A 52,555-nucleotide genomic window follows, 5' to 3' on the forward strand; every position below is an offset into this window, starting at 1 on the left:
TCAAAGACGTACTCGTGCCATTAAACGTCTAGAAGTTGTTGAATCTTTCCGTAACTCAGGCAACTCACCTGAATGGATGATTCTAGATGTACTACCTGTTATTCCACCAGAGCTTCGTCCAATGGTGCAATTAGATGGTGGTCGTTTCGCGACTTCAGATTTAAACGATTTATACCGTCGTGTAATTAATCGTAATAACCGTTTAAAACGTTTATTAGACTTAGGTGCTCCAAGCATCATCGTACAAAATGAAAAACGTATGTTACAAGAAGCTGTTGACGCATTAATCGATAATGGTCGTCGCGGACGTCCTGTAACTGGTCCTGGTAACCGCCCGTTAAAATCACTTTCACATATGTTGAAAGGTAAACAAGGTCGTTTCCGTCAAAATCTACTTGGTAAACGTGTTGACTATTCTGGTCGTTCCGTTATCGTAGTAGGTCCAAACTTAAAAATGTACCAATGTGGTTTACCAAAAGAAATGGCTATCGAATTATTCAAGCCATTCGTTATGAAAGAATTGGTAGAGCGCGGCCTTGCTCATAACATTAAATCTGCTAAACGTAAAATTGAACGTTTAAATAACGACGTATGGGACGTTTTAGAAGATGTTATCCGTGAGCATCCAGTATTACTAAACCGTGCACCAACGCTTCACCGTCTTGGTATTCAAGCATTTGAACCAACACTAGTTGAGGGTCGTGCTATTCGTCTTCACCCATTAGTATGTACAGCCTACAACGCTGACTTCGATGGTGACCAAATGGCGGTTCACGTACCATTATCAGCAGAAGCTCAAGCTGAAGCTCGACTTTTAATGCTTGCTGCACAAAACATTCTGAATCCAAAAGACGGTAAACCTGTTGTAACACCTTCTCAAGATATGGTATTAGGAAACTACTACTTAACACTTGAACGTGAAGGCGCACGCGGTGAAGGTACTGTTTTCTATGGTCCAAATGAAGTTTTAATTGCATATGATACTGGACATGTACACTTGCATACACGTATCGCGATTAAAGCAAGCTCATTAAATAATCCAACATTCACTGAAGAACAAAATAATATGTTCTTATTAACAACTGTTGGTAAAGTAATCTTTAATGAAATCTTGCCAAAATCATTCCCTTATATTAATGAGCCAACTGATTTCAACTTAGAGCAAGTAACACCAGAAAAATACTTCGCTAAATTAACAATTGATGAAGAAACGCTTAAAGAGCTTGAATCAGATAGTGCTTATAATAACTTAGATGAAAAAGGGAAAATTGATGCACAACGTACAGCTGTATTGCGTAAATACTTTGCATCAGTACCAGTTGTAAATCCATTCCGTAAGAAATTCTTAGGAAATATCATTGCTGAAGTATTTAAACGTTTCCACATTACTGAAACATCTAAAATGCTTGACCGTATGAAAAACCTAGGTTTCAAATATTCAACACGTGCAGGTATTACTGTAGGTGTATCTGATATCGTGGTATTACCTGATAAAGGTGAAATTTTAGCAGAAGCTCAAGAGAAAGTAGATAAAGTTCAAGCGCAATTCCGTCGTGGTTTCATTACTGAGGATGAGCGTTATGATCGTGTAATCTCAAGCTGGAGTGCTGCAAAAGATGAAATTCAAGCGAAACTGATGAAGTCACTTGAGAAAACAAACCCAATTTTCATGATGTCTGATTCAGGTGCCCGTGGTAACGCATCTAACTTTACTCAGTTAGCTGGTATGCGTGGTCTGATGGCCAACCCGGCTGGTCGTATTATCGAACTTCCAATCAAATCTTCCTTCCGTGAAGGTTTAACAGTATTAGAGTACTTCATCTCGACACACGGTGCTCGTAAAGGTCTTGCCGATACAGCCCTAAAAACTGCCGATTCAGGTTACTTAACGCGTCGTCTTGTTGACGTTGCGCAAGATGTTATCGTCCGTGAAGATGACTGTGGTACTGACCGTGGCTTAACGATCGGTGCATTAATGGAAGGCACTGAATTAATCGAGGCTCTAGATGAACGTATTGTTGGTCGTCATACGAAGAAAACAATCTTCCACCCTGAAACTGGTGAAGTTATTCTTGCAAAAGACGGTTTAATCGATCAAGATATCGCTCGTGCAATTATCGATGCTGGTATTGAAGAAGTGACAATCCGTTCAGCATTTACATGTAATACAAAACACGGCGTTTGTAAAAAATGTTACGGCATGAACTTGGCGACAGGTGAGAAGGTTGAAGTTGGGGAAGCAGTTGGTATTATTGCTGCTCAATCAATCGGTGAACCAGGTACACAGTTAACAATGCGTACATTCCATACAGGTGGGGTTGCCGGAGATGATATTACACAAGGTCTTCCACGTATCCAAGAGATCTTTGAAGCACGTAATCCAAAAGGTCAATCTGTTATTTCAGAAATCGCTGGTACGGTTTCAGATATCACAGAAATTCGTGAAGGCTTAAAAGAAATTACAATTCAAGGTGACGTAGAAACTCGTAAGTATCAAGCACCTTATAACGCACGTTTGAAAGTTATCGAAGGTGATAATGTAGAACGTGGTCAAGTTTTAACAGAAGGTTCTATCGATCCAAAACAATTGCTAAAAGTCAAAGACGTTTCAACTGTTCAAGAATATTTATTAAAAGAAGTTCAAAAAGTATACCGTATGCAAGGGGTAGAAATTGGGGATAAACATATCGAGGTAATGGTTCGCCAAATGCTTCGTAAAGTTCGTGTAATTGAAGCTGGAGATACAGAATTACTGCCTGGCTCATTACTAGATATCCACCAATTCACAGAGGCAAACGTAGATGCTGTTATGAATGGCAAAAACCCTGCAACTTGTCGACCTGTTATCCTTGGTATTACAAAAGCTTCTCTTGAAACAGAATCATTCTTATCTGCAGCATCGTTCCAAGAAACAACACGTGTGTTAACAGATGCAGCAATTAAGGGTAAACGTGACGAGCTTCTTGGATTAAAAGAAAACGTAATTATTGGTAAACTTGTTCCTGCAGGTACTGGTATGCAACGTTATCGTCAAATCCGCATCGAAAAAGATGAGCTTGACACAGAAGTCGTTTCTGCTGAATAAACATTAAAATTAGGCCGAAGAGATGCATATTTTCATCATCTCTTCGGACTTTTTCAAGATATTAGTTGACAGTGTAAATGAGTAATGATAATATATTGAAGGTTGATAGTTAACTGTCTGTACTTCGGAGGATATGCAAATGTCTTATGATAAAGTAAGGGCTAGTCAAACAATCATAGGTACAAAGCAAGCAGTAAAAGCAATGCGAGCTGGTTCAGTGAAAGAACTTTTTGTGGCACTTGATGCAGACAATTGGGTAACCGATTCGGCCATATCTTTCGCGAGAGAAATCGGTATACCAGTTATTCTTGTCGAGTCCAAAAAGGAACTGGGCAAAGCCTGTGGAATCCATGTTGGAGCTGCGGTAGTTGCGATTACTGTAGAGTAGTTTTTGTGTAAAATGCACAAAGACTTTGTTTTTACCCAAAAAATGAACCACCTGGATGTGTGGTATTAAAAAAGAAGGAATGAAGGGAGGAAAAATCGATGCCTACAATTAACCAATTGGTACGTAAGCCTCGTAAATCTAAAATCACGAAATCAAATTCACCAGCGTTAAACAAAGGATATAACTCATTTAAAAAATCTTTAACTGATGTTAAATCTCCACAAAAACGTGGTGTTTGTACTCGTGTAGGTACAATGACGCCTAAAAAACCAAACTCAGCGTTACGTAAATACGCTCGTGTACGTTTAACTAACCAAATCGAGGTTACAGCGTACATTCCTGGTGAAGGCCACAACTTACAAGAGCACAGTGTTGTTCTTATCCGTGGCGGTCGTGTAAAAGACTTACCGGGTGTTCGTTACCATATCGTTCGTGGTGCTCTTGATACTGCTGGTGTAAACGGTCGTATGCAATCACGTTCTTTATACGGTACAAAACGCCCTAAAGAAAAAAAATAATTTAAATCCTACAATATATTTACTCAATGAAAGGAGGAAAACACATGCCTCGTAAAGGTCCTGTTTCCAAACGTGACGTGTTACCAGATCCAATTTATAATTCAAAACTAGTAACTCGTTTAATCAATAAAATGATGATTGATGGTAAAAGAGGTACTTCTCAGAAGATTTTATACGGTGCGTTCGAACTAGTTAAAGAACGTTCTGGTCAAGATCCAATCGAAGTATTCGAAGCTGCTCTAAATAACGTAATGCCAGTTCTTGAAGTACGTGCTCGCCGTGTTGGTGGTTCTAACTACCAAGTACCAGTTGAAGTACGCCCAGAACGTCGTACAACTTTAGGTCTTCGTTACCTAGTTAACTATTCTCGTCTTCGTGGTGAAAAAACTATGGAAGAGCGTTTAGCTAACGAAATCCTTGATGCTTCTAACAACACTGGTGCATCAGTTAAGAAACGTGAAGATATGCACAAAATGGCAGAAGCGAACAAAGCATTCGCTCACTACCGTTGGTAATCTAAACATAGCATAAGCCCAATATGGAAGGAGAAATACCTAATGAAACGCGAATTCTCACTAGAGAATACTCGTAATATTGGGATCATGGCTCACATTGATGCTGGTAAAACAACAACAACTGAGCGTATCCTTTATTACACAGGTAAGATTCACAAAATCGGTGAAACTCATGAAGGCGCTTCTCAAATGGACTGGATGGAGCAAGAGCAAGAACGTGGTATCACAATCACTTCTGCTGCGACAACAGCTCAATGGAAAGGCAACCGCGTAAACATCATCGATACTCCTGGACACGTAGACTTCACTGTAGAAGTAGAACGTTCTTTACGTGTACTTGACGGCGCAGTAACTGTACTTGATGCTCAATCTGGTGTTGAACCTCAAACAGAAACTGTATGGCGTCAAGCTACAACTTACGGTGTACCACGTATCGTATTCATTAACAAAATGGATAAAATGGGTGCAGATTTCCTATATTCTGTAGGTACTTTACACGAGCGTTTACAAGCAAATGCTCATCCAATCCAATTACCAATTGGTGCGGAAGATGAGTTCAAAGCTATTATTGACCTAGTTGAAATGGATGTAACTTACTACGATAACGAAGAAGGTACAGCATTACGTGAAGGTCAACCAATTCCTGAAGAATTCCAAGCGCAAGCTGAAGAATACCGTGAGAAGTTAATCGAAGCAATCGCTGAAGTTAACGAAGAAATCATGGAAAAATACTTTGCTGGTGAAGAAATTACAAAAGAAGAGCTTAAAGCGGCTATCCGTAAAGCGACAATCGCTGTAGAATTCTACCCAGTAATCTGCGGTACAGCATTCAAACACAAAGGTGTTCGTAAAATGCTTGACGCGGTTATCGACTACTTACCATCTCCAGTTGATGTACCTGCTATTAAAGGCACAACTCCAGATGGTGAAGAAACTGAACGTCCATCATCAGACGATGCGCCATTCTCAGCTTTAGCATTTAAAGTTATGACTGACCCATTCGTAGGTAAATTAACGTTCTTCCGTGTGTACTCTGGTGTTCTTGAATCAGGTTCATACGTACAAAACTCTTCAAAAGGTAAACGTGAGCGCGTAGGTCGTATCCTACAAATGCACGCAAACAGCCGTGAAGAGATTTCAAAAGTATTTGCTGGTGATATCGCAGCTGCTGTAGGTCTTAAAGATACAACAACTGGTGACACTCTTTGTGAAGAGAAAAACCTTGTTATCCTTGAGTCTATGGAGTTCCCAGAACCAGTTATCTCTCTTTCTGTAGAACCAAAATCAAAAGCTGACCAAGATAAAATGGGTCAAGCTTTACAAAAACTACAAGAAGAAGATCCAACATTCCGTGCACATACAGACCAAGAAACTGGTCAAACAATTATCTCAGGTATGGGTGAGCTTCACCTTGATATCTTAGTTGATCGTATGCGCCGTGAATTTAAAGTAGAAGCTAACGTAGGTGCTCCAATGGTATCTTACCGTGAAACATTCCGTGGCTCTGCTCAAGTTCAAGGTAAATTCACTCGTCAATCTGGTGGTCGTGGTCAATACGGTGACGTATGGATCGAGTTCTCTCCAAATGAAGAGGGTAAAGGCTTTGAATTCGAAAATGCTATCGTTGGTGGTGTAGTACCACGTGAATATATTCCGGCTGTAGAAGCAGGTCTTCGTGACTCGCTTGACCGCGGTGTAATCGCTGGTTACCCATTAATCGACATCAAAGCGAAATTATTCGATGGTTCATACCATGATGTTGACTCAAACGAAATGGCATTTAAAATCGCTGCATCTATGGCACTTAAAGCTGCTGCATCAAAATGTAGTCCAGTTCTTTTAGAGCCTATGATGAAAGTTGAAGTTGTAATCCCTGAAGAATATCTTGGTGATATCATGGGTAACATCACTTCTCGCCGTGGTCGCGTAGAAGGTATGGAAGCTCGCGGTAACGCTCAAGTTGTTCGTGCGATGGTTCCACTTTCAGAAATGTTTGGATATGCAACAACTTTACGTTCTGCAACGCAAGGTCGTGGTGTATTCTCAATGGTATTCGATCATTATGAAGAAGTACCAAAATCAATCTCTGAAGATATCATCAAAAAAAATAAAGGTGAATAATTGAAATTTCATCTTGCATAAAGTATAACTAATTTGTAAGCTATGATTGCAGGATAGGGGATGGGCCCGTTCTCTATCAGCATTCATTCTATAAATTTTAAATCTAAAACATACAATTTTGAGGAGGCAATCTCTAATGGCTAAAGAAAAATTTGACCGTTCTAAAACGCATGCTAACATTGGTACAATCGGACACGTTGACCATGGTAAAACTACTTTAACTGCTGCAATCGCTACAGTTCTTTCTAAAAAAATGGGTGGTACAGCTAAATCTTACGCTGATATCGATAACGCTCCAGAAGAAAAAGAACGTGGTATCACAATCAATACTTCTCACGTAGAATACGAAACAGAAACTCGTCACTATGCACACGTTGACTGCCCAGGACACGCTGACTATGTTAAAAACATGATCACTGGTGCTGCTCAAATGGACGGCGGTATCTTAGTAGTATCTGCTGCTGACGGCCCAATGCCACAAACTCGTGAGCACATCCTTTTATCACGTCAAGTAGGTGTTCCTTACTTAGTAGTATTCATGAACAAATGTGATATGGTTGACGACGAAGAATTATTAGAATTAGTAGAAATGGAAATCCGTGATCTACTATCTGAATATGACTTCCCAGGTGACGATATTCCTGTAATTAAAGGTTCTGCTCTTAAAGCTCTTGAAGGTGAACCAGAATGGGAAGAAAAAATCGTTGAATTAATGGACGCTGTAGATTCTTACATCCCAACTCCAGAACGTCAAACTGACAAACCATTCATGATGCCAGTAGAGGACGTATTCTCTATTACTGGTCGTGGTACAGTTGCAACTGGCCGTGTTGAACGTGGTCAAGTTAAAGTTGGTGACGTAGTTGAAATCATCGGTATCGCTGAAGAAGCTAAATCTACTACTGTAACTGGTGTAGAAATGTTCCGTAAATTATTAGACTATGCTGAAGCTGGTGACAACATCGGTGCTTTACTACGTGGTGTTGCTCGTGAAGAAATCCAACGTGGTCAAGTATTAGCTAAACCAGGTTCAATTACTCCACACACTAACTTCAAAGCTGAAGTTTACGTTTTATCAAAAGAAGAGGGTGGCCGTCATACTCCATTCTTCTCTAACTACCGTCCTCAGTTCTACTTCCGTACAACTGACGTAACAGGTATCTGTAACTTACCAGAAGGCGTTGAAATGGTAATGCCTGGTGATAACATCGAAATGACAGTTGAACTTATCGCTCCAATCGCTCTTGAAGAAGGTACTAAATTCTCTATCCGCGAGGGTGGCCGTACTGTAGGCGCTGGCGTAGTTGCTTCTATCCAAAAATAATTTTAACTTTCGTTAATTTTAAACCAATCTGTAGGGACGCCTACAGGTTGGTTTTTTGTGTTAAAATAAAGAAAAATTAGAGTTTTAATTAGTGTATGTGTACATAACAGTAAGCATGTCATCTAGGGTAAATAATTAAAGGGAAAGGGGAATTGACTATGGACATGAAAATTTTGCTGATTGAAGATGATCCTTCTATTTTTAGTATGATTCAAGAACGTTTTGAACAGTGGTCATTACACGTTATTGGACCTAAAAATTTTCAAAAGGTGATGGATGACTTTATAGAGGAGAAGCCACATCTCGTGTTAATTGATATTCAATTGCCTGCCTATGACGGCTTTCATTGGTGTCGTGAAATTCGTCATTTATCCAAAGTGCCAATCCTATTTCTTTCTTCCCGAGATCACCCGATGGATATGGTAATGGCTATGCAAATGGGAGCAGATGATTTTATTCAAAAGCCTTTTCATATGGAAGTTTTACTCGCAAAAGCACAGGCTATTTTACGTAGAACCTATGATTACGTTGAAGAGAAAATGAATGTTACACGTTTTAACGATGCCATCATTGATTATGCAAGAAGTGAAATTATGTATAATGGTGCCATTGCTTCCTTAACAAAAAATGAACTTTTCATTTTAAGAATATTAGTGGAACAGGCTAATCAAATAGTTTCAAGAGATGAGTTAATGAGAAAACTATGGGATGACGAACGTTTTGTAAACGATAATACTTTGTCGGTCAATGTTAATCGGTTACGTACAAAGCTAGAGGATATTGGTTTACATGAAGTAATACTGACAAAAAAGGGACTTGGTTATATGGCAGTAAGCTGAGGGACGTGAGGGAAGTTGTTATTATTATTTATTAGAGAACGCTTTGCTTGGATAGTTTTTTTTATTTTTACTTTGATAATACTAAATGTACTATTCTCTCTTGACGTTGGTTTAAATGGAGTGTCTATTTGGTATGTGAATATTAGTTTGCTTATTAGTTTTATACTCTTTTTGGGGTATCGCTATGTCATCGAAGTTGGGAAATTAAAAGATTTCCTGGGAAATATGGATAGCTATCTTGATGATGCACATAGAAATAGTTTAGCTTTATCTCCTTTTCAAGAAGTATACTTTCGAAAAATGGAAGATATCCTTTTTGAAAAGAATATGGAGTTAAATCTAGCCAAAGTGCAGCTACAGGAATATTCAGATGAGCTATTAGCTTGGGTTCATGAAGTAAAAGCTCCTTTAACTGCTATTAATTTAATGTTTGAACATATTGAGGATTTACAGCTACGTCGAAAATTAGAGAATGAATGGCTAAGACTGCATCTTTTGGTTGATCAACAACTGCATCAAACAAGATTATCTTCTATTGAAAAGGATAATTATTTAAATGAGATTGAACTAAAGCCCATTGTTTATAAAGAAATCAGAGCTATGCAAGCCTGGTGTCTTGAGAAAGGCATTGGCTTTGAAATTGCTGAACTTACTGAGACAGTTTTGACAGATGGCAAGTGGCTAGCATTTATTATTCGACAAATTCTTTCGAATGCCATCAAGTATAGCCCAGCGAATTCTGAGATAACAATCTTTGCAGAACATGATTCTACAGGTGCTACATTACTACATATTAAAGATATAGGTAGGGGTATACCTTTAGAGGATTTACCTAGGATTTTTCAAAAATCTTATACAGGAACAGCGGGAAGGGAATCCTCTCAGTCTACAGGTATGGGTCTTTATTTAGCATCTAATGTAGCCCATAAAATTGGTATTCGTATTAATGTTCAATCTAAAGTTGGTGAAGGCTCACTATTTACACTACGTTTCCCCTTACAAAATGAATATGCGAAACTAAAAGGTAGATGACGAAAATGTCACCTACCTTTTTATATTGTCATGTAAAACGCACGAATGATTAGGTTTGTCAGGGTACACTTGGACTATAGAAAGGGGCGTTATGAAGTGACAGTTCTAATCGGTCGTAAAATAAAGAAAGTGTATGGAAAAAAATCAACAGCTCAAGAAGTATTAAAGGGTATTGATTTAGAAGTGAATAAAGGTGAATTTGTAGGTATTATGGGACCTTCTGGCTCTGGTAAAACAACGCTTTTAAATGTCTTATGCTCAATTGACTTTGCGACGGAAGGTGTTATTGAGATAAACGGTCATAGTTTACGTGGTATGAAAGAAAAGGCTTTAGCAAACTTCCGACGAGAGCAGCTGGGATTTATATTTCAAGACTATAATTTATTAGATACCTTGACAGTAAAAGAAAATATTCTTCTACCATTAGCCATCAGTAAGTTACCAAAAGCCGTTGCAGAAAGTCGAGTGAAGGAACTCACTTCTTTGCTGGGAATCACAGAAATTTTAAATAAATACCCCAACGAAATATCGGGTGGACAAAAACAGCGTACCTCTGCTGCACGCGCACTTATTACCAATCCGTCATTGGTATTTGCAGACGAGCCCACTGGTGCATTAGATTCTAAATCTGCCACAGCCTTGCTTCAAAATCTACAAAATATTAATGAGACAAAAGAAGCGACAATCATGATGGTTACACACGACGCAGTAGCTGCAAGCTTCTGTACACGTGTGTTATTTCTAAAGGATGGCCTTATCTATAGTGAGCTTTATAAGGGCGATAAAACAAGGCAGGCCTTTTTCCAAGAAATCATGCATACACAAAGTGTGCTAGGCGGTGATGGGTATGAGTCTTAGTAAGCTAGTACTTCGAAGTATGAAGAAAAATATGAGACACTACTATTTATATTTTTTTGCACTTATTTTTAGTGTTACATTGTATTTTTCTTTTGTCACCTTGCAAAATAATACGGAAGTGTGGGCTGCTGTTCAAATGAGTGGAACGGCTGCGGCAGGATTTAAGGCAGCAACTTATATTCTATATTTTATCGTTTTGTTTTTCGTTTTATATGCAAACCATTTATTTATGAAGCGTCGTAGTAAGGAAATAGGCTTGTATCAACTGATTGGCATGACTAAGGGTCTAATCGTGCGTTTATTAGCGATTGAAAACATCCTCTTATTCGTTGGAGCCGTTATTATAGGTATGTTGGCAGGCTTCTTTAGCTCTCGTGTGTTTGCAATGATTTTGCTTCGTGTGCTTGAAAAAGAAGCTCTCGTAACCATGACTTTTAGTACACAAGCTTTACAGCAGTCGATGATTGTATTTACCATCTTATTGATCATTGTTCTTATACAGATGGCCTGGATGATTCATCATGTTTCATTGTTATCATTATTTAGTGCAGCAAAACAAGCAGATGAGCGCGTAAGACGTTTTAGTGCGTTGCAGATGGTTATTGGCTTTTTGGGTCTTATACTGATTGTATATGGCTACTATGCATCAACAAAGCTGTTCGATATTGAATCTGCAGGTAATTTATTTATTAATATGATCATTATTTTAGCTACTACAATTGGTGGAACATTCCTTGTTTTCCGTTTCTCTGTAGCATTTATTATGAATACGATTCGCCTAAAGAAAAAAGGGCATTTATCCATAAAGGATGTATTGGCATTAACACCCATAATGCATCGCATGAAGAGCAATGCAAAGTCATTAACGCTAATCACCGTGTTAACAGGCGTTTCTCTAGGCGTGACGACGCTTTCCTATATTGCCTATTACTCTTCAGCAGCATCTGCATATAGCCAAGTACCAGGTGATTTCATATTGCTTGAAGAGCAAGGGAAAGCCTTCTTAGAGAAGTTAGAGGAAAATAACATTGCTTATGATAAAATTGACTACCGTTTGCAGGGGGTAACCGCTGCTGTAGGTCAGCTGATGTCTAAAAAACAGCAGGATAACCCTTTATATACGATGGAAGGTACAATTTATACCATTCCGCTTTCAGATTATCAACAGAGTGTTCCAGAAGCCAAGCTATCTGGGAACGAGGTTATCTTAACAAACTATGGTGGTTATATGGCTGAGATGTTCCCGTTAGAGAAAGATCATGATTTAGTAGTATCTGCAGGAAAACTGGAAGAAACTTTTCATGTCGTTGATGTTCACGATAAAAGTGTGATAAGTGGTATTGTAACGGCTGGGGGTGGTGGACCTGTCTTTGTGGTGACAGATGATATGTTTAAAAGTTTAACTACACAGGCAGCTCTTTATCCTTGGCATCATCAAACAACAATTACTTTAAAGTCGAACGAAGATATCGCGACAGCAGAAAAATTATATATTCAATCAAATGCAGGCATTATTACGGCTGTTGATGATAAAGGGAAGACAAAGCAATATACACAATCATCCTATAAAGGCAAACGTAAAGACAATATTGAATCATTAGGTCTGACAATATTTACAACAGCATTTTTAGGTTTAGCATTCTTAATGACAACAGGTAGTATTCTATACTTTAAACAAATGTCTGAGGCAGAGGAAGAACGTGATTCCTATACAATCCTACGAAAGATTGGCTTTGCTGAAAAAGATATCATGAAGGGTATTTATATGAAACAGGCCTTTAATTTCGGTGTTCCATTAGTTATTGGGTTATTGCATAGCTACTTTGCTGTTAAGTCAGGGTGGTTTTTATTCGGAACAGAGTTAACAGCTCCCTTGTGGATTGCAATGTGCTGTTATATAGCCTTATATACGGTTTTTGCCATTCTATCGGTAGGCTATTATAAAAAGGTTGTACGTCAGTCGTTGTAATATTAAATAAGAAGAAACTCGGAAACAGTGTGGTGTTTATCATTACACTGTTTTTAGTGCTGAAATATAGAAATTACAAAAACCCTTGACTTTCAATTATCAGAATAATAAAGTTTAACATGTTAGTAATTTAGTGTATGAAAGTAGAGTGTAACAATGAATGCAGTAATTGCGGCTGTTGCCGTTATGTTAATATTAAGCTTGCTTCGCATCAATGTCGTTCTCTCGTTAGTTCTAGGAGCATTTGTAGGTGGTCTAACTAGTGGGATGGGCATCGAGTCAACAGTCCGATCATTTACGGAAGGATTAGGAGCAGGAGCAACCATTGCATTAAGTTATGGCTTACTTGGTGGTTTTGCAATCGCCATTGCCAAGACAGGAATACCCGAATTAATGATAGCTGGGATGTTAAAAATATTAAAGGGTAAAAGTAATAGAAAAGGTCTTATCAAGGTATTAATTTTCTTCCTTATCTTTGTGATGTCAATTTTATCTCAAAATGTCATTCCTATTCATATTGCCTTCATTCCATTATTAATTCCTCCTATTTTAAAGATTTTAAATATGCTAGAAGTCGACCGACGTATAATTGCAACGTTGATTGCAGTAGGCTTAATTGGAACTTATAGTTTTGTACCTGCTGGTTTTGGAGCAATCTTTCAAGATATTGTTGCTACACAAGTGTCAGAGGCAGGAATGGCTGTATCTTCACGTGATGTCTCTGCAGCAATGGGGATACCCGTATTAGGAATGCTAATTGGATTGGTAATCGCCTTTGTTGTATACCGCAAGCCAAGGCATTATAAGCATAGTGAAGTGGAGACTGAATCTTTAAATGTAAACGTCAGCAAGTTTATTATGTTTTCTACAGCGCTGGCATTAGTGATAGCACTATGCGCTCAAGTGTTAACAGATTCAATGATTGTAGGCTCGTTTGCAGGTATTATGATTATGTATTTTACAGGTGCCCTTAAATGGAAAGAAGCCGATGATATTCTTTCTGAAGGAATGAAGATGATGGCCTTTATTGGTTTTGTTATGATTGCGGCAAATGGTTTTGCGGCGGTAATCAATGCAACAGGTGATGTGGACAGCTTAATTGCAAATTCACTCACCGTATTAGAAGGAAATAGAAGTCTTGCTGTTTTCATCATGTTAGTCATAGGATTAGTTGTGACGTTGGGAATTGGCTCATCCTTCGCAACGGTGCCAATTATTGCTACACTCTTTGTTCCGCTTGCACAAGGCTTAGATATGAGTCCATTAGCGATACTTTGTTTAGTTGGTACAGCTGGCGCTTTAGGAGATGCAGGTTCTCCAGCATCTGATTCTACATTAGGGCCAACTGCTGGCCTAAATGTAGACGGTCAGCATCATCATATTTGGGATACCTGTGTTCCGACATTTATTTTCATTAACATACCACTAATCCTATTTGGTTGGATTGCCTGTGTGTTCTTTCTATAACAAGAAAGTAGTTTCTATATAAAATAGAAACTACTTTTCATTTTAGAGTTATTTGAAATGTGCGAAAATGTTGATATGACAACCTTAAGTGTTGCAATATGAATAGAAATTTTATATACTAATAAACGGCTTAATAAAGCGTAGAAATAGTAGTACTAAGAATATCTGCAACATTTAAAAGAATTTAGCGAAAAGACTTGCTTATTCTTTTTTTATTGTATATAATTTTGAATGTTGGTCTTTGACTGCGATGAAGCGAGAGGTTGCCGACACACCCGGCCGCTTTGCCATGGCGGTGTGTGGGAAAATTTTCGTGGAGAATGTCTAGAAAATAGGCGAGAAGGAGGGAAAATAATGGCAAAACAAAAGATTCGTATTCGTTTAAAAGCGTATGATCACCGTATTTTAGATCAATCTGCTGAGAAAATTGTGGAAACTGCAAAACGTTCAGGTGCAAGTGTATCAGGTCCGATTCCACTTCCAACTGAGAAGTCTGTGTACACAATTCTTCGTGCGGTTCACAAGTACAAAGATTCTCGTGAACAATTCGAAATGCGTACGCATAAACGTCTGATCGATATCGTTAACCCAACACCACAAACTGTTGATGCGTTAATGAAACTTGATTTACCATCTGGCGTTGATATCGAAATCAAACTTTAATGGTAAAAACAATATAACTTTTAAAACTTACAGGAGGTGTGACAAATGGCTAAAGGAATCTTAGGTAGAAAAATTGGTATGACACAAGTTTTCGCTGAAAACGGCGATTTAATCCCGGTAACAGTTATCGAAGCTACTCCAAACGTAGTTCTTCAAAAGAAAACTGTTGAAACAGACGGCTACGAAGCAATTCAAGTTGGTTTCGAAGACAAGCGCGTTAAGCTTTCTAACAAACCAGAACAAGGTCACGTAGCAAAAGCGAACACTGCTCCTAAGCGCTTCATTCGTGAATTCCGCAACGTGAACGTGGAAGAATACGAAGTTGGTCAAGAAGTCAAAGTAGAAATTTTCGCAGAAGGCGATGTAATCGATGTAACAGGAGTTACTAAAGGTAAAGGTTTCCAAGGTGTTATCAAACGCCACGGACAATCTCGTGGTCCTATGGCCCACGGTTCTCGTTACCACCGTCGTCCTGGTTCAATGGGTCCAGTTGCTCCGAACCGCGTATTTAAACAAAAGAAATTACCTGGTCAAATGGGTGGCAATGTAGTTACAATCCAAAACTTAGAAATCGTGAAAGTTGATACAGATCGTAACTTACTACTTGTTAAAGGTAATGTTCCTGGTTCTAAAAAAGCTCTAGTTACAGTAAAAACTGCAATTAAAGCTAAGTAATCACTTAAGGAAAGGAGGAAACAGGAATGACAAAAGTATCTGTACTTAGTCAAACAGGTGCTTCAGTTGGTGAAATCGAATTAAACGATGCGATCTTCGGAATCGAGCCAAATGAAGCAGTATTATTCGACGCAGTAGTTGCTCAACGTGCTTCTCTTCGTCAAGGTAATCACAAGGTTAAAAACCGTTCTGAGGTTGCTGGTGGTGGTCGTAAACCATGGCGTCAAAAAGGAACTGGTCGTGCTCGTCAAGGTTCTATCCGTTCTCCACAATGGCGCGGCGGTGGTATCGTATTCGGTCCTACTCCACGTAGCTATTCTTATAAATTACCTAAAAAAGTTCGTCGTTTAGCTCTTAAATCTGCTTTATCAGCTAAAGTAGTAGAACAAAACTTCTTAGTTCTTGATGCTCTAACTCTAGCAGCACCAAAAACAAAAGAATTCACAAAAATCCTTAAAGATCTTTCTTTAGAGAAAAAATCTTTATTCGTAACTGCTGACCTAGATGAAAACGTAGCATTATCTGCTCGTAACATCCCAGGTGTAACAGTTTTAACTGCAAACGGAATCAACGTTCTTGATCTATTAGGTCATGATAAAGTTGTATTCACTAAGTCTGCAGTAGAAAAAGTTGAGGAGGTGCTTGGATAATGGAAGCACGTGATATTTTAAAACGTCCGGTCATTACTGAGCGTTCTTCAGAACTTATGGCAGAGAAAAAGTATACTTTCGAAGTAGACACTCGCGCTAACAAAACTCAAGTAAAAGACGCTGTAGAAGAAATCTTTGGCGTAAAAGTTGAGAAAGTAAACGTTCTTAACTACAAAGGTAAATTCAAACGCGTAGGCCGTTACGGTGGTTACACTAACAAACGTCGTAAAGCGATCGTTAAATTAACTGCTGATAGCAAAGAAATTGAATTATTCGAAATGTAATCCTAACGGATTTATGATTTGAACACTCAAGAAGGAGGGAAAACACAATGGCGATTAAAAAGTATAAACCTACCTCTAATGGTCGTCGTAACATGACGTCATTAGACTTTGCGGAAATTACAACAAACAAGCCTGAGAAATCATTGCTTGAACCAACTAAACGCAAAGCTGGTCGTAACAACCAAGGTAAAATCACTGTTCGTCATCATGGTGGTGGTCATAAGAAGCAATACCGTGTTATCGATTTCAAACGTGTTAAAGATGGCATTCCGGCAAAAGTTGCTACTATTGAATATGATCCAAACCGTTCTGCGAATATCGCATTAATCAACTACGCTGATGGAGCAAAAGCTTACATCTTAGCACCAAAAGGTCTAGAGGTTGGTCAAACAATCGTTTCTGGTCCAGATGCTGATATTAAAGTAGGTAACACATTACCATTAGCAAACATTCCAATGGGTACTACAATCCATAACATCGAGTTAAAACCTGGTAAGGGCGGACAATTAGTACGTTCAGCTGGTACTTCTGCGCAAGTACTTGGTCGTGAAGATAAGTACGTTATCGTTCGTTTACAATCTGGTGAAGTACGTTTAGTTTTAGCTACTTGCCGCGCTACAATCGGTCAAGTTGGTAACGAACAACACGAACTTGTACACATCGGTAAAGCAGGTCGTAGCCGTTGGTTAGGTAAACGCCCAGAAGTTCGTGGTTCTGTAATGAACCCTAACGATCACCCACACGGTGGTGGTGAAGGACGTTCTCCAATCGGACGTAAATCACCAATGACTCCTTGGGGTAAACCAGCACTTGGTTACAAAACTCGCAAGAAGAAAAACAAATCGGATAAATTTATCATCCGTAGTCGTAAAAAATAAAGTGGTTAAACTACGGTTCTATGTGAGAGCCGTGGTGGAATCACGGAGGGAGGTTCCTACATGGGTCGCAGCTTGAAAAAAGGACCTTTTGTCGATGACCACTTAATGAAAAAAGTGGAAGCGCAAGAGGCTTCTGAGAAAAAACAAGTTATCAAAACTTGGTCACGCCGTTCTACAATCTTCCCGAACTTCATCGGTTTAACGATTGCTGTATATGATGGACGTAAACATGTTCCTGTATACGTAACAGAAGATATGGTAGGCCATAAACTTGGTGAGTTCGCACCGACACGTACTTATAAAGGTCACGGTGCAGACGACAAGAAAACAAGACGCTAATTTTGAGAGGAGGTAAATCCTAATGACACAAGCTAAAGCTATCGCTCGTACAGTACGCATTGCTCCTCGCAAAGTACGTCTAGTTGTAGACTTAATCCGAGGTAAGCAAGTTGGTGAAGCAGTTGCAATTTTACGTCATACTCCAAAAGCGGCGTCTCCAGTCGTTGAGAAAGTATTAAAATCTGCAGTTGCTAACGCTGAGCACAACTACGATCTTGACATCAACTCTTTAGTAGTTTCTGAAGTATTCGTTGACGAAGGTCCAACTTTAAAACGTTTCCGTCCACGTGCACAAGGACGTGCAAGCGCAATTAACAAACGCACAAGCCACATTACTCTAGTGGTATCTGAGAAGAAGGAGGGTTAATCCGTGGGTCAAAAAGTACATCCAATAGGACTACGCGTTGGTATTATTCGTGACTGGGAGTCAAAATGGTACGCTGAAAAAGACTATGCAACTCTACTTCACGAAGACATCAAAGTGCGTAAATATATTGAAACGGCTCTTAAAGACGCTTCAGTTTCTAAAGTAGAAATCGAACGTGCTGCAAACCGTGTAAACATTACAATTCACACTGCGAAACCAGGTATGGTAATCGGTAAAGGTGGTACTGAAGTTGAAAACCTTCGTAAATACCTTAGCGATTTAACTGGTAAACGTGTACACATCAACATCATCGAAATCAAACGTGCAGATCTTGACGCTCGTCTAGTAGCTGAAAACATCGCTCGTCAATTAGAAAATCGTGTATCATTCCGTCGTGCGCAAAAGCAAGCGATCCAACGCACAATCCGCGCTGGTGCAAAAGGAATTAAAACACAAGTATCTGGTCGTTTAGGTGGCGCTGACATCGCGCGTGCTGAACACTATAGTGAAGGAACTGTTCCACTTCATACTCTACGTGCTGACATCGATTATGCACACGCAGAAGCTGATACTACTTACGGTAAATTAGGCGTTAAAGTATGGATCTACCGTGGTGAAGTTCTTCCTACGAAGAAATCTGTGGAAGGAGGCAAATAATATGTTATTGCCTAAACGCGTTAAATACCGTCGTGAACACCGCGGCAACATGCGTGGCGAAGCGAAAGGCGGTAAAGAAGTAACTTTCGGCGAATGGGGCTTACAAGCTCAAACTGCTAGCTGGATTACTAACCGTCAAATCGAATCTGCTCGTATCGCGATGACTCGTTACATGAAACGTGGCGGTAAAGTTTGGATTAAAATCTTCCCACATAAACCTTACACTAAAAAACCTCTAGAAGTCCGCATGGGTTCTGGTAAAGGTTCTCCTGAAGGTTGGGTAGCAGTAGTTAAACCAGGAAAAGTAATGTTCGAAATTGCTGGCGTATCTGAAGAAGTTGCACGTGAAGCACTTCGTTTAGCATCACACAAACTTCCTGTTAAATGTAAGATCGTAAAACGTCAAGAAACTGGTGGTGAATCTAATGAAAGCTAATGAAATCCGTGACCTTGCTACTTCTGAAATAGAATTAAAAGTGAAATCACTGAAAGAAGAGCTTTTCAACCTTCGCTTCCAATTGGCGACTGGTCAATTAGAAAACACAGCTCGTATTCGTGAAGTGCGTAAAGCAATCGCGCGTATGAAAACTGTTATTCGTGAAAGAGAAATCAGTGCAAATAACTGATAAAGGAGGTTTTCAAGTATGACTGAGCGCAATCAACGCAAAGTTTACACGGGCCGCGTTGTTTCAGATAAAATGGACAAAACTGTTACTGTTTTAGTTGAAACTTACAAAAAGCACAAGCTTTATGGTAAGCGTGTAAAATACTCTAAAAAGTTTAAAGCTCATGATGAGTTAAACACAGCGAAAATCGGTGATATCGTACGTATCATGGAAACTCGCCCGCTATCAGCTACTAAACGTTTCCGTCTAGTAGAAGTTGTAGAAAAAGCGGTTATTATTTAATAACTATTTCGGAACAACCAATTTCCGAAGGGAGGTAACCTAAGTGATCCAACAAGAAAGTCGTATGAAAGTTGCTGACAACTCAGGTGCACGTGAAGTTCTTACAATTAAAGTGCTTGGTGGCTCTGGCCGTAAAACTGCTAACATCGGTGATATCGTTGTTTGTACAGTTAAGAAAGCAACACCAGGTGGCGTTGTCAAGAAGGGTGACGTTGTTAAAGCTGTTATCGTTCGTACTAAATCAGGCGTTCGTCGTAAAGACGGCACATACATCAAATTTGATGAAAATGCTTGTGTAATTATTCGTGATGATAAATCACCACGCGGAACTCGTATTTTCGGACCTGTTGCACGTGAACTACGTGACAGCAACTTCATGAAAATCGTTTCTCTAGCTCCAGAAGTTCTTTAATTTCATGACAGTGCCAATCAAGGAGGTGCGACAGCATGCATGTAAAAAAAGGTGACAAGGTTAAGGTAATCACTGGTAAGGATAAAGGCAAAGAAGGCGTAATCCTTGCTGCTTTCCCAAAACAAGATCGCGTTCTTGTTGAAGGTGTGAACATCGTGAAAAAACACGTTAAACCTAACCAATTGAATCCACAAGGTGGAATTGTTAGCCAAGAGGCTGCAATTCACGTTTCGAACGTAATGCTAATCGATCCTAAATCTGGCGAGCCGACTCGTGTAGGTTATAAAATCGAAAACGGTAAAAAAGTTCGTGTAGCAAAAAAATCAGGTGCAGTAATCGACTAATTAGTATAAATAGAAGGGAGGTACACACATGAGCCGCCTAAAAGAAAAATATTTAAATGAAGTTTCTCCAGCTCTTATGAGCAAATTTGGATATAAATCAGTTATGCAACTACCGAAAGTTGAGAAAATCGTTATCAACATGGGTGTTGGTGATGCAGTTCAAAACTCTAAAGCGTTAGATGCAGCTGTTGAAGAATTAACAATTATCACTGGTCAAAAACCAGTAGTAACTAAAGCTAAAAAATCGATCGCAGGTTTCCGTCTTCGTGAAGGTATGCCTATCGGTGCTAAAGTTACATTACGCGGTGAGCGTATGTATGAATTCTTGGACAAATTAATTTCTATCTCACTACCTCGTGTACGTGACTTCCGTGGTGTTTCTAAAAAAGCATTCGATGGTCGCGGTAACTACACTTTAGGTGTTAAAGAACAATTAATTTTCCCAGAAATCGATTACGATAAAGTTTCAAAAGTACGCGGTATGGACATCGTGATCGTAACGACAGCGAACTCTGACGAAGAAGCTCGCGAGTTATTGACACAATTCGGTATGCCGTTCCAAAAGTAATCAAACAAGGAGGGCGAAAACGTGGCTAAAAAATCTATGATCGTTAAACAACAACGTAAGCAAAAGTTTAAAGTGCAAGAGTATACACGTTGTGAACGCTGTGGTCGTCCACATTCAGTATATCGCAAATTCAAACTTTGCCGTATTTGTTTCCGAGAACTTGCATATAAGGGACAAATTCCTGGCGTTAAAAAAGCCAGCTGGTAATCCCCTAATTTGGGAAGGAGGTAAATGTAATGACAATGACTGATCCGATTGCAGATATGCTTACTCGCATTCGTAATGCGAACATGGTTCGTCACGAGAAGTTAGAAGTACCAGCTTCCAACGTGAAAAAAGAAATCGCTGAAATTTTAAAGCGTGAAGGTTTCGTACGTGACGTAGAATACGTGGAAGACAACAAACAAGGTATCATCCGTATTTTCTTAAAATATGGAAAAGATAACGAGCGCGTTATCACTGGCTTAAAACGTATTTCTAAACCTGGTTTACGTGTATATGCTAAAACAAATGAAGTACCTAAAGTATTGAACGGTCTTGGTATCGCTTTAGTGTCAACTTCACAAGGTTTATTAACAGATAAAGAAGCTCGCGCTAAACAAGTTGGCGGCGAAGTTCTAGCATACGTTTGGTAATTAGCAATAAATGAATGGAGGTGCAACTAAATGTCTCGTGTAGGTAAAAAAATTATCGAGGTACCAGCTAACGTAACTGTTACTGTTGCAGCTGACAACACTGTTACTGTTAAAGGTCCTAAAGGCGAACTTGTTCGTTCTTTCCACCAAGATATGAAAATTGAGCAAGAGGGTAACGTAATCACTGTAGTACGTCCTTCTGAATCAAAAGAACACCGCACAAACCACGGTACTACTCGTGCGCTTCTTGCGAACATGGTTACTGGTGTTTCTGCAGGTTTCGAAAAAGCTTTAGAACTTATCGGTGTAGGTTACCGTGCGCAATTACAAGGTAATAAACTTGTACTTAACGTAGGTTACTCTCATCCAGTAGAGTTCACACCTGAAGATGGTCTACAAATTGAAGTTCCTTCAAACACTAAGATCATTGTTAAAGGTATCAGTAAAGAACGCGTTGGTGCTCTTGCATCTAACATCCGTGACGTTCGTCCACCAGAGCCTTATAAAGGTAAAGGTATTCGTTATGAAGGCGAATATGTTCGTCGTAAAGAAGGTAAAACAGGTAAATAATGCAGCTTAAGCATTAGAAAGGAGTGACCCTTGTGATTACGAAACAAGATAAAAATCAGGTTCGTAAAAAACGTCATGCTCGCGTTCGTTCTAAAATTTCGGGTACTGCTCAGCGTCCACGCTTAAACGTATTCCGTTCTAACAAGAACATTTACGCGCAACTTATCGATGACGTAGCAGGCGTAACAATTGTTAGCGCATCTTCTCAAGAAAATGGTTTCGAAGGTGCAGGTAGCAATGTTGACGCAGCAACTAAAGTCGGTGAAACAATCGCAAAACGCGCTGCGGAAAAAAATATTACTGCTGTAGTATTTGACCGTGGTGGTTACTTATATCATGGACGTGTGAAAGCTTTAGCTGAAGCTGCACGTGAGAACGGTTTAGAATTTTAATAAGAAGGAGGGACACATTTCATGAGTCGTATTGACGCAAACAAACTTGGAGAACTTGAAGAACGCGTAGTTACTATTAACCGCGTTGCTAAAGTTGTTAAAGGTGGACGTCGCTTCCGCTTCACAGCATTAGTTGTAGTTGGCGATAGAAACGGTCATGTAGGTTTCGGTACTGGTAAAGCTCAAGAGGTGCCAGATGCTATCCGCAAAGCTGTTGAAGACGCGAAGAAAAACTTAATCGAAGTGCCACGCGTAGGTGGAACAACTCCACACTTAGTGCAAGGTCGCTTTGGTGCAGGAGAAATCCTAATTAAACCTGCTGCTCCTGGTACAGGGGTTATCGCTGGTGGTCCAGTACGTGCTGTACTAGAACTTGCTGGTATTACTGATATTCTTTCAAAATCACTTGGATCTAACACACCAATTAACATGGTGCGTGCAACAATTCAAGGTTTAACTGAATTAAAACGCGTAGAGGACGTAGCTAAATTACGTGGTAAATCAGTGGAAGAAATATTAGGATAAGGGGGGAAAGATAATGGCTAACAAATTAGAAATCACCCTTACTAAATCTGTGATTGGTACTAAACCTGCACAACGCAAAACTGTTGAAGCTTTAGGTTTACGTAAATTACACCAAACTGTAGAGAAAGCTGATAACGCAGCTACTCGCGGTATGCTTGATAAAGTAGCTCACTTAGTTACTGTAAAAGAAATTTAATTTCTAATTATTGAACAAGGAGGTGCCACCCACTATGAAACTGCATGAGTTAAAACCAGCAGAAGGTTCTCGTAAGCAACGCAACCGCGTTGGTCGTGGTATCGGTTCTGGTAACGGTAAAACAGCAGGTAAAGGTCATAAAGGTCAAAACGCTCGTTCTGGTGGCGGTGTACGCCCAGGCTTTGAAGGCGGTCAGAACCCATTATTCCGTCGTTTACCAAAACGTGGCTTTACGAACATTAACCGTAAAGAATACGCTATCGTTAACCTTGATGCTTTAAACCGTTTCGAAGACGGTGCAGAGGTAACTGCTGCATTATTACTTGAAACTGGTCTAGTGAGCAATGAAAAAGCTGGAATTAAAGTTCTAGGCAATGGAACACTTAATAAAAAGCTTACTGTCAAAGCTCATAAATTCTCAGCTTCAGCGAAAGAAGCAATCGAGAATGCCGGCGGAACTACTGAGGTGATTTAATGTTTCAGACAATCTCTAACTTTATGCGTGTTCGAGATATAAGAAATAAAATCATTTTCACACTTTTAATGTTAATCGTTTTCCGTATTGGAACTTTCATTCCAGTACCTAACGTTGACGCTAATGTATTAAAGGCAACTGATGAGTTTAACCTCGTTGGTTTCCTCAATACTTTTGGCGGTGGTGCTTTAAAGAACTTCTCGATCTTTGCGATGGGGATTATGCCTTACATCACAGCCTCAATTATTGTTCAGTTATTGCAAATGGACGTAGTACCGAAGTTTGCTGAATGGGCAAAGCAAGGTGAAGTCGGAAGACGTAAACTTGCACAATTTACACGCTACTTTACTATTATTCTTGCTTTTATTCAATCATTCGCGATGTCATTCGGTTTTAATAGAATGTACGGCGGTTCTTTGATTAAGGAAGAAGGAGTTTTAACATATGTTATAATCTCTATTGTATTAACAGCGGGTACAGCATTCCTAGTATGGCTTGCTGATCAAATTACTGCGCATGGCGTTGGTAATGGTATTTCTGTTGTAATTTTCGCAGGTATCGTTGCGGCATTACCTACAGGTATCAACCAAATCTATGCACAACAAATCGAGGGTGCTGGTGATAAGCTATTTATCAACCTAATTATCCTTGGTCTACTTGTTTTAATCTTGCTTGCGGTTGTTATTGGAGTTATCTACGTGCAACAAGCACTACGTAAAATTCCAATTCAATATGCAAAACGAGTTACTGGGCGAAATCAACAAACTGGTGGTCAACAAACTCATTTACCGTTAAAAGTAAATGCTGCAGGGGTTATTCCAGTAATCTTTGCTTCAGCGTTTCTGATGACACCTCGTACGTTAGTTCCGTTCTTCGGTGAAAATAATGTTACAACCTTCATTAATAACACGTTTGATCATACAAAACCTGTTGGAATGATTATTTATGTGGCATTAATCATCGCATTCACATATTTCTATGCATTCGTACAAGTGAATCCAGAAAATGTGGCAGATAACTTGAAAAAGCAAGGTGCTTATATTCCAGGTATTCGTCCTGGTGAAAACACTCAAACGTATTTAACAAGCGTGTTATATCGTCTGACATTTGTCGGCGCGATTTTCTTAACTGTTATTTCAGTAATGCCGGTTATATTCATAAACTTTATGAATCTACCTGCCTCAGTGCAGATCGGTGGTACTAGTATTATTATCGTAGTCGGCGTAGCGCTCGAAACGATGAAGCAGCTAGAATCTCAACTTGTTAAACGTCACTACAAAGGCTTTATGAAATAATGTTGGTTTTTAGGGAACGTTCCATCGTTTCCTTTAATCAGCAAACCTTTTGTGGGAGGAATATTTCCTAATGAATATCGTTTTAATGGGTCTGCCAGGTGCTGGTAAAGGTACTCAGGCAGATAAAATTGTTGAGAAGTACGCAATTCCTCATATTTCTACAGGCGATATGTTCCGTGCTGCAATTAAAGAAGGTACTGAACTAGGCTTACAAGCTAAGTCGTTTATGGATCAAGGTGCACTTGTACCTGATGAAGTAACGATTGGTATTGTTCGTGAGCGACTGGCTAAACCTGATTGTGAAAAAGGATTCTTATTAGATGGTTTCCCACGTACTGTTCCTCAAGCTGAAGCTTTAGATAGCATTCTTGCTGATCTAGGTAAAGCTATTGAGCATACATTAAACATTCAAGTTGAAAAGGATGAGCTAATTGCTCGTCTTTCAGGTAGACGTATTTGTAAAACTTGTGGTACATCTTATCATTTAATTTTCAATCCTCCTGCCGAGGAAGGGAAATGTGATAAAGATGGTGGCGAGCTTTATACACGTGCAGATGATAACCCTGAAACGGTTGCGAACCGTCTGGAAGTAAATATGAAACAAGCACAACCTCTACTTGATTTCTATCAAGCTAAAGGCGTGTTAACTAATATAGATGGACAGCAAGATATTAACAAAGTGTTTGCTGATCTTGATGCTCTATTACAGGGCAGCCGCAGCTGATACCCGGCTCCGGGCGCAGAGTACTGCTTCCGCGGGAGGCATGCGGGAGCAACAACGAAACATAATTTTTTTGAGAGTTGCAAAAGCATATTGTGCCCGGTATATATTTCTTCTAAAAAGTGCAACATACCTTTTGGAGGAGTATAATGGGTTTCGTGGAAGCATCTGTGTAACGGGTATGAATATCTCATCCAAGACATTCCGGTATTCGTGTAAACATGGGAGATTCAGTGCCCTTACTGGTTCTGTATATTCCGTGGATTGTGTGAAGCGAAACCAGACGAGCGTCTTTCAAACATCTCTCATACAATCCAAACATATGTTGAAACGAGGTTGCTTCTAAAGTTGCAGCAGATATCCGTTTGATGTAACGATGAGAACTTTAATTTGCATATAGAGAGGAGACAGAGTAGATGGCGAAAGATGATGTAATTGAAGTCGAAGGGACAGTTGTTGAGACTTTGCCAAACGCGATGTTTAAGGTAGAATTAGAAAATGGACATGTGATTCTAGCACACGTATCTGGTAAGATTCGTATGCACTTTATCCGTATTCTACCTGGAGATAAGGTTACTATTGAGTTATCTCCTTATGATTTAACTCGCGGTCGTATCACATACCGTTTTAAATAATCTTTTGCGCTCCGGACTACTAAGGAGGTTAGGTTAGATGAAAGTGAGACCATCTGTGAAACCGATCTGCGAAAAATGTAAAGTAATTCGCCGACGCGGTAAAGTAATGGTAATCTGTGAAAATCCTAAACATAAACAAAAACAAGGTTAATTCTAAAGGAGGTGCACAACGTACATGGCACGTATTGCTGGTGTTGATATTCCTCGCGACAAACGCGTGGTAATTTCATTAACGTACATTTTCGGTATTGGTAAAACTACAGCTCAGAAAGTACTAGCTGATGCAGGTATTTCAGAAGATACACGCGTACGCGACTTAACTGAAGATGAGTTAAACAAAATCCGTGAACAATTAGATTCTTACAAACTTGAAGGTGACTTACGTCGCGAAACTTCATTAAATATTAAACGTCTGATGGAAATCGGTTCATTCCGTGGTATCCGTCACCGTCGTGGCTTACCTGTTCGTGGTCAAAATACGAAGAACAATGCGCGTACGCGTAAAGGTCCTCGTAAAACAGTTGCGAACAAGAAAAAATAATTGGTAAAGGAGGTTCCTTCTTAACATGGCTCGTAAACAACAAACTCGTAAACGTCGTGTGAAAAAGAATATCGAATCTGGTATTGCACACATTCGTTCTACATTTAACAATACAATCGTAACGATTACAGATATGCAAGGTAACGCTGTATCTTGGTCAAGTGCTGGTGCTCTTGGTTTCCGTGGTTCACGTAAATCTACACCATTCGCTGCTCAAATGGCTGCAGAAACTGCTGCTAAAACATCCCTTGAACATGGTCTGAAAACGTTGGAAGTAACTGTTAAAGGTCCTGGTGCTGGTCGTGAAGCTGCTATTCGTGCACTTCAAGCTGCTGGTTTAGAAGTAACTGCTATTAAAGACGTTACTCCAGTTCCTCACAATGGTTGCCGTCCGCCAAAACGTCGTCGCGTGTAATGGGTGCGTCTCATATTGTATGAGAACATCATTTTTTGTACAGACTGTCTTGTGCAGATAATAAACGATACGTCATTGACGATCGAATCTATGATGGAAAGAACCTATACATTCGATGTTTTGAAGGAGGGTAAATAAAATGATCGAAATTGAAAAACCAAAGATTGAAACGGTGGAGATCAGCGAAGATTCCAAATATGGAAAGTTTGTTGTAGAACCGCTTGAACGCGGATATGGAAACACTTTGGGTAATTCTTTACGTCGTATCCTTCTGTCTTCATTACCAGGAGCTGCTGTCACTTCAATTCAAATTGATGGTGTTCTTCACGAATTCTCAACTGTAGAAGGCGTAGTAGAAGATGTAGCTTCAATCATTTTGAACGTGAAAAAACTAGCTCTTAAAATCTACTCTGACGAAGAAAAAGTTATTGAGATTGATGTTAAAGGCGATGGTACAGTTACGGCTGCTGACATTACACATGACAGTGACGTAGAAATTTTAAACCCAGATCTATATATTGCAACAATCGCTAAAAACGGTCATTTACGTATGCGTATGTATGCACAACGCGGCCGTGGTTACACTCCTGCTGATCAAAACAAACGTGAGGATCTTCCTATCGGCGTGATCCCGATCGACTCTATTTACACTCCAGTATCACGCGTCAATTTCCAAGTGGAAAATACTCGTGTTGGTCAGTCTTCTGACTACGACAAACTTTCTCTTGATGTGTGGACAGATGGCAGCATCGGTCCGAAAGAGGCGATTTCGCTCGGAGCAAAAATTTTAACCGAGCATCTTAACATCTTCGTTGGCATGACAGATGAGGCACAAACTGCTGAAATCATGGTCGAAAAAGAAGAAGATCAAAAAGAAAAAGTTTTAGAGATGACTATTGAAGAACTTGATCTTTCTGTTCGTTCTTATAACTGTTTAAAACGCGCTGGTATCAATACAGTACTAGAACTTGCGAATAAATCAGAAGACGACATGATGAAAGTTCGTAACCTTGGACGTAAGTCATTAGAAGAAGTAAAAGCGAAGTTAGAAGAGCTTGGTTTAGGATTACGCAAAGAAGACTAAGCGATTTAAACACAACTAACAAGATCAGATTTTTTTCTATAAAGGAGGGAAACATCCATGGGTTACAGAAAACTTGGTCGTACAAGTTCTCAACGTAAAGCGATGTTACGTGACTTAGCTACTGATTTAATCATCAACGAGCGTATCGAAACTACTGAGGCTCGCGCTAAAGAAGTACGTAAAGCTGTTGAAAAAATGATTACTTTAGGTAAACGCGGAGATTTACATGCACGCCGTCAAGCTGCTGCATTCATCCGTCGTGAACTAGTAACAACGACTGATGCAGAAGGTAACGAATCAACATCATTTGCACTTCAAAAGTTATTTGATGATGTTGCACCACGTTATGCTGAGCGTCAAGGTGGTTACACTCGTATTCTTAAAGTAGGTCCTCGTCGTGGCGACGGTGCACCTGTTGTTGTGATTGAACTAGTTTAATCATAAGAGAAAACTTGTGGTGAAGAGGGTGGGAATCACCACCCTCTTTCTTTATAAATGATTTATACGACAAATAATTAAGCTGAGCGTTATGATGAGCGGACACTTATTAGTGTGGCGTCTCGTTTAGCTCTCCGCACCTCATTCAGGAGAAATAAGGGCTTGAGCACCCATATTTCTTGTAAATGTAACGACTAGCGCATTTCTATCGAATGAGGTGCGCGCTTTTTTATTAGATTAGATGGCGCCAATTTGTGGTGCTTTTTTTAATATATGGGCGTTATTTTGTAATTCCATTAGTCCATTATCAATTATCAATTTGAGTTGCTATTGTAGTATTTTTCTTTTATCGACATACGGATTGTAGTAGAATTCATACATAAAAAAGTGTAAGTTAGTTAGTAGAGCTGAGCTTAGAGAGAGGAGTTCTAGATATGCCTGAAATTTTATCTTTAAATAATGTGACTTTTTCATATACACCAGAAATTCAAAACAGTCGTAATGCTGTAGAAAATGTTAGTTTTGCTGTTGATGAAGGTGAGTGGATTGCTATTGTAGGACATAATGGTTCTGGTAAGTCCACCATTGCCAAGCTGATGAATGGTTTATTGTTTCCTCAACAGGGGGATGTACGAATATTACGAGAACCTTTAAATGAAGAAAATCTTTGGGAATCTCGCTCCTTGATGGGAATGGTTTTTCAAAACCCTGACAATCAATTCGTTGGGGCAACGGTACAGGATGATGTAGCATTTGCTTTGGAAAACAACGGTATCCCTTTTGAAGAAATGGTGAAACGTGTACATGCGGCACTCGAACAGGTAAAAATGAGTCAGTTTTTAGACCATGAGCCACATCATTTATCTGGTGGACAAAAACAGCGTGTAGCCATTGCTGGGGCACTTGCTTTAAAGCCGAAGCTTTTAATTTTAGATGAGGCTACATCCATGTTAGATCCTCAGGGTCGTGCAGAGGTGTTACAAACGGTGCAAACATTACGTGCAGAAACAGGATTAACAGTTTTATCTATTACCCATGATTTAGAAGAGGCAATGTTAGCAGATCGTGTTCTTTTTATGAATGATGGTAAGAAATTTGCAGAAGGTACACCTGCTGAAATCTTTGCACTTGGAGACAAGCTAGTTGAATTTGGACTAGATTTGCCATTTGCCTTGAAGTTATCAAAGCTATTGCAAAAGGAAGGTGTTCCATTAATGGGGCAACATATGACAGAAGAAGAGTTGGTGAATGATTTATGGACATCAAACTTCAACAAGTAAGCTATGCCTATGCACAAGGAACCCCCTTTGAAAAACGGGCATTATTCGATGTAGATTTTGACATTCCATCTCATACGTATCAAGCGATAATTGGCCATACGGGTTCTGGAAAATCAACGATTCTGCAGCATTTTAACGCGCTTCTAAGACCTACTTCAGGAGAAGTACATATAGGAGATCGACTTATTATAGCTGGGAAAAAAGCAAAGGATTTAAAAGCTGTAAGACAAAAGGTGGGCATTGTCTTTCAATTTCCAGAGCATCAACTTTTTGAAGAAACAGTGTTAAAGGATATTATGTTTGGCCCAATGAACTTTGGTATATCAGAGGAGGAGGCGGAAGCTCGTGCAAGAGAACTTGTCAGCTTAGTCGGTTTGCCTGATAGTGTTTTGGATAAATCACCTTTCGATTTATCAGGTGGTCAAATGCGTCGTGTAGCGATTGCAGGTGTTTTGGCGATGGATCCTGAGGTTATTGTCTTAGATGAACCAACAGCAGGTCTTGATCCACGAGGTCAAAAGGAAATTATGGATATGTTTTATCAGCTCCATCAAGAACGTCATCTTACAACCATTCTAGTAACCCATAGTATGGAGGATGCAGCTCGGTACGCAGATAATATTGTGATCATGCATGAAGGAAAGAATGTCTTAAGTGGAACACCACGAATTATTTTTAAAGATGTTGAAACATTAAAGAAATTCCGTCTAGAGCCTCCACGTATTGTCCGCTTTCAGCAAAAGATTGAACACATGATGGGTCATTCCTTGTCTAAGGTTTGCTTAACAGAGGAAGAGCTTGCTGCTGAAATTGCTCAAGCACTTAGAGAGGAGCGTGCAGAGTCATGATGGAAAAAATGATCTTTGGTCGCTTCTTACCTGGTGACTCACCCGTACACAAGCTTGATCCACGGTCAAAGCTGATCTTTGTGTTCGCCTTTATTATTATTGTGTTTTTAGCCAATAATACCGTGACGTATGCGATGTTACTCGCATTCACGCTACTGATTGTATTAATATCGCGCATTCGCCTTTATTTTTTAATTAATGGACTCAAACCAGTGCTCTTTTTAATGGCCTTTACATTCCTTCTCCATATTTTTATGACGAAGGAAGGCGTCCCTGTGTTTGAATCAAAATTCATTACGATTTATGATGAAGGGATTAGGCGGGGAATATTTATCTCAATTCGTTTTCTAGTATTAGTATTTATGACGTCAATCTTAACCCTTACAACATCACCAATTTCCATAACAGACGGTATCGAGGTTCTGCTGAATCCCTTAAAAGCAATAAAAGTACCCGTCCATGAATTGGCTTTAATGATGTCCATCTCATTACGCTTCATTCCAACCTTAATGGATGAGACGGATAAAATTATGAAGGCACAAATGGCAAGGGGCTCTGATTTATCATCTGGGCCAATTAAGGACCGTATAAAGGCAGTAGTACCATTGCTTGTGCCTCTCTTTGTCAGTGCATTTAAACGGGCTGAGGATTTAGCAACAGCGATGGAAGTAAGAGGCTATCGCGGTGGTGAAGGTCGCACTAGGTACCGCAGGTTAAAATGGGATATGGGGGACACATTTGCGCTTGTGTTATTAGTAGCAATAGGCGTATTGCTATTCTTCTATAGAAGTTAAAGGAGTAGGCTATATGCGACGATTAAAAGTAATTATAAGCTATGATGGAACACTATTTTCAGGCTATCAGATACAGCCAGGGGAACGTACAGTGCAGGCTGAGCTTGAACGTGTTCTAGCCATTATGCATAAGGGAGAATCGGTTAAGGTAACTGCAAGTGGTCGTACAGATGCTAAAGTACATGCGACAGGGCAAACATTGCATTTCGACACACCACTTGGCATACCTGTAGAAAAGTATAGTAAGGCTTTGAATGTGCAACTGCCACGAGATATTCGTGTATTATCGGTAGAGGAAGTAGCCCATGACTTTCATGCGCGTTATGACGTGGCTGGAAAAAGATATCGCTATATTTGGTCTTGTGAGCCTATCCAAAGTCCATTCCGCAGATATTATACTGTGGAGACAAATGGAGTCAAACCTAACGTAGAGGCGATGCAAGAGGCAGCTAAGGCTATTATTGGTACACATGACTTTTCCTGTTTTTGCGCGGCGAATACAAGTGTGAAAGATAAAGTACGCACAGTAACATTATTGCAATTTGAATGGCATGGTGAAGAGCTACATATGGTGATTGAAGGGAATGGCTTCTTATATAATATGGTGCGTATTATTGCAGGTACTCTTTGGGAGGTTGGCATAGGTCGACGTATGATTGAAAATGTGTCCGAGGTAGTTGCTTCAGGTAATCGTGATAATGCGGGGAAAACCGCACCACCACAAGGGCTGTACTTAGAAAAAGTGTTCTATTAGTGGCGTTCTACAATTCTGAACAACTTCACCAGGTGTTTAATGAAATTGCTTGACTTTAAAAGTCATTCATTATATGATAACAGATGGTATTTTCATTACCACCACAAATAAGCCCCGAAACTTATAGTGTAGTCTAATGAAAAATAACGGTAATCGAATCGATTAGGAGGATATATACATGCGTACAACATTCATGGCTAAAGGTCACGAAGTAGACCGTAAATGGTTAGTAGTTGATGCAGAAGGCCAAACTCTTGGACGTTTAGCTTCTGAAGTAGCTGCAATCTTACGTGGTAAACATAAACCAACATTCACACCAAACGTTGATACAGGTGATCACGTAATCATCATCAACGCTGACAAAATCCATTTAACTGGTAACAAATTAGAGGGTAAACTATACCGTCACCATACTCAATTTGCGGGTGGTTTAAAAACACGTACTGCTGGTGAAATGTTAGATAAATACCCAACAAGAATGATCGAATTAGCAGTTAAAGGAATGCTTCCTAAAAACTCTTTAGGTCGTAAAATGTTCACTAAACTTAATGTTTACACTGGAACAGAGCATCCACATGCTGCACAAAAACCAGAAGCATACGAGCTTCGCGGATAATATAAATTAAGAGGAGGATATTACTTTGGCACAAGTTCAATACATCGGCACTGGTCGCCGTAAAAGCTCTGTAGCTCGCGTACGTTTAGTACCAGGTACAGGTAAAATTGTTATCAACAAACGTGAAATCGAAGAATACGTACCATTCGCTGCATTACGCGAAGTAATTAAACAACCATTAGTAGCTACTGAAACTACAGGAAGCTATGATATCCACGTAAACGTTAACGGTGGTGGATACACTGGTCAAGCTGGTGCTGTTCGTCACGGTATCGCTCGTGCTCTACTTCAAGTAGACCCAGATTTCCGTGCTGCATTAAAATCAGCTGGATTACTTACTCGTGATTCACGCATGAAAGAACGTAAAAAACCAGGTCTACGCGGCGCTCGTCGTGCACCTCAGTTCTCAAAACGTTAATATCAGCTTTCTATACAAAGACTCTTTCTACTTTCGTGGAAGGAGTCTTTTGTCATTCCATCATAAAAAGCAATCTTTGAAGTTACTTCAAAGATTGCTTAACACTATTTCTTATGAAACTGAAGATGAAGTTGATGCACCTGCTCGGCTAATGCAGGAACGGGGCCATCTATAATAGTATCTTGAATGACTTCATGAATGGATAAATTACGAACTCGTGATGTAGAAGTGATACCCATCTCATTTAGCCATTGCGCTAACTGTTTAGATGAGCTAGCGTAAACAATTCTTCCAAGCCCAACCCATCCATGGGCTGCAGCACACATTGGACAGTGTTCTCCAGAAGTGTAAACGGTTGCTGAGCCTCTTTCCTCGAGACTCATATTTTGTGCTGCCCAGCGTGCTAATGCAAACTCTGGGTGCTGTGTATGATCCCCGCCCGATACACGATTTTGTTCTTCTGCCAGTATCTCGCCATTTGAATTTACAAGTATCGAACCAAAGGGCTCATCTCCTGCTTCCAGCGCATTTTTGGCAAGCTCGATGCATCTCTCTAGATGCTTTAGATCTACGTCCTGGATCATGAAAAAACCTCCTTATGTGTTAACTATTATTTCGCTTTGCTGCAGCTTCTTTTAAAATTTGCTCAATGTCATAAAAGCCTAGTTTTTTTGCATGCTGCAATGGCGTGACACCATCTCGATCTCCGATAGACATATCAGCACCATAATCTACTAATAGTTGCACAATTTCTTGATGCTTTTCCCCGCCACTGCCTAATATGACTGCCTCCAATAGAGCAGTCCAATGCAAATTATTAATGTGATTGACATCAATGTCTGAGTGATTAAGTAGCTCTCGAACTACCTCAACATGCCCACGTTCTGCTGCAGGGATGATGGCAATTCCACCAAAGCGATTAGTCAGCTTTGTATCTGCCCCTGCCACTATGGCAAGTTTAACGATTTCTAAATAGCCTGATGCACCTGCATGTAAAAGTACGTTCTCAAGGTTATTATCTCGAATATTAATATCTGCACCATGTTCAATGAGCACCTTCACAGTATCCACCTGATTATTATAAGTGGCAGCTAAAACAGCCGTTCTTCCATTCTGATCCGTTACATTAATATTGATGCCATTTTGCAGAAGTGCTAATACTTTGTCAGTATCACCGTTCGCTGCTGAAAGTATTAATTGATCATTCATTTTTCCACCTTCTTTTCTTTGGAGGTGTCCAGCAATATAACAGCCAAATGACTAGTGTATATAACTGTATCCTACTTTTTCGTTTATAAAAATATGGTAACACGTTACGAATTGTACGAGTAATATTAAAAAAATATGCTGTGCTTAGTTTTTTCATATAATAAATAATAGGAAGGTATTTGCTGGAGATTAAGAAGATCTAGAAAATAATCATTAGCTTTTTACATAGACAACACTATTTCTGTGCAGATTTAATATATATTAAAAATATTTTCGTATAAGTTTATGTTTTTTTAAGAAATTATTTAGGGGGGGTTTAACATTCCACTTTAATATAGTTTCAGAAGGTACAACAAACCTTTCATTTTAAAAAATTATCGTTATAGGTTTGATGTAACTCCAAATATAAACTAAACGATGGAGGTAAGTAGTTATGAAAAAATTATTAATAGTATCTGTTGCAGCAATAGCATTACTGGCAGCATGTCAAGATAAGGCGCCTACAAAAGGCAATACAACGAATAGTGAGGAAGTCAAAACCGAAAGTGCTTCAACAGAAAATACTGCTAAAGAGCAATTAACAAAGGGACAAGAAATGGCTAATATTCTAAGTGGTACAAATTGGCAAGGTACAAAAGTTTACGACAAAGATAATAATGACTTAACAGCTGAGAACGCAAATTTCATTGGGTTAGCAAAATATGATGCTCAGACAGGTCATTATGAATTCTTTGACGCTGCTACAGGTGAAAGCCGTGACGATAAAGGGACATTCTTTATCACAAATGATGGGAAACAAAGAATATTAATTTCAGAATCGAAAAAATACCAAGCGGTTGTCGAGATCACTGAGCTAAACGATAGTATCTTTACCTATAAAAGAATGGGTAAAGATGCTACAGGCAATGATGTGGAAGTATTCGTGGAACATATACCTTATAAAGAAAAGGAACTGGCATTTACAGATTCCGATAAAACGTTAGATGCTTCAACAGGTGATATTGTTACAGACGTGGACGGAGACAAAATTTTAGCTGATACATTATGGCATGGAACTGTTGTGTTAGATGAAGCGGGTAATGATGTAACAGAATTCAATTCAAATTTCATTAGCATTGCAAAGTATGATGCAAATACAAATAGATATGAGTTCTTCAATCCTGAAACAGGTGAAAGTCGTGGAGACTATGGTTACTTTGATGTCATTCATGATAATAAAATAAGAGCGCATGTTTCTATCGGTGATAATAAGTATGGTGTCGCTCTTGAAATTACAGAAATCAACGATAAGAAGTTCACGTATAAACGAACAGGTAAAGACAAAGAGGGTAATGAAATAACTGTATTTGTAGAGCATGAACCATATACAGGTGAATTTAACCCTACCTTTACAATACAATAAGTTGTTCTTCCTCCCTTAATATAGAAGAAAACTCTCAAGTTTGCGACTTGGGAGTTTTTTTTACTTTCTGGCATAGTTTATCCATTAATTTCGTACACTAAATGTAAAAGGGTGGTGGATATGGGTGAAGCGCTGGCTTGCACTAGGAGTAATTATGCTTATGAGTATAGTGGTCGTGGCATATGAAACAAATGCTTCGGACCGTAACTTCTTCTTACCGGACCCACTTGGTGGCATAAAAATTGTCATTGATGCAGGGCATGGTGGTGAGGATGGAGGAGCTTCAAAGGGCGAAGTGATTGAAAAGGATATTACACTTGCAATTGCTCAGCATGTAGAGAAGCAATTAAAGAAAAAAGGCGCAACGGTTATAATGACACGAACAAAAAATGGGGATGTAATAGATGAGCATGCGCCATCAGAAAAATATGGAACAATGAGAGAACGGAAAAAGCAAGATATTTTCTTAAGAAAGGATATCGTGGAAAAGGAAAAGCCTGATGTATTTATAACTATTCATGCAAATGCCATACCTGAAACAAAATGGCGTGGCGCACAGGTATTTTACCATAAGGAAGGACATGCTGATGGAGAGATTCTTGCCAAGAGTATTCAACAATCCATTCGCACTAATTTAAAAAATACAGACCGTGAAGCATTGTCAATTAAGCAAATCTATTTATTGAAGAAAGCGGAAGTACCTGCAGCTTTAGTAGAGACTGGTTTTATTAGTAATGATGAGGAACGAGCATTATTAGTTGATAAAAAGTATCAAGAAAAAATGGCAGATGCCATAGTTGAAGGTATAGAAGACTATTTATTAGCTAAAATTGAGTAGAGCAACATCTACAACGTAAATCAAATCATTATGATATACTAATATTGAGACAATATAAGGGGAGTGTTCGTCGTGATTACTGAACAACAAGTACGAGAAATACTAGGACAACTACAAGATCCATTTTTACATAAATCGCTTGCAGAAACAGATGGTATAACGAACGTAGCAATAAAAGAAGAAAAAAATCATGTCAGTGTAAAAATTGCCATTGCTAAATTAAATACACCTGAACAATTACAACTACAAATGAAAGTTGTTGAGGTGTTGAAAGAAGCGGGTGCAAACACGGTTGGTATCCGCTTTGAAGAACTTTCAACAGAAAAATTACAAAGCTTCCGTGGTACAGCAACAGAGTCAGAAGCACAGGATATTTTATCACCGCTAAGCACAGTACAAGTAATTTCAATTGCTTCTGGTAAAGGTGGAGTAGGTAAATCGACGGTATCAGTTAACTTAGCTGTTGCTTTAGCTCGTCTAGGAAAGAAAGTCGGCTTAATTGACGCAGATATTTATGGATTTAGTGTGCCTGATATGATGGGTGTGACGGATATGCCTAAAGTAGTCGATAATCGTATTTTCCCAGTAGATCGCTTTGGGGTAAAAATGATTTCAATGGGGTTCTTTGTGGAAAATAACGCACCGATTGTATGGCGTGGTCCAATGCTGGGTAAAGTATTAGATCAGTTCTTCCGTGATGTGGAGTGGGGTGAATTAGATTATCTATTATTAGATTTACCTCCTGGCACAGGTGACGTTGCATTAGATATCCATCAAATGTTACCATCATCAAAAGAAATTGTTGTAACAACACCACACCCAACAGCAGCATTTGTAGCGGCACGTGCAGGAGCCATGGCGCTTCAAACAGACCATGAAATTTTAGGTGTTATCGAAAACATGGCGTGGTTTGAATCTAAATCAGGTGACCGAGAATTTGTCTTTGGGCAAGGAGGAGGTCCAAAGCTAGCTGATGAATTACGTACAGAGCTACTTGGACAAATCCCGCTTGGGCAACCAGATTGGACAGATGAAGATTTTGCTCCTTCTGTATATGCTGAAAAACATACAACAGGACAAATTTATTTAGACATTGCTACCAAAATCATCGGTAAATTAAATAAATAATAAAAAAACGGATTTCCACCACTTTTATGGGGAAATCCGTTTTTACATTACCAAGGTTACTCGGTACCTTTTTGTTCCTTACCCGATCCACCACCGCTATCGCCACTTGCTTCTTTCTTATTGCCACTTCCTGATGAACTTGTTTCGCCACTCTTTTTAATAAGTTCCTGCCATTTAGATTGCATTAAAGGGCTTTCGATTGTTTCCTTTACGACTTCCTCCATTTGCTTGCGCATATTGGAAGATTTAAGGATAGTCTCCAACTGCTTTTGCATATCGGGCTGCCCGAAAAATGCCTCCATATCCTTTTGGAAAGTCGGATCTTTTATTAAGTTCTTCATAATATCCTGTTGCTGTTTTTGCATACTTTTCGCAACAGTTTCTTTAAACTTTGGATCTTCAAAGGTTTTTTTCCAAAAGTCTTCTGCTTCCTTGGAAAGTAAAGTTTCCTCGGTAGCCTTTTTCACTTCATCATGCTCTAAAATCAAGAGCTCACGGAAACTTGGCTCCTCCAAAAGCTGTCGCAATGCCTTTTTACCATCCTCTGTTTGCAAAGAGTCAATCATGATTTTTTTTATTTCATCATAGGACATGGTAGAGGTTTTATCTTGTGAACAGGCAGAAAGAAAAAGCATTAGAATCAGTAATAAGGTGAATTTTCGCATCGGCAATCAGTCCTTTCTCTAGAGAGACTCTTTCAATTATTGTTCACATTTCTGAGGACTTTATGTATTGGTTAGGATGAGAAATAGCTTTTTTAACAAGGCATTGATAAAATAAGGACAGATATATTGAGAAATTGGGGGACTTTTAGTTGTGACGATACGAAATTGGGCAAAGTTTTTCTTCTTTGCAATGCTCGTTGGTGGTGCAGTCAACGGAGTTTTTAGTTTATTTATTCGCTGGGAATTCTTCCAACCATACATAGCAAACGGTCAATGGGGTGAGTTTTTCGCAGGACTTTTATGGATGGTTTTCTTAGGGTTTACAATGAGTGTTATTGCACAAGCTGGCTTTTTCGCTTATTTAACACTTCATCAGGTAGGTGTTAATATTTTTAGAACACTGACATTATGGAATTGGGTACAACTATTATTAATTGCCATTACGATTTTCGATATTATTTTCTTCCGCTTTATTCCTGGAGTTAAGGATGGGCAAAGCTGGTTGTTCTATGTAGGACTATTAATTGTGCTCATCTTTGGGGCCATAGCTACAGCTGTTCAAAAAGTGAAATTAACAGGGAAAAAACATGTAATGATTTCTGCACTATTCTTTATGATTGTCATTACAACGTTGGAATGGACAATTGCATTGATGGGTCGAGATGAAAATATTAATGAGTATGTTGCGCTTTTATTATTCCCATTATTGGCGGTTAATGCGTATCAATTATTAGTATTACCTAAATATAATGCAAAATCCGATGAGGATCGTCAAAAATTAGAAGCACGCCGTAAAGCTCGTCGTGAACAGGCTAAAAACGCATAAGGAAAAAATTGCCCCACTCTAGTGGAGGCAATTTTTTTATGGGGCTTTTTTAGTTTGAACTTTATAACCAAATATATTTTCTTCAATCGACATAAACTTATGTTGTTGTATTAGTGTGTTAAGCTCTTTAAAGGATATTTGATTTTTTTGGTGTAGTGGGAAAAAGACAAAATCCCCTTTTTGTAATTTCGGAGTTTTATCACCTTGCCAAATAAGAGAAGGAGATAGTAAATTCATTTGTTGTTGGAATAAAGCTTTCTGTATATCCTGTGAATATTGATGATTTCGGGTAGCAAACCATAAAGGTTTTTCTTTTAAATATTTTTCGTAAGTATCAATATCCTTTTGGATGAGCGCAATATCAACGGGTTCTTCTACTGAATCATCCGGCCCAAGTAATCCTGTAGGCAATTTTCGCTGTTGGATAATTTTTAAATGATCGGGTGACCGTTTAATCCAGTCGGCATCTAAAAGTAGAAGTGGGTAAGGCTCCTTCACCGTTTGTAGCCATTCTAATAGAGAGTCATCAGAGAAAGAAATCTCTACAATCAGAGATATGCCATAATGTCCTTTCGTGACCACTACTGGTGCATTCGCAATATTGAATACAGAAATCATCGTTGAATTTATAGGCTTTAGAAAGGCAAAGAGCGTTACGATTAAAAGCAGTGAAATCAACGTTTTACGGACCATAATGATAACCTCGTTTCTAAAATATAAAATAAAAAATGAATCTCCTTAAAAAAACTTATGATTTAGTGTTGACTTTCATGAATAATCGATGTTATTATGTATAAGTCGCCAAGAGGTGACAACGAAATAAAGAAACATGAACCTTGAAAACTGAACAAGCAAAACGTAATCAATAAAGTTTTTAGTAGCTAACAACGTTTGAAACATTCAATGCACCGTTTATCCAGTTTTGAAAGAATAAATCTTTCAATTAAATACAAAGTCTAGTGATGATGGCAAAGAGGTCACACCCGTTCCCATACCGAACACGGAAGTTAAGCTCTTTAGCGCCGATGGTAGTTGGGGGCTTCCCCCTGTGAGAGTAGGACGTCGCTAGGCGCAAAAAGTCGCTACTGATACACTCAGTAGTGGCTTTTTTTATTTGAACGGATTCTTTATTTATAAACGCATAAATAAGAAGGCATCCGTTGAGGATGCCTTCTTATTTTAATACTTAATGTGTATGAACTGTAGTAGCTCGTAGTTCAATACGACGAATTTTCCCTGATGTTGTTTTTGGTAACTCATCAATAAAGACAATGCTACGAGGATATTTATAAGGGGCTGTTAACGCTTTAACATGCTCTTGTAACTCCTTTGTTAACTCATCTTCATCACGCTCTTTGAAGCCTTCTCGTAAGATCACAAATGCCTTTACGATATGTCCTCTGATTTCATCTGGCGCAGCTACAACTGCACACTCTTGTACAGCTTCATGTTTGTTTAATGCATCTTCAACTTCAAATGGTCCGATCGTATAACCAGATGAAATAATTATGTCATCCCCACGGCCTTCAAACCAAAAGTAACCGTCTTCATCACATTTTGCTTGATCACCTGTAATATACCAATCCCCCCGGAATGCAGCTTGTGTGCGCTCGGGTTCTTTATAATATTCTTTAAATAAAGCTGGTGAAGATTTGTGAACAGCAATATCACCAACTTCGCCAATCGGTGCTTCGTTTCCTTCATTGTCGATAATACGTACAATATTACCTGGAGTTGGAACACCCATAGATCCAGGGCGTAATTCTGTGTTTTCTAGTGTACCAATTAATAATGTGTTTTCTGTTTGTCCATAGCCGTCACGTACTTTTAGTCCAAAATGATTCATAAACGTTTCAATAACTGGGCGATTTAAAGGTTCACCAGCAGAAACAGCACTACGTAAAGATGATAGATTATAATCTTGTAAATTATCAATTTTCGCCATAATACGGTATTCAGTCGGTGTACAACATAGAACATTAACTTTTTCATCCTGCATTAATTGAAGGTAGGTTTTTGCATCGAATCCACCATGATAGACAAATGCGGTAGCACCGAGCATGATTGTTGATAAAAAAGGACTCCATATCCACTTTTGCCAACCTGGAGCAGCTGTTGCCCACACAAGGTCTCCTTCACGTACACAAAGCCATTTTGAAGCTGCAGTTCTAATATGCGCATAACCCCAGCCATGTGAATGAACAACACCTTTAGGTTTGCCAGTGGTACCAGATGTATAAGATAGGAATGCCATGTCATCACGTGTAGTAGCTACAGCTGTAAATGTAACTGGTTGCTTGTTTGCCAATTCATCTAGTGAAGTCCAATCTCCTTTCGCAGCACCGATCACTAGTTTATTTTTCAATGCGTCTACAGAAGAAGTAATTTGATCAATTTCACTAGTAAAAGCCTCATAGGCAATCACTGCACTAGCAGAAGAATGCTCCATACGATATTCTAAATCGCTTGCACGTAGCATCTCTGAACATGAAATAGGTACGATGCCAGCCTTTAAGCAGCCTAAAAAAACGAAATAGGCTTCTGGAAGTCGAGGAATAATAACTAATACACGATCACCCTTTTGAAGCCCCTTCTCCGTAAAAGCATTTGCGTATTGATTCATTTTTTGATTAAGTTCCACATAAGAAACTGTACGTCTCTCTTGTTGGGTATTTAACCAACGTATTGCTTGGCGATCACTATCTTGCGAAAATTTTTCTAATTCCTCTGTGATGTTATAAAATTCAGGTGCAATTAAATCATTTGATACCATCTTGAACATCCTCCCCCAGAAAATTTGATAGAAAATTCGTAAAACTATTTTTATTTTAACAATTGAAATAATATACAGCAAGAATATTTAGTACGTTAAATAGAAATATTAGAGTTAATAGAGAACTATTATGCTGTGAGACGAATATAGAAGCATACTTCGACAAAAAAATATAAAAATTTTCATAAAATGTGTTGCATTATTTATAATGCTTGCTATAATAATAAATGTACTTAAGAGGTTGTCTAAAACCAAAGTGAATAGTATCGTTCCGAAGTAGCTCAGTTGGTAGTAGCACCTGACTGTTAATCAGGTTGTCGCAGGTTCGAGTCCTGCCTTCGGAGCCATTTTTTTGCCCTTTTTTTAAGTACTATAATACATAAAAAAATTTTTAAAAAAGCATTGCAATTATTAATTAAAAATGTTATTATAATTCTTGTCTTGTTTGAGACGTAATATTGGCCCCTTGGTCAAGTGGTTAAGACACCGCCCTTTCACGGCGGTAACACGGGTTCGAATCCCGTAGGGGTCACCATTTAAAACATAGGCTTTATAAAGAAAATAAACTGTGATATAACACCTGTTTCTATGGAGGATTAGCTCAGCTGGGAGAGCATCTGCCTTACAAGCAGAGGGTCGGCGGTTCGAGCCCGTCATCCTCCACCATTCTTATTGTGTTATTTCGGAGGGGTAGCGAAGTGGCTAAACGCGGCGGACTGTAAATCCGCTCCTTAGGGTTCGGCGGTTCGAATCCGTCCCCCTCCACCAGTTTTATAAATGATTGGGGTATAGCCAAGCGGTAAGGCAACGGATTTTGATTCCGTCATGCCTAGGTTCGAATCCTAGTACCCCAGCCATTTTTTCTTTTATGAGCCATTAGCTCAGTTGGTAGAGCATCTGACTTTTAATCAGAGGGTCGAAGGTTCGAGTCCTTCATGGCTCACTTTTCTAGAATAAAATTATTCAAAAGTGTTATATTAACTACAGATAACTAATCTCTTGCTGAAAACAGTAGGAGATTTTTTTATGTTATTTATAAATGAATAAATATGCGATTTTTTGTCGAGTTGAGCCAAGTGGTATATAGGCTTTACAATAGTCTTATAACTTTTAGGGGGTATAAAAACATGAATAAACTTAATATTTCTATTATTGGAGTACCAACAGATTACGGACAAACACGTCGTGGTGTAGATATGGGACCAAGTGCTATTCGATATGCAGGTGTTGTTGAACGTTTAGAGGCTATCGGACACGATGTACAGGATCAAGGGGATATTCGTGTTAGTCAAAAGCTTGCAGACGGAGCTGTGGATGAAAAATTACTAAATTTAGAGGAAGTTGTAGAAGTTAGCACTGCATTAGCCAATAGTGTACATGAAGTAGTGGAACAAAAAAAATTCCCACTAGTATTTGGTGGAGATCATAGTATTGCTATTGGAACATTAGCAGGATTAGGCGAGCATTACAAAAATCTTGGTGTTATCTGGTATGACGCTCATGCAGATTTAAATACACCTGAAACAACACCTTCAGGCAATATACATGGGATGCCGTTAGCAGTTAGTATTGGGCTAGGACATGAGCGTTTAGTGCAAATTCGTAACTATGCTCCAAAAATTAAGCCAGAAAACGTTATAATTATTGGAGCTCGTTCAGTAGACCCAGGAGAGCGTGAATTGATTCGTCAACAAGGAATTAAAGTATATACAATGCATGAAATTGACCGACTTGGCATGACACGTGTGATGGAAGATGCACTTGCTTATTTAAAGGAACGAAATGTTGATGGCTTACATTTATCGCTTGATTTAGACGGACTAGATCCACTTTATACGCCAGGTGTGGGTACACCAGTCCCAGGCGGAATTACTTATCGAGAAAGCCATTTAGCAATGGAAATGTTACAAGAATCAGGCATGGTAACTTCAGCAGAGTTTGTAGAGGTAAATCCTATATTAGATGAAAAGAATACAACAGCAAATGTGGCTGTTGCATTAATGGGATCTTTATTTGGCGAAACACTAGTTTAAAGAAAATTTGACAAAAAATTGCCTGTTGCCACATTGCATAAAAATCTTTTGCTATAATTGAATTAAAACGAAACTTTTCTTATCGGTGCTTCGTATAGTATAAGACAGTTGTAAAGGTGGAGAAGTCAACACAATGGATGCGTTAGTAAATAAGAGAATAAAACAAGTGCTTAAAGGCGATCAAAACGCATTTGCCGATATTGTGAGTCTCTATCAGCACAAACTGTACCAAGTATGCTATCGAATGTTAGGCAACAAACAAGAGTCTGAAGATATTGCTCAAGAGGCTTTTGTGCGTGCTTATATGAACTTGCATACATTTGATCAGAAAAGAAAGTTTTCGACGTGGCTTTATCGCATAGCGACAAACCTCTGCATTGACCGTATTCGAAAAAAGAAACCGGATTATTATTTAGATGCAGAAGTAGCTGGTACAGAAGGGCTTGATATGTATTCGCAAATCGCAGCAGACGACCAGCTACCAGAGGAGCAGTTAGAACAAATGGAGCTGCAAGATCGCATTCAATATGAAATTGGACGATTGCCGGATAAATACCGTTCGGTTATAGTATTGAAATATATAGAAGAGTTATCGTTACAAGAGATTAGCGAGATTTTAGATATGCCGCTTGGAACGGTGAAAACGAGGATTCACCGCGGACGTGAGGCATTACGTAAGCAATTAAACAATCTGTAGGAGGGGGAGCGTCATGAATACTTGTCCAGAGCATATTATAGACTATATGCATGATTATTTAGACGGTGACATTAGTCGTGAGCATGAGCAAGAGTTGAAACAACACTTGCATACATGTAATGATTGTAAACAGTTGATGCAAGAATTGAGTGAAACAATCGCCTTTGTGAAGAGTGCTTCCCATATTACAGCGCCTCCGGATTTTGAAGCAGCAGTGATGGCTCGTTTACCAAAACCAAAAAGTCGAGTAGGTATACAAAAATGGATTCGCCGGCATCCGTTCTTTGTGGCAGCAGCAGTATTTTGCTTATTCATGAGTGCTACATTATTGGGTAGCTTCATGGATGACCAGCATTTCTCAGTGACCAAGCAACCTAATTTAGTTGTTGAAGGTCAAACAGTGATTGTCCCTGAAGGGGAAGTGGTGAAAGGCGATATTGTTGTAAAAAATGGCGATTTGATTGTTGAAGGTGAAGTTGATGGCAACGTCACAGTAATTAACGGGCAATATATGGCATCTTCAGCGGTAGTTTCAGGGAGAATCGAAGAAATAGACGAAGTATTTGAATGGTTATGGTATACGATTAAAAATTCTGTTAAGACTGCCATGACATTTGAGGAAAAAGAAGAAACTAAATAACACTCTATACGTCCTAAAAAATAGTGCACGTGAGAGGCTGAAAGGTCTACTCTTCTGAGTAGACTTTTTATTTGAAAAAAGTTACATTTGTTAAGAATGTGATATACTTGAATGTGTATGGATTCGTAATGAAAAGTGGGGGATGCCACGTGCAAATTATCGAACATTTCACGGATTTAACGCCTGTGAATATTGTTATTAACTTCATTGATGTACTGCTCGTTTGGTACGTTGTTTATAAAGTCTTAACCCTCATTAAAGGTACGAAGGCTGTCCAATTACTTAAGGGAATATTCGTCATTATTATTGCACGAATTGCAACAGACCTTTTAGGGTTACAAACACTTGGCTGGATGCTACAACAAGTTATTGAGTTTGGTTTCCTAGCGATTATTATCATTTTCCAACCCGAAATCAGACGTGGTTTAGAACAAATTGGGCGAGGAAAGCTATTCCAACGCTCATCTAGTCAAGAGGAAGAAGAACAAACAAGACTTATTGAGGCAATGAAGAAGTCTGTAAGTTATATGGCTAAACGTCGAATAGGTGCGTTAATTTCTATTGAAAAAGAAACAGGTCTTAATGAATATATCGAAACAGGTATAGGGCTAAATGCTGAAATTTCATCAGAATTACTGATAAATATCTTTATACCAAATACGCCGCTACATGATGGGGCGGTTATTATGCAAAAAGATAAAGTGACAGCAGCAGCTTGTTATTTACCTTTATCTGAAAGCCCATTTATTTCAAAAGAGTTAGGGACACGCCACCGTGCTGCTCTCGGCTTAAGTGAAGTTACAGATGCTATTACAATTGTTGTGTCAGAAGAAACAGGTGCAATCAGTATAACATTAAATGGTAATCTCCATCGAAATCTTTCTCTAGAGGAGTTCGAAACATTATTACGAAAAATGTGGTTCGGATCAGCACAAGAATCAAATGCATCCTCTAAGTTGACTTGGAGGGGGAAAAAGAATGGATAAAATGATGGATAGCCCTTGGGTATTAAGAATCATCGCGCTATTTTTAGCATTTTTGCTTTTTTTCTCAGTGCGTACCGAGTTGTCACCATTAAATAAAGCTACCTCAAATGAACAAACGGATGTTATTCGCGATGTTCCAGTAGATGTTTATTACGATAATGAGAATCTTATTGTGACAGGTTTACCTGAAACCGTAGATGTAACGATAGAAGGTCCGATGGCATTGGTTTTAAAAGCAAAGGGAGCTAAGGATTTTTCTATATTTGCCGATTTAAGCAACTTATTACTTGGAGAGCATGATGTAAAACTGCAATACGAAAATATTTCAGAAAAGTTAAAAGTGACATTAGACCCTGCAACTGTTCATGTAAATATTGAGGAAAAGGTCACACAGGAGTTTCGAGTAGACCCTGAAATGAACAAACGTTTAATCGAAGAAGGTTTTATCTTAAAAGAAATGACGGCCAATCCGCCAACTGTTTATGTAACGGGTGCAAAAAGTGCTATTGAAAGCATTAGTTATGTAAAAGCAACTGTTACAGGAGAGCAAGGCTTGAAGGAATCGTTCTCTCAGGAAGCCGCTGTAAAAGTATTAGATCGAGATTTAAATAAGTTAGACGTGACTATTGAACCTGAAATTGTGAAGGTTCAAGTAGATATAGCGGAGTATAGTCGAGAGATCCCAGTTGTCCTTAAGGAAACAGGGCAAGCAGCGGAAGACATTACCATTAATTCATTAACATTTACACCAAAAATGGTCAAAGTGTATGGTAGAAAATCAATTATTGATAGTTTAACATCCATTCCAATAACAGTTGATCTGTCAAAAATTACTGAGTCCAAAACTTATGAATTTGATGTAAAATTACCAGATGGTGTGACAAAAATATCTGACAAGAAAATAAAAGTGAAGGCGGATATTACAAAGATTGAGAAAGAAGAACAGCAGAAAACACCAGCTTCTACAGAGGAAACGCCACCTCCAACGGAAGAACCTAATGTGACAGATGAGAACACTACAACTGATAAAAATACGTCAACCGAGGAATCGGAAGATATTGATTCTTAAACAATATGTGACTATAATTTTATTTTGATTCTAAATCAAAAATCCAATCAGGTTTGTGATTCAGGTTTCATCAATCAAACTGGCAGAGTGGAAAATTAATAATTACCAACGAATGAACAAAAGCAGACTTTTCCAAAAGTAAGCGGACAAGTGTCTAATGCTTGATAGAAACTCACTAGGCACTGTCTTGCATTGAAGGAGAGAATAAGTAGAATGGGTAAATATTTTGGAACAGATGGCGTCCGTGGCGTCGCGAATAGTGAATTAACACCAGAATTTGCATTTAAACTTGGTCGTATAGGCGGCTATGTTTTAACCAAAGATGCAACTGACCGTCCAAAGGTTTTAATTGGTCGTGACACACGTATTTCAGGTGAGATGCTTGAAGGTGCACTTGTGGCTGGTCTTTTATCAATTGGGGTAGAGGTAATGCGACTTGGTATTATTTCAACACCAGGTGTGGCATACCTTACTCGAATTATGAGCGCAGATGCAGGCGTCATGATTTCAGCTTCACATAACCCAGTTGCAGATAACGGTATTAAATTTTTCGGTCCTGATGGCTTTAAGCTAACAGATGCACAGGAAGCGGAAATTGAAGCGTTAATTGATGCACAAGAGGATACATTACCACGTCCTATAGGAGCAGATTTAGGATCTGTAAGTGACTATTTCGAAGGTGGTCAAAAATATATTCAATACTTAAAGCAAACAGTGGATGAAGAATTTGATGGTATCCATGTAGCGCTTGATTGTGCACATGGTGCAACTTCCTCTTTAGCTACACATTTATTTGCTGATTTAGAAGCTGACATTTCTACAATGGGCGCTTCTCCAACTGGCTTAAATATCAATGATGGTGTAGGCTCAACACATCCAGAAGGGCTAGCAAAATTTGTTACTGAAAAAGGTGCAGATGTTGGTTTAGCTTTTGATGGCGATGGAGACCGTTTAATTGCTGTAGATGAAAACGGAAAAGTTGTTGACGGTGACCAAATTATGTTTATCATTGGTAAGCATTTAAATGCAGTAGGGCGTTTGAAGAAGCAAACAATTGTTTCAACAGTAATGAGCAATATGGGCTTCTATAAAGCTGTGGCTGACAATGGTATGCAGAGTATACAAACAGCTGTAGGAGATCGTTATGTTGTGGAAGAAATGCGTGCCAATGAATACAATTTAGGTGGCGAGCAATCAGGGCATATCGTCTTCCTAGATTTTAATACAACAGGTGATGGCTTACTGACAGGAATCCAGCTTGTCAACATTATGAAAGCGACGGGTAAAAAGCTTTCAGAACTAGCAGCTGAAATGAAAATATACCCTCAGCGTCTTGTCAATGTGCGTGTAACAGATAAGCATGCTGTGACTGATAATGCGAAAGTAGCTACAGTAATTGCAGAGGTAGAAGCTGAAATGGCTGGAAATGGTCGTGTTTTAGTGCGTCCTTCAGGTACAGAGCCATTAGTACGTGTCATGGTGGAAGCGGCAACAGAAACAGATTGCGAGCGTTTTGTCGAGCGTATTGCGGATGTGGTACGTGCAGAAATGGGCCTAACAGAATAAGAAATATAGTGTAAACCCGATTTCCGTAAACAGGAAATCGGGTTTACTTATTTGAAAGAAATGTTTTAAATAAGCGAGATGGGGAACAGTAATTAAGAGTCACAATAACAAGGAGTGTTTAATTGATATGGCTAAAATTGCTACAGTTATAACAGATATGTTTGAGGACATTGAGTTTACGAGCCCTAAGGAAGCTTTAGAATCAGCTGGGCATCAGCTTGTAACAATTGATACCGAAGCGGGTAAGGAAATTAAGGGTAAGCATGGAGAGTCAGTGAAAATTGATAAAGGCATTGATGAAGTAAAAGCTACTGATTACGATGCGTTATTTATTCCTGGTGGTTTTTCTCCTGATATATTACGTGCGGATGATCGTGTAGTAGCATTTGTAAAGTCCTTTATGGATGAAATGAAGCCTACCTTTGCCATTTGTCATGGACCACAACTTCTCATTACTGCAAAGACATTAAATGGTCGTGACGCCACAGGCTATAAATCCATTCAAGTGGATTTAGAAAATGCAGGGGCAAACTTCCATGATGAAGAGGTATTTGTCTGTCAAAAGCAGCTTGTAACAAGTAGAACGCCAGACGATCTTCCTGCGTTTAATCGAGAAATTGTTAAATTATTAGACAGTAAATAAAGGATTGTATTACAATGCTTATCAAAGTGCTTATATATCGCTTTGTCTACATATTTGTCACGAAAAAGCCTTAGGACTAGGTGTTTTTTATAACGAAAATTTGACGGATAGCATATGATTGAGTATGATGGAGAAGTTGAAGATGAGGTCCGACCTTATCCTTTAACGAGCGCCTAAGGAGGGAAGAAAGCGCAAAATCGGAAAACAATTATAGCGCCTGAGCTGAAGAAATCGGACGAAAAGATCTTCAGCAGACGAGGTGGAGGTTTATCGAAAATTCGGCGGATGCCTCCCAATCGACATACCCGATTGTCATTTTCCATTTTGAAAGCATTTGAGTGATTGAATGTACAGAAAATGGAGAAGGTATTGTAAAAGCAATAGATAAATAGATGAAGCTTCACATATCGAAGATCTCTATTCAGTTGGCTGAGTAGAGTGAGTAGCTTGTGTGTATTGGAGTGCTTTATTTTTTATAAAAATAAAGCAATGCTTGTACATTCAAAAAATTCGATAGGATGAGGCCTAGTTTGTCATTGCATTAAATTGACATTATCGGAGGACGAGAATTATGTGTGGAATTGTAGGATATATTGGTGAATCAGATGCAAAGGAAATTTTATTAAAAGGCTTAGAAAAGCTAGAATACCGTGGATATGACTCAGCTGGTATTGCAGTACGTAATGAGGAAGGCGTAACGGTTTTCAAAGAAAAAGGACGTATTGCAGATTTACGAGAAGCGGTAGATGAAGATGTTACGGCTAAAATTGGTATTGGTCATACACGTTGGGCAACACATGGTGTACCAAATCGTTTAAATGCTCACCCACATCAAAGTGCATCAGGACGCTTTACACTTGTGCATAATGGGGTTATTGAAAACTATCACTTATTGCAAAAAACATATTTAAAAGGCATTCCAATGAAATCTGATACAGATACAGAGGTTATTGTGCAATTAGTAGAGTTATTTGTGAAAGATGGTCTAAGCACAGCAGACGCTTTCCGTAAAACATTATCTCTATTACATGGCTCCTATGCACTAGCACTATTAGATGCAGAGGCAGCAGATACAATCTTTGTAGCAAAAAATAAATCACCACTTCTAGTTGGAATTGGTGAAGGCTTCAATGTTGTTGCGTCAGATGCAATGGCGATGCTACAGGTAACAGATCAATACGTAGAGCTTCACGATAAAGAGGTAGTTATCGTACACAAAGCAAGTGTGGAAATTACAAAATTAGATGGTACTGTAGTAGAGCGTGCACCATATACTGCTGAGCTTGATATGAGTGATATTGAAAAAGGCACATATCCACACTATATGTTAAAAGAAATGGATGAGCAGCCTACAGTTATTCGTAAAATCATTCAGGCATATGAAGGTGACAATGGCGATTTAACGATTGATGCGGAGATTTTAGAAGCCTTACGAGCAGCAGATCGTTTATATATTATTGCAGCGGGCACTAGCTATCATGCGGGTCTTATTGGTAAACAATATTTCGAAAAAATGGCTGGTATCCCTGTAGAAGTGCATATTTCGAGTGAATTTGGCTATAACATGCCATTACTTTCAGAAAGACCATTATTTATTTTCATTACACAATCAGGTGAAACAGCAGATAGCCGTCAAGTACTTGTAAAAATTAAAGAGTTGGGCTATCCAACATTAACGATTACAAATGTACCTGGCTCTACGTTATCACGTGAAGCTGACCATACATTGTTATTACATGCAGGTCCAGAAATTGCTGTAGCTTCAACAAAAGCTTATGTGGCACAAGTAGCAGTACTTGCATTAGCTGCCTATGTAACAGCAAAGGCAAATGGCAAAGGCTTAGAATTTGATTTAAAACAAGAGCTAGCGATTGCCGCTAACGGCATCCAAACAATTATTGATTCAAAAGATGTATTAGAAGACATTGCAGAAGATTACTTAAAAATCGCACGCAACGCATTCTTCATTGGCCGTAATATGGACTTCTATGTCAGCCTTGAAGGTGCCTTAAAACTAAAAGAAATCTCGTATATCCAAGCAGAAGGCTTTGCTGGTGGAGAACTGAAGCATGGAACAATTGCCTTAATCGAAGAAGGTACACCTGTGTTTGCGCTTGTCACACAAGCATCAGTAGGATTAAACATCCGTGGTAATGTCAAAGAAGTAGCGGCTCGTGGTGCATATCCATGTATTATCGCGATGGCGGGCATTGATGAAGATGGCGACCGTTTAGTCATTCCACATGTTCATGAATTACTAACACCGCTTGTATCAGTAGTACCTTTACAATTAATTAGCTACTATGCTGCACTTCACCGCCGCTGTGATGTGGATAAACCACGTAACCTAGCTAAATCGGTAACTGTTGAGTAAGAACAAAAATTAGATTTAATTTTTGTGTTCAGTTACAATAAAGTTCTATACTAGACAAAATAGTTGTATACTTTACAATAAAGTCTTATACTGGACAAAAAAGTTGTATACTGGATATTCAAACAATTTCTATGAGTGATTCTAACTATATTATTGTATATAAATAAGATAAACCTTGATACAGTATGATGCTGTATCAGGGTTTTTGTTTTT

The 52,555-nt window shown here is 38.9% G+C and carries 62 protein-coding genes, 6 tRNA genes, 1 rRNA gene and 2 pseudogenes (1 of these 71 only partly in view); 66 read left to right on the plus strand and 5 right to left on the minus strand.

Annotated features, from left to right (window positions below; all coding sequences use genetic code 11):
• From rpoC to rpsI, 47 genes and pseudogenes are all read left to right on the plus strand, one after another.
• Nucleotides 1–3,085, plus strand: the 3' portion of a protein-coding gene (gene rpoC / locus V1L66_RS00875) for a DNA-directed RNA polymerase subunit beta' (RefSeq protein WP_036077765.1). It extends 599 nt beyond the left edge of the window; the window shows 3,085 of its 3,684 coding nt (coding positions 600–3,684); its start codon lies beyond the left edge, outside the window; the stop codon is at nucleotides 3,083–3,085.
• A 139-nt stretch (nucleotides 3,086–3,224) separates the two neighbouring features.
• Nucleotides 3,225–3,473 (plus strand): ribosomal L7Ae/L30e/S12e/Gadd45 family protein, encoded by a 249-nt coding sequence (locus V1L66_RS00880; RefSeq protein ID WP_004233607.1) that lies wholly within the window; start codon nucleotides 3,225–3,227, stop codon nucleotides 3,471–3,473.
• 98 nt (nucleotides 3,474–3,571) lie between these two features.
• A complete protein-coding gene (gene rpsL, locus V1L66_RS00885; protein WP_004233609.1) occupies nucleotides 3,572–3,991 on the plus strand; it encodes a 30S ribosomal protein S12 in 420 nt (139 codons plus the stop codon).
• Between the two features lie 44 nt (nucleotides 3,992–4,035).
• Nucleotides 4,036–4,506: a 30S ribosomal protein S7 gene (gene rpsG, locus V1L66_RS00890; RefSeq protein ID WP_004233610.1), complete on the plus strand. Its 471-nt coding sequence runs from the start codon at nucleotides 4,036–4,038 to the stop codon at nucleotides 4,504–4,506.
• Between the two features lie 42 nt (nucleotides 4,507–4,548).
• Nucleotides 4,549–6,627 carry an elongation factor G gene (fusA, locus tag V1L66_RS00895; RefSeq protein ID WP_016993310.1) on the plus strand — a complete coding sequence of 693 codons (2,079 nt, stop codon included), beginning with the start codon at nucleotides 4,549–4,551 and terminating at the stop codon, nucleotides 6,625–6,627.
• Nucleotides 6,628–6,763: 136 nt separating this feature from the next.
• Entirely contained in the window at nucleotides 6,764–7,951 is a 1,188-nt protein-coding gene (gene tuf / locus V1L66_RS00900; RefSeq protein WP_004233614.1) for an elongation factor Tu, read from the plus strand.
• A 158-nt stretch (nucleotides 7,952–8,109) separates the two neighbouring features.
• Complete coding sequence (locus V1L66_RS00905) at nucleotides 8,110–8,790, plus strand: response regulator transcription factor (protein WP_333005984.1); 681 nt, start codon at nucleotides 8,110–8,112, stop codon at nucleotides 8,788–8,790.
• 15 nt (nucleotides 8,791–8,805) lie between these two features.
• On the plus strand, nucleotides 8,806–9,822 hold the full coding sequence (locus tag V1L66_RS00910; protein WP_333005985.1) for a sensor histidine kinase: 1,017 nt from the start codon (nucleotides 8,806–8,808) through the stop codon (nucleotides 9,820–9,822).
• A gap of 96 nt (nucleotides 9,823–9,918) precedes the next feature.
• A complete protein-coding gene (locus V1L66_RS00915) occupies nucleotides 9,919–10,680 on the plus strand; it encodes an ABC transporter ATP-binding protein (protein WP_016995265.1) in 762 nt (253 codons plus the stop codon).
• On the plus strand, nucleotides 10,670–12,649 hold the full coding sequence (locus V1L66_RS00920) for an ABC transporter permease (protein WP_333005986.1): 1,980 nt from the start codon (nucleotides 10,670–10,672) through the stop codon (nucleotides 12,647–12,649). Before V1L66_RS00915 ends, V1L66_RS00920 begins: the two co-directional genes overlap by 11 nt.
• 156 nt (nucleotides 12,650–12,805) lie before the next feature.
• Nucleotides 12,806–14,116, plus strand: a complete 1,311-nt coding sequence (locus V1L66_RS00925; protein WP_333005987.1) for a Na+/H+ antiporter NhaC family protein — start codon at nucleotides 12,806–12,808, stop codon at nucleotides 14,114–14,116.
• Between the two features lie 354 nt (nucleotides 14,117–14,470).
• Nucleotides 14,471–14,779 (plus strand): 30S ribosomal protein S10, encoded by a 309-nt coding sequence (gene rpsJ / locus V1L66_RS00930; RefSeq protein ID WP_004233624.1) that lies wholly within the window; start codon nucleotides 14,471–14,473, stop codon nucleotides 14,777–14,779.
• Nucleotides 14,780–14,824: 45 nt separating this feature from the next.
• Entirely contained in the window at nucleotides 14,825–15,454 is a 630-nt protein-coding gene (gene rplC / locus V1L66_RS00935) for a 50S ribosomal protein L3 (protein ID WP_004233625.1), read from the plus strand.
• Nucleotides 15,455–15,480: 26 nt separating this feature from the next.
• Nucleotides 15,481–16,104, plus strand: coding sequence for a 50S ribosomal protein L4 (gene rplD, locus V1L66_RS00940; RefSeq protein WP_004233626.1), 624 nt, complete (start codon nucleotides 15,481–15,483; stop codon nucleotides 16,102–16,104).
• Nucleotides 16,104–16,388, plus strand: coding sequence for a 50S ribosomal protein L23 (gene rplW / locus V1L66_RS00945; protein ID WP_004233628.1), 285 nt, complete (start codon nucleotides 16,104–16,106; stop codon nucleotides 16,386–16,388). Before rplD ends, rplW begins: the two co-directional genes overlap by 1 nt.
• A 47-nt stretch (nucleotides 16,389–16,435) precedes the next feature.
• Nucleotides 16,436–17,266: a 50S ribosomal protein L2 gene (gene rplB / locus V1L66_RS00950; RefSeq protein WP_009373990.1), complete on the plus strand. Its 831-nt coding sequence runs from the start codon at nucleotides 16,436–16,438 to the stop codon at nucleotides 17,264–17,266.
• 60 nt (nucleotides 17,267–17,326) lie between these two features.
• Complete coding sequence (rpsS, locus tag V1L66_RS00955; protein WP_004233637.1) at nucleotides 17,327–17,605, plus strand: 30S ribosomal protein S19; 279 nt, start codon at nucleotides 17,327–17,329, stop codon at nucleotides 17,603–17,605.
• 22 nt (nucleotides 17,606–17,627) lie between these two features.
• Entirely contained in the window at nucleotides 17,628–17,972 is a 345-nt protein-coding gene (gene rplV / locus V1L66_RS00960; protein WP_004233639.1) for a 50S ribosomal protein L22, read from the plus strand.
• A gap of 3 nt (nucleotides 17,973–17,975) precedes the next feature.
• Nucleotides 17,976–18,629, plus strand: coding sequence for a 30S ribosomal protein S3 (gene rpsC / locus V1L66_RS00965; RefSeq protein ID WP_004233642.1), 654 nt, complete (start codon nucleotides 17,976–17,978; stop codon nucleotides 18,627–18,629).
• 1 nt (nucleotide 18,630) lies between these two features.
• The gene (gene rplP / locus V1L66_RS00970) at nucleotides 18,631–19,065 is read left to right on the plus strand and encodes a 50S ribosomal protein L16 (RefSeq protein WP_004233644.1); all 435 of its coding nucleotides are present in this window, start codon (nucleotides 18,631–18,633) and stop codon (nucleotides 19,063–19,065) included.
• Nucleotides 19,055–19,255: a 50S ribosomal protein L29 gene (gene rpmC / locus V1L66_RS00975; RefSeq protein ID WP_004233646.1), complete on the plus strand. Its 201-nt coding sequence runs from the start codon at nucleotides 19,055–19,057 to the stop codon at nucleotides 19,253–19,255. Before rplP ends, rpmC begins: the two co-directional genes overlap by 11 nt.
• An 18-nt stretch (nucleotides 19,256–19,273) precedes the next feature.
• A complete protein-coding gene (gene rpsQ, locus V1L66_RS00980) occupies nucleotides 19,274–19,537 on the plus strand; it encodes a 30S ribosomal protein S17 (protein ID WP_004233648.1) in 264 nt (87 codons plus the stop codon).
• Between the two features lie 43 nt (nucleotides 19,538–19,580).
• Nucleotides 19,581–19,949 (plus strand): 50S ribosomal protein L14, encoded by a 369-nt coding sequence (gene rplN, locus V1L66_RS00985; RefSeq protein ID WP_004233650.1) that lies wholly within the window; start codon nucleotides 19,581–19,583, stop codon nucleotides 19,947–19,949.
• Nucleotides 19,950–19,984: 35 nt separating this feature from the next.
• A complete protein-coding gene (gene rplX, locus V1L66_RS00990) occupies nucleotides 19,985–20,293 on the plus strand; it encodes a 50S ribosomal protein L24 (RefSeq protein WP_004233652.1) in 309 nt (102 codons plus the stop codon).
• A gap of 28 nt (nucleotides 20,294–20,321) precedes the next feature.
• On the plus strand, nucleotides 20,322–20,861 hold the full coding sequence (rplE, locus tag V1L66_RS00995) for a 50S ribosomal protein L5 (protein ID WP_004233654.1): 540 nt from the start codon (nucleotides 20,322–20,324) through the stop codon (nucleotides 20,859–20,861).
• A 21-nt stretch (nucleotides 20,862–20,882) separates the two neighbouring features.
• On the plus strand, nucleotides 20,883–21,068 hold the full coding sequence (locus V1L66_RS01000) for a type Z 30S ribosomal protein S14 (protein ID WP_004233656.1): 186 nt from the start codon (nucleotides 20,883–20,885) through the stop codon (nucleotides 21,066–21,068).
• Between the two features lie 29 nt (nucleotides 21,069–21,097).
• Nucleotides 21,098–21,496 carry a 30S ribosomal protein S8 gene (gene rpsH, locus V1L66_RS01005; protein ID WP_008181717.1) on the plus strand — a complete coding sequence of 133 codons (399 nt, stop codon included), beginning with the start codon at nucleotides 21,098–21,100 and terminating at the stop codon, nucleotides 21,494–21,496.
• 30 nt (nucleotides 21,497–21,526) lie between these two features.
• Nucleotides 21,527–22,066, plus strand: coding sequence for a 50S ribosomal protein L6 (gene rplF, locus V1L66_RS01010; protein ID WP_016992658.1), 540 nt, complete (start codon nucleotides 21,527–21,529; stop codon nucleotides 22,064–22,066).
• A gap of 32 nt (nucleotides 22,067–22,098) precedes the next feature.
• Nucleotides 22,099–22,458, plus strand: coding sequence for a 50S ribosomal protein L18 (gene rplR / locus V1L66_RS01015; RefSeq protein ID WP_004233662.1), 360 nt, complete (start codon nucleotides 22,099–22,101; stop codon nucleotides 22,456–22,458).
• A gap of 21 nt (nucleotides 22,459–22,479) precedes the next feature.
• Nucleotides 22,480–22,983, plus strand: a complete 504-nt coding sequence (gene rpsE / locus V1L66_RS01020) for a 30S ribosomal protein S5 (RefSeq protein WP_016992656.1) — start codon at nucleotides 22,480–22,482, stop codon at nucleotides 22,981–22,983.
• A 13-nt stretch (nucleotides 22,984–22,996) separates the two neighbouring features.
• Nucleotides 22,997–23,179 carry a 50S ribosomal protein L30 gene (gene rpmD, locus V1L66_RS01025; RefSeq protein WP_004233668.1) on the plus strand — a complete coding sequence of 61 codons (183 nt, stop codon included), beginning with the start codon at nucleotides 22,997–22,999 and terminating at the stop codon, nucleotides 23,177–23,179.
• A gap of 34 nt (nucleotides 23,180–23,213) precedes the next feature.
• Entirely contained in the window at nucleotides 23,214–23,654 is a 441-nt protein-coding gene (rplO, locus tag V1L66_RS01030; protein WP_004233670.1) for a 50S ribosomal protein L15, read from the plus strand.
• Nucleotides 23,654–24,949, plus strand: coding sequence for a preprotein translocase subunit SecY (secY, locus tag V1L66_RS01035; RefSeq protein WP_004233672.1), 1,296 nt, complete (start codon nucleotides 23,654–23,656; stop codon nucleotides 24,947–24,949). Before rplO ends, secY begins: the two co-directional genes overlap by 1 nt.
• A 70-nt stretch (nucleotides 24,950–25,019) precedes the next feature.
• Nucleotides 25,020–25,673 carry an adenylate kinase gene (locus V1L66_RS01040; RefSeq protein WP_016992655.1) on the plus strand — a complete coding sequence of 218 codons (654 nt, stop codon included), beginning with the start codon at nucleotides 25,020–25,022 and terminating at the stop codon, nucleotides 25,671–25,673.
• Nucleotides 25,674–25,922: 249 nt separating this feature from the next.
• Nucleotides 25,923–26,000: pseudogene (locus V1L66_RS01045) on the plus strand (type I methionyl aminopeptidase); the annotation flags it as partial.
• An 86-nt stretch (nucleotides 26,001–26,086) separates the two neighbouring features.
• A complete protein-coding gene (infA, locus tag V1L66_RS01050) occupies nucleotides 26,087–26,305 on the plus strand; it encodes a translation initiation factor IF-1 (RefSeq protein ID WP_004233690.1) in 219 nt (72 codons plus the stop codon).
• Nucleotides 26,306–26,342: 37 nt separating this feature from the next.
• A complete protein-coding gene (gene rpmJ, locus V1L66_RS01055) occupies nucleotides 26,343–26,456 on the plus strand; it encodes a 50S ribosomal protein L36 (RefSeq protein ID WP_000868344.1) in 114 nt (37 codons plus the stop codon).
• 24 nt (nucleotides 26,457–26,480) lie between these two features.
• On the plus strand, nucleotides 26,481–26,846 hold the full coding sequence (gene rpsM / locus V1L66_RS01060; RefSeq protein ID WP_004233729.1) for a 30S ribosomal protein S13: 366 nt from the start codon (nucleotides 26,481–26,483) through the stop codon (nucleotides 26,844–26,846).
• A gap of 25 nt (nucleotides 26,847–26,871) precedes the next feature.
• Nucleotides 26,872–27,261, plus strand: a complete 390-nt coding sequence (rpsK, locus tag V1L66_RS01065; protein ID WP_004233731.1) for a 30S ribosomal protein S11 — start codon at nucleotides 26,872–26,874, stop codon at nucleotides 27,259–27,261.
• A gap of 139 nt (nucleotides 27,262–27,400) precedes the next feature.
• Nucleotides 27,401–28,345, plus strand: coding sequence for a DNA-directed RNA polymerase subunit alpha (locus V1L66_RS01070; protein WP_004233733.1), 945 nt, complete (start codon nucleotides 27,401–27,403; stop codon nucleotides 28,343–28,345).
• A 57-nt stretch (nucleotides 28,346–28,402) separates the two neighbouring features.
• Nucleotides 28,403–28,783, plus strand: coding sequence for a 50S ribosomal protein L17 (gene rplQ, locus V1L66_RS01075; protein ID WP_008181938.1), 381 nt, complete (start codon nucleotides 28,403–28,405; stop codon nucleotides 28,781–28,783).
• Nucleotides 28,784–29,217: 434 nt separating this feature from the next.
• Complete coding sequence (locus V1L66_RS01080) at nucleotides 29,218–30,063, plus strand: energy-coupling factor ABC transporter ATP-binding protein (RefSeq protein ID WP_016994488.1); 846 nt, start codon at nucleotides 29,218–29,220, stop codon at nucleotides 30,061–30,063.
• Nucleotides 30,039–30,911: an energy-coupling factor ABC transporter ATP-binding protein gene (locus V1L66_RS01085; RefSeq protein ID WP_016994489.1), complete on the plus strand. Its 873-nt coding sequence runs from the start codon at nucleotides 30,039–30,041 to the stop codon at nucleotides 30,909–30,911. The genes V1L66_RS01080 and V1L66_RS01085 overlap by 25 nt, the downstream gene beginning before the upstream one ends.
• On the plus strand, nucleotides 30,908–31,705 hold the full coding sequence (locus V1L66_RS01090; protein ID WP_016994490.1) for an energy-coupling factor transporter transmembrane protein EcfT: 798 nt from the start codon (nucleotides 30,908–30,910) through the stop codon (nucleotides 31,703–31,705). The genes V1L66_RS01085 and V1L66_RS01090 overlap by 4 nt, the downstream gene beginning before the upstream one ends.
• 13 nt (nucleotides 31,706–31,718) lie before the next feature.
• Nucleotides 31,719–32,459 (plus strand): tRNA pseudouridine(38-40) synthase TruA, encoded by a 741-nt coding sequence (gene truA / locus V1L66_RS01095; protein WP_274770643.1) that lies wholly within the window; start codon nucleotides 31,719–31,721, stop codon nucleotides 32,457–32,459.
• Between the two features lie 178 nt (nucleotides 32,460–32,637).
• Nucleotides 32,638–33,075, plus strand: coding sequence for a 50S ribosomal protein L13 (gene rplM / locus V1L66_RS01100; RefSeq protein ID WP_004233742.1), 438 nt, complete (start codon nucleotides 32,638–32,640; stop codon nucleotides 33,073–33,075).
• A gap of 25 nt (nucleotides 33,076–33,100) precedes the next feature.
• The gene (rpsI, locus tag V1L66_RS01105; protein ID WP_004233744.1) at nucleotides 33,101–33,493 is read left to right on the plus strand and encodes a 30S ribosomal protein S9; all 393 of its coding nucleotides are present in this window, start codon (nucleotides 33,101–33,103) and stop codon (nucleotides 33,491–33,493) included.
• A gap of 104 nt (nucleotides 33,494–33,597) precedes the next feature.
• Here the strand turns inward: rpsI and V1L66_RS01110 are convergent, their stop codons facing one another.
• Together V1L66_RS01110 and V1L66_RS01115 are read right to left on the minus strand one after the other, a co-directional pair.
• Nucleotides 33,598–34,077 (minus strand): nucleoside deaminase, encoded by a 480-nt coding sequence (locus V1L66_RS01110; RefSeq protein WP_036077742.1) that lies wholly within the window; start codon nucleotides 34,075–34,077, stop codon nucleotides 33,598–33,600.
• 19 nt (nucleotides 34,078–34,096) lie between these two features.
• Nucleotides 34,097–34,702: an ankyrin repeat domain-containing protein gene (locus V1L66_RS01115; protein ID WP_312124170.1), complete on the minus strand. Its 606-nt coding sequence runs from the start codon at nucleotides 34,700–34,702 to the stop codon at nucleotides 34,097–34,099.
• Between the two features lie 562 nt (nucleotides 34,703–35,264).
• Here V1L66_RS01115 and V1L66_RS01120 point away from each other — a divergent pair.
• From V1L66_RS01120 to V1L66_RS01130, 3 genes and pseudogenes are all read left to right on the plus strand, one after another.
• Nucleotides 35,265–36,104 (plus strand): annotated as a pseudogene (locus tag V1L66_RS01120) (DUF4822 domain-containing protein); the annotation flags it as partial.
• 124 nt (nucleotides 36,105–36,228) lie between these two features.
• Nucleotides 36,229–36,942 (plus strand): N-acetylmuramoyl-L-alanine amidase, encoded by a 714-nt coding sequence (locus tag V1L66_RS01125; RefSeq protein ID WP_036077736.1) that lies wholly within the window; start codon nucleotides 36,229–36,231, stop codon nucleotides 36,940–36,942.
• A gap of 72 nt (nucleotides 36,943–37,014) precedes the next feature.
• A complete protein-coding gene (locus V1L66_RS01130; protein ID WP_016994496.1) occupies nucleotides 37,015–38,070 on the plus strand; it encodes a P-loop NTPase in 1,056 nt (351 codons plus the stop codon).
• Between the two features lie 56 nt (nucleotides 38,071–38,126).
• Here V1L66_RS01130 and gerD read toward each other — a convergent pair whose 3' ends face one another.
• Nucleotides 38,127–38,735 carry a spore germination lipoprotein GerD gene (gerD, locus tag V1L66_RS01135; protein WP_016994497.1) on the minus strand — a complete coding sequence of 203 codons (609 nt, stop codon included), beginning with the start codon at nucleotides 38,733–38,735 and terminating at the stop codon, nucleotides 38,127–38,129.
• A gap of 151 nt (nucleotides 38,736–38,886) precedes the next feature.
• Here gerD and V1L66_RS01140 point away from each other — a divergent pair, with 151 nt between their 5' ends.
• On the plus strand, nucleotides 38,887–39,561 hold the full coding sequence (locus V1L66_RS01140; RefSeq protein WP_009374014.1) for a KinB-signaling pathway activation protein: 675 nt from the start codon (nucleotides 38,887–38,889) through the stop codon (nucleotides 39,559–39,561).
• Between the two features lie 36 nt (nucleotides 39,562–39,597).
• Here the strand turns inward: V1L66_RS01140 and V1L66_RS01145 are convergent, their stop codons facing one another.
• Nucleotides 39,598–40,254 (minus strand): hypothetical protein, encoded by a 657-nt coding sequence (locus V1L66_RS01145; RefSeq protein ID WP_312124169.1) that lies wholly within the window; start codon nucleotides 40,252–40,254, stop codon nucleotides 39,598–39,600.
• A gap of 262 nt (nucleotides 40,255–40,516) precedes the next feature.
• Between V1L66_RS01145 and rrf the strand changes: the two genes are divergently transcribed.
• A 5S ribosomal RNA gene (gene rrf, locus V1L66_RS01150) occupies nucleotides 40,517–40,632 on the plus strand.
• Between the two features lie 115 nt (nucleotides 40,633–40,747).
• Here the strand turns inward: rrf and mbcS are convergent.
• Nucleotides 40,748–42,334, minus strand: a complete 1,587-nt coding sequence (mbcS, locus tag V1L66_RS01155; protein WP_036075007.1) for an acyl-CoA synthetase MbcS — start codon at nucleotides 42,332–42,334, stop codon at nucleotides 40,748–40,750.
• Nucleotides 42,335–42,604: 270 nt separating this feature from the next.
• On the opposite strand from mbcS, the gene V1L66_RS01160 reads away from it, so the two are divergent.
• The 14 genes from V1L66_RS01160 (at nucleotide 42,605) to glmS (ending at nucleotide 52,342) form a co-directional block, all read left to right on the plus strand.
• A tRNA-Asn gene (locus tag V1L66_RS01160) sits at nucleotides 42,605–42,681 on the plus strand.
• 113 nt (nucleotides 42,682–42,794) lie between these two features.
• Nucleotides 42,795–42,869: transfer RNA gene (locus V1L66_RS01165), tRNA-Glu, on the plus strand.
• A 55-nt stretch (nucleotides 42,870–42,924) separates the two neighbouring features.
• Nucleotides 42,925–43,000: transfer RNA gene (locus V1L66_RS01170), tRNA-Val, on the plus strand.
• 18 nt (nucleotides 43,001–43,018) lie between these two features.
• Nucleotides 43,019–43,102: transfer RNA gene (locus tag V1L66_RS01175), tRNA-Tyr, on the plus strand.
• Nucleotides 43,103–43,116: 14 nt separating this feature from the next.
• Nucleotides 43,117–43,191: transfer RNA gene (locus V1L66_RS01180), tRNA-Gln, on the plus strand.
• Nucleotides 43,192–43,204: 13 nt separating this feature from the next.
• Nucleotides 43,205–43,277 (plus strand) — tRNA-Lys (locus V1L66_RS01185).
• 184 nt (nucleotides 43,278–43,461) lie between these two features.
• Complete coding sequence (gene rocF, locus V1L66_RS01190) at nucleotides 43,462–44,367, plus strand: arginase (RefSeq protein ID WP_036075010.1); 906 nt, start codon at nucleotides 43,462–43,464, stop codon at nucleotides 44,365–44,367.
• Between the two features lie 133 nt (nucleotides 44,368–44,500).
• On the plus strand, nucleotides 44,501–45,064 hold the full coding sequence (gene sigW / locus V1L66_RS01195) for an RNA polymerase sigma factor SigW (RefSeq protein WP_004225410.1): 564 nt from the start codon (nucleotides 44,501–44,503) through the stop codon (nucleotides 45,062–45,064).
• Nucleotides 45,065–45,077: 13 nt separating this feature from the next.
• The gene (locus V1L66_RS01200) at nucleotides 45,078–45,704 is read left to right on the plus strand and encodes an anti-sigma factor (RefSeq protein WP_036075014.1); all 627 of its coding nucleotides are present in this window, start codon (nucleotides 45,078–45,080) and stop codon (nucleotides 45,702–45,704) included.
• 149 nt (nucleotides 45,705–45,853) lie between these two features.
• Nucleotides 45,854–46,690: a diadenylate cyclase CdaA gene (cdaA, locus tag V1L66_RS01205; RefSeq protein ID WP_016995289.1), complete on the plus strand. Its 837-nt coding sequence runs from the start codon at nucleotides 45,854–45,856 to the stop codon at nucleotides 46,688–46,690.
• Nucleotides 46,683–47,759: a YbbR-like domain-containing protein gene (locus tag V1L66_RS01210; protein WP_036075017.1), complete on the plus strand. Its 1,077-nt coding sequence runs from the start codon at nucleotides 46,683–46,685 to the stop codon at nucleotides 47,757–47,759. The genes cdaA and V1L66_RS01210 overlap by 8 nt, the downstream gene beginning before the upstream one ends.
• 213 nt (nucleotides 47,760–47,972) lie before the next feature.
• Nucleotides 47,973–49,325 carry a phosphoglucosamine mutase gene (gene glmM / locus V1L66_RS01215; RefSeq protein ID WP_016995288.1) on the plus strand — a complete coding sequence of 451 codons (1,353 nt, stop codon included), beginning with the start codon at nucleotides 47,973–47,975 and terminating at the stop codon, nucleotides 49,323–49,325.
• Nucleotides 49,326–49,452: 127 nt separating this feature from the next.
• Nucleotides 49,453–49,968 carry a type 1 glutamine amidotransferase domain-containing protein gene (locus V1L66_RS01220; RefSeq protein WP_016995286.1) on the plus strand — a complete coding sequence of 172 codons (516 nt, stop codon included), beginning with the start codon at nucleotides 49,453–49,455 and terminating at the stop codon, nucleotides 49,966–49,968.
• 571 nt (nucleotides 49,969–50,539) lie between these two features.
• The gene (gene glmS / locus V1L66_RS01225) at nucleotides 50,540–52,342 is read left to right on the plus strand and encodes a glutamine--fructose-6-phosphate transaminase (isomerizing) (RefSeq protein ID WP_016995284.1); all 1,803 of its coding nucleotides are present in this window, start codon (nucleotides 50,540–50,542) and stop codon (nucleotides 52,340–52,342) included.
• Nucleotides 52,343–52,555 lie beyond the last annotated feature (213 nt).

The sequence above is a fragment of the Lysinibacillus sp. IITD104 genome (assembly GCF_036698265.2).
Classification (GTDB): domain Bacteria; phylum Bacillota; class Bacilli; order Bacillales_A; family Planococcaceae; genus Lysinibacillus; species Lysinibacillus boronitolerans.

Bases quoted from the DNA above. Each gene is read 5' to 3' on its own strand.
- V1L66_RS01110 (WP_036077742.1), bottom strand. From the start codon at position 34,077: ATGATCCAGGACGTAGATCTAAAGCATCTAGAGAGATGCATCGAGCTT.
- rplB (WP_009373990.1), top strand. From the start codon at position 16,436: ATGGCGATTAAAAAGTATAAACCTACCTCTAATGGTCGTCGTAACATG.
- rpmC (WP_004233646.1), top strand. From the start codon at position 19,055: ATGAAAGCTAATGAAATCCGTGACCTTGCTACTTCTGAAATAGAATTA.
- rpsK (WP_004233731.1), top strand. From the start codon at position 26,872: ATGGCTCGTAAACAACAAACTCGTAAACGTCGTGTGAAAAAGAATATC.
- V1L66_RS01115 (WP_312124170.1), bottom strand. From the start codon at position 34,702: ATGAATGATCAATTAATACTTTCAGCAGCGAACGGTGATACTGACAAA.
- V1L66_RS01220 (WP_016995286.1), top strand. From the start codon at position 49,453: ATGGCTAAAATTGCTACAGTTATAACAGATATGTTTGAGGACATTGAG.
- rplV (WP_004233639.1), top strand. From the start codon at position 17,628: ATGACACAAGCTAAAGCTATCGCTCGTACAGTACGCATTGCTCCTCGC.
- rplM (WP_004233742.1), top strand. From the start codon at position 32,638: ATGCGTACAACATTCATGGCTAAAGGTCACGAAGTAGACCGTAAATGG.
- V1L66_RS00880 (WP_004233607.1), top strand. From the start codon at position 3,225: ATGTCTTATGATAAAGTAAGGGCTAGTCAAACAATCATAGGTACAAAG.
- V1L66_RS01070 (WP_004233733.1), top strand. From the start codon at position 27,401: ATGATCGAAATTGAAAAACCAAAGATTGAAACGGTGGAGATCAGCGAA.
- truA (WP_274770643.1), top strand. From the start codon at position 31,719: ATGCGACGATTAAAAGTAATTATAAGCTATGATGGAACACTATTTTCA.
- sigW (WP_004225410.1), top strand. From the start codon at position 44,501: ATGGATGCGTTAGTAAATAAGAGAATAAAACAAGTGCTTAAAGGCGAT.
- rpmD (WP_004233668.1), top strand. From the start codon at position 22,997: ATGGCTAACAAATTAGAAATCACCCTTACTAAATCTGTGATTGGTACT.
- gerD (WP_016994497.1), bottom strand. From the start codon at position 38,735: ATGCGAAAATTCACCTTATTACTGATTCTAATGCTTTTTCTTTCTGCC.
- rocF (WP_036075010.1), top strand. From the start codon at position 43,462: ATGAATAAACTTAATATTTCTATTATTGGAGTACCAACAGATTACGGA.
- V1L66_RS01080 (WP_016994488.1), top strand. From the start codon at position 29,218: ATGCCTGAAATTTTATCTTTAAATAATGTGACTTTTTCATATACACCA.
- V1L66_RS00925 (WP_333005987.1), top strand. From the start codon at position 12,806: ATGAATGCAGTAATTGCGGCTGTTGCCGTTATGTTAATATTAAGCTTG.
- glmM (WP_016995288.1), top strand. From the start codon at position 47,973: ATGGGTAAATATTTTGGAACAGATGGCGTCCGTGGCGTCGCGAATAGT.
- rpsL (WP_004233609.1), top strand. From the start codon at position 3,572: ATGCCTACAATTAACCAATTGGTACGTAAGCCTCGTAAATCTAAAATC.
- V1L66_RS01090 (WP_016994490.1), top strand. From the start codon at position 30,908: ATGATGGAAAAAATGATCTTTGGTCGCTTCTTACCTGGTGACTCACCC.
- V1L66_RS00920 (WP_333005986.1), top strand. From the start codon at position 10,670: ATGAGTCTTAGTAAGCTAGTACTTCGAAGTATGAAGAAAAATATGAGA.
- rpsQ (WP_004233648.1), top strand. From the start codon at position 19,274: ATGACTGAGCGCAATCAACGCAAAGTTTACACGGGCCGCGTTGTTTCA.
- V1L66_RS01085 (WP_016994489.1), top strand. From the start codon at position 30,039: ATGGACATCAAACTTCAACAAGTAAGCTATGCCTATGCACAAGGAACC.
- V1L66_RS01145 (WP_312124169.1), bottom strand. From the start codon at position 40,254: ATGGTCCGTAAAACGTTGATTTCACTGCTTTTAATCGTAACGCTCTTT.
- rplQ (WP_008181938.1), top strand. From the start codon at position 28,403: ATGGGTTACAGAAAACTTGGTCGTACAAGTTCTCAACGTAAAGCGATG.
- secY (WP_004233672.1), top strand. From the start codon at position 23,654: ATGTTTCAGACAATCTCTAACTTTATGCGTGTTCGAGATATAAGAAAT.
- glmS (WP_016995284.1), top strand. From the start codon at position 50,540: ATGTGTGGAATTGTAGGATATATTGGTGAATCAGATGCAAAGGAAATT.
- V1L66_RS00905 (WP_333005984.1), top strand. From the start codon at position 8,110: ATGGACATGAAAATTTTGCTGATTGAAGATGATCCTTCTATTTTTAGT.
- rpsH (WP_008181717.1), top strand. From the start codon at position 21,098: ATGACAATGACTGATCCGATTGCAGATATGCTTACTCGCATTCGTAAT.
- rpsS (WP_004233637.1), top strand. From the start codon at position 17,327: ATGGGTCGCAGCTTGAAAAAAGGACCTTTTGTCGATGACCACTTAATG.
- rpsE (WP_016992656.1), top strand. From the start codon at position 22,480: ATGAGTCGTATTGACGCAAACAAACTTGGAGAACTTGAAGAACGCGTA.
- infA (WP_004233690.1), top strand. From the start codon at position 26,087: ATGGCGAAAGATGATGTAATTGAAGTCGAAGGGACAGTTGTTGAGACT.
- rplD (WP_004233626.1), top strand. From the start codon at position 15,481: ATGACAAAAGTATCTGTACTTAGTCAAACAGGTGCTTCAGTTGGTGAA.
- rpsM (WP_004233729.1), top strand. From the start codon at position 26,481: ATGGCACGTATTGCTGGTGTTGATATTCCTCGCGACAAACGCGTGGTA.
- tuf (WP_004233614.1), top strand. From the start codon at position 6,764: ATGGCTAAAGAAAAATTTGACCGTTCTAAAACGCATGCTAACATTGGT.
- rplE (WP_004233654.1), top strand. From the start codon at position 20,322: ATGAGCCGCCTAAAAGAAAAATATTTAAATGAAGTTTCTCCAGCTCTT.
- rpsG (WP_004233610.1), top strand. From the start codon at position 4,036: ATGCCTCGTAAAGGTCCTGTTTCCAAACGTGACGTGTTACCAGATCCA.
- V1L66_RS01200 (WP_036075014.1), top strand. From the start codon at position 45,078: ATGAATACTTGTCCAGAGCATATTATAGACTATATGCATGATTATTTA.
- mbcS (WP_036075007.1), bottom strand. From the start codon at position 42,334: ATGGTATCAAATGATTTAATTGCACCTGAATTTTATAACATCACAGAG.
- rplW (WP_004233628.1), top strand. From the start codon at position 16,104: ATGGAAGCACGTGATATTTTAAAACGTCCGGTCATTACTGAGCGTTCT.
- rplP (WP_004233644.1), top strand. From the start codon at position 18,631: ATGTTATTGCCTAAACGCGTTAAATACCGTCGTGAACACCGCGGCAAC.
- rplC (WP_004233625.1), top strand. From the start codon at position 14,825: ATGGCTAAAGGAATCTTAGGTAGAAAAATTGGTATGACACAAGTTTTC.
- fusA (WP_016993310.1), top strand. From the start codon at position 4,549: ATGAAACGCGAATTCTCACTAGAGAATACTCGTAATATTGGGATCATG.
- rpmJ (WP_000868344.1), top strand. From the start codon at position 26,343: ATGAAAGTGAGACCATCTGTGAAACCGATCTGCGAAAAATGTAAAGTA.
- V1L66_RS01210 (WP_036075017.1), top strand. From the start codon at position 46,683: ATGGATAAAATGATGGATAGCCCTTGGGTATTAAGAATCATCGCGCTA.
- V1L66_RS01040 (WP_016992655.1), top strand. From the start codon at position 25,020: ATGAATATCGTTTTAATGGGTCTGCCAGGTGCTGGTAAAGGTACTCAG.
- rplF (WP_016992658.1), top strand. From the start codon at position 21,527: ATGTCTCGTGTAGGTAAAAAAATTATCGAGGTACCAGCTAACGTAACT.
- rplO (WP_004233670.1), top strand. From the start codon at position 23,214: ATGAAACTGCATGAGTTAAAACCAGCAGAAGGTTCTCGTAAGCAACGC.
- rplX (WP_004233652.1), top strand. From the start codon at position 19,985: ATGCATGTAAAAAAAGGTGACAAGGTTAAGGTAATCACTGGTAAGGAT.
- rpsJ (WP_004233624.1), top strand. From the start codon at position 14,471: ATGGCAAAACAAAAGATTCGTATTCGTTTAAAAGCGTATGATCACCGT.